Here is a 55,471-nt window from a genome sequence, read left to right as displayed (position 1 = left end):
TCGAAACCAGGTCGTCCAGCTTGGCCTTGCCTTCCGGCTTCAGCACAGCCTTGTCGAAGTCGAACAGCGTGTCAGCAGCGAACGTAACCTTCTCGCTGGTCGGAGCAACTGCTGCCGGAGCGGTCGGGGTAGCAGCCGCCGGAGCAGCTGCCGGAGCCAGGGCGCCGTCGCACTGAGCGTTGGCCGTTGCCGGCGTCCAGAAGCCATTGCGCCAGCACAGTTCGTTCGTGCCGTTCTTCCAGACCCACTCGCTCGTGCCGTTACCCCAGTTGTCGTTGACGGCCTTCTTTTCGTAGGGCACCGACTGAGCGTAAGCGGACGCAGCCATGGCTACCGCAGCTGCAGCGAACGCGAGCTTGGCAAATTTTTTCATATTTCTCCTCTCAGGATGAGATCACCGCAGAAGACTGCGAGCAGATGGGACGAAAACAAGTCATACATTCTTCGGAGTGTAGCATCCTCGATGTAGCGAATTCGCCACTTCGAACAATGTCTGCCTCTTCGCTGGGGGATTGTGCCACAAGCACGCACTCCTAAAAAGCAAATATAAGCGATTCCAACGGGGCACCATGGCCTTGTGGTGTGTACGCAACAAGGCGGAAAACTGCTCGCAAACCCTTGTGGGGACTGGGTCGCGGGTTTTGGTCACATTCGCAGGGAGCGTGCCCGGGTTGATGATGCGTCGCTCGCCCGTATAAGGGGGAGGGGGCTTGCGGCATGGTAAAATGTTCTGTTATTCGCGCAACCGTAGCGCCTTGTCGTGCTCACCTCGGTGAGTGCTGCCGGGCCTCCCATCGTTCGCCCAATGGATCAATTCGCCAAAGAGACACTCCCGGTATCGCTTGAAGAGGAAATGCGCAGTTCGTACCTCGCTTACGCCATGAGCGTGATCGTGGGCCGCGCCCTTCCAGATGTACGGGATGGTCTCAAGCCGGTGCATCGTCGTGCGTTGTATTCAATGCACGAGCTGAACAACGACTGGAATCGCCCCTATAAGAAGTCTGCTCGTATCGTCGGGGATGTGATCGGTAAATATCACCCCCACGGTGACACTGCTGTATACGACACGATCGTGCGGATGGCGCAGAACTTTTCGCTGCGCTACATGCTGGTCGATGGCCAGGGCAACTTCGGTTCGGTCGACGGCGACAACGCCGCAGCCATGCGGTACACCGAAATCCGCCTGTCGAAGATTGCCCACGAACTGCTGGCCGACCTTGACAAGGAAACCGTCAATTTCGAGCCGAACTACGATGGCAGCGAAAGCGAGCCCTCGGTTCTACCGGCGCGTATCCCGAACCTGCTCGTTAACGGTTCGTCCGGGATCGCGGTCGGTATGGCGACCAACATTCCGCCGCATAACCTGAATGAGATTGTCGACGGGTGCTTGCATCTGCTGAACAATCCGGAAGCAACCGTTGATGAGCTGATCGAGCTGATCCCGGCGCCGGACTTCCCGACGGCCGGCATCATCTATGGCATCTCGGGCGTGCGCGAGGGCTATCGCACCGGCCGCGGCCGTGTGGTGATGCGCGCCAAGACGCACTTTGAGGATATCGATCGTGGCCAGCGTCAGGCGATCATCGTCGACGAGCTGCCTTATCAAGTTAACAAGCGCACGCTGCTTGAACGCATTGCCGAGCTGGTGACGGAAAAGCGTATCGAGGGCATCTCCGACATCCGCGACGAGTCGGACAAGTCCGGCATGCGCGTGGTGATCGAACTCAAGCGCGGCGAAGTGCCGGAGGTTGTGCTCAACAACCTCTATAAGAATACGCAGCTGCAGGACACGTTCGGCATGAACATGGTGGCGCTGGTCGACGGCCAGCCGCGCCTGCTGAACCTGCGCCAGATGCTGGAGTGCTTCCTGCTGCACCGCCGTGAGGTGGTGACGCGTCGCACGGTGTTCGATTTGCGCAAGGCGCGCGAACGTGGCCACATCCTGGAAGGGTTGGCCGTTGCGCTGGCCAATATCGACGAGTTCATCGCCATCATCAAGGCTGCGCCGACGCCGCCGGTTGCCAAGGCCGAGTTGATGAGCCGCAGCTGGGATTCGGGTCTGGTGCGCGAGATGCTGTCGCGCGCCGAGGGCGAAACCGCCGGTGGTCGCGACGCTTATCGTCCGGAAGGTTTGCTGCCGGCGTTCGGCATGCAGGGTGACGGCCTTTACAAGCTGTCGGACACCCAGGCGCAGGAAATCCTGCAGATGCGTCTGCAGCGACTCACTGGGCTGGAGCAGGACAAGATCGTTCAGGAATACCGCGAAGTGATGGCGCAGATCGCCGACTTGCTGGATATCCTGGCGCGTCCGGAGCGCATTACTGCCATCATCGTCGAGGAACTTACCGCCATCCGCGCGGAGTTCGGTGATGAGCGCCGCTCGCAGATCGAACACAATGCGACCGAGTTAGATACAGAAGACCTCATTACGCCGCAGGATCTGGTGGTGACGCTGTCCCACAGCGGCTATATGAAGAGCCAGCCGATTTCCGAGTACCGCGCGCAGAAGCGTGGCGGGCGTGGCAAGCAGGCTGCTGCCACGAAGGAAGACGATTGGATCGACACGCTATTTGTCGCCAACACGCACGATTACATCCTCTGCTTCTCGAACCGCGGCCGTCTGTATTGGCTGAAGGTGTGGGAAGTGCCGGCAGGCAGCCGCAACTCGCGTGGTCGCCCGATCGTCAATATGTTCCCGCTGTCGCCGGGCGAGAAGATCAACGTGATCCTGCCGGTCAAACAGTTCGATGAGCAGCATTTCGTGTTCATGACCACCTCCAAGGGCACGGTCAAGAAGACGGCGTTGACCGATTTCTCGAACCCGCGTAAGGCCGGCATCATCGCAGTGGACCTGGATGAGGGCGACTTCCTGATTGGCGCTGCCATTACCGATGGCCAGCACGACGTGATGCTGTTCTCGGATGCGGGCAAGGCCGTGCGCTTTGATGAGAACGATGTGCGTCCGATGGGTCGTCAGGCGCGCGGTGTGCGCGGCATGAACCTGGAGGATGGTCAGCAGGTGATCGCCATGCTGGTGGCGCCGGCTGAGACTGAGGCCGAAGGTGAGGGTGCTCAGACGAGCATCGGTAGCGTGCTGACGGCTACCGAAAACGGCTACGGCAAGCGTACGCCGATCTCGGAATACACCCGTCACGGCCGCGGTACCAAGGGCATGATCGCCATCCAGACCTCCGAGCGGAACGGCAAGGTGGTCGCCGCCGCGCTGGTGGCGCCGGAAGACGAAATCATGCTGATCACGACTGGCGGCGTGCTGATCCGCACCCGTGTGGACGAGATCCGCGAAATGGGCCGCGCTACGCAGGGCGTCACGCTCATCAATGTGGGTGAGGGCAACAAGCTGTCCGGTCTGCAGCGTGTGGTGGAGTCCGACGCAGAAGGTGATGAAAGTGTGGATACGCCAGATGCCGCACCGGACGCCGATGCACAGTCGGATGACAGCGCCGAGTCATAATTGGAAACAACTTTTGCTTGCCGTTGCGCACAGTTCTGGTCATGATGCCGGACCTGTGCGCGGCAGGGGCTGGAACTTTTGCGTCACTCGCCCGGCCTAATCGCAACGCTTATTTCAAGGGAGCAACAATGCACAAGAGTCTCAAACTCAAACATCTGATCGTGGTGGCTGGTTTCGCTCCGCTGTTTGCTTTCGCCCAGGCTGGCGATGCTGACAAGACGGCTGCCATCAAGGAACTGCTGACGACGATGAACGTCGACGCAGCCATCAAGGGTCAGGGTGAAGTGCTGGAAAACGGTGCCAAGCAGGAAGCCCCGCTGGTGCTGGAGCAATCGCTGGTCGAGAACAAGTCGCTGAACGACAAGCAAAAGCAGGCTGCTGTCGACAAGCTTAAAAAGAATGGCGCTGTGCAGCGCATGACCGACGGCGCCGGCAAGGCGTTCGAAACGGATGCCTTCCGCAAGGATGCTCTGCAAGCACACTACGATTCGCTGGGCAAGTACTACTCGACCCAGGAAATCAAGGATCTGACCACGTTCCTGAAGACGCCGAGCGGCCAGAAGTTCATGGCTAACCAAGGCAAGGCCATGCAGGAAGTGTGGGGCAACGTGATGCAGAAGTACGGTCCGCAAGTCGGCAAGGCAATGCGCGACATGGCTGACAAGGAAGTTGCCGCTGCTTCGAAGTAATTGATTGGCGTAGGCGGGCGATCGGGGCTGAGTTCCCCACCTCGCCCCGTCGTGCCGCCAGTTGGTGGATAATGGCTGTTTGGGTTCACGCCCAGACAGCCATTTTTCTTTTGCCCTCCCTCTCATGAGCCAAGCCGATCTCGCCATCCAAGCCAGCCAGGCACGTGTCTATAATTTTTCGGCCGGACCGGCGGTGCTGCCGGCTGAGGTGCTGCAGCAGGCAGCGGACGAGATGCTGTCCTGGCAGGGCAGCGGCATGAGCGTGATGGAGATGAGCCATCGCGGTCGCGAATTTGAGAGCATCCTGGCGCAGGCCTTTGCCGATTTGCGTGAGCTGCTGGCGGTGCCGGACAACTACGAGATCCTGTTCCTGCAGGGCGGTGCGATTGCCGAGAACGCCATCGTTCCGCTGAACCTGATGCGCCGCCTATCCGTCGATGCGCCCAAGGCGGACTACGTTGTCACTGGCACGTGGTCGGTGAAGTCGCAGCAGGAGGCGCGCAAGTACGGCGAGGTGAACATCGCCGCGACCTGCGAGGCCGAGCGTTTTCACAAGATCCCGGACGTCTCGAGCTGGAAGCTCTCAGATGACGCGGCCTACGTGCATCTGTGCACGAACGAGACCATTGTTGGCGTGGAATTCCAGGAAACCCCCGACATTGGCCAAGCGCATGGGCGCGTGGTGGTGGCCGATGTATCGAGTCACATTCTCTCCCGGCCGATCGACTGGGACGGCTATCAAGTCCTGTACGGCGGCGCGCAGAAGAATATCGGCCCGGCCGGCCTGACGATCGCGATCGTGCGCAAGGATCTGCTCGGTCATGCGCACCCGCTGTGCCCGTCGGCGTTCAACTGGCGCCTCGTGGCAGAGAACGGCTCGATGTACAACACGCCGCCCACGTACGCGATCTACATCGCTGGGTTGGTGTTCCAATGGATCAAGCGCCAGGGCGGCGTTGAAGCGCTGGAGACGCGCAATATCGTCAAGTCGAAGATGCTGTACGACTTTATCGACGCCAGTAGTTTCTACCGCAACGAAATCCATCCGACGTGCCGTTCGCGCATGAACGTGCCGTTCTTCCTCAACGATGAGTCCCGCAACGAGGCGTTCCTCACGCAGGCACGCGAACGCGGTTTGGTGCAGCTCAAGGGCCACAAGTCCGTCGGCGGCATGCGGGCGAGCATCTATAACGCAATGCCGCTGGAAGGTGTGGAAGCGCTGGTCGACTTCCTGCGTGACTTTGAGAGGGCATCCGCCTAAGGCATTCGCCCAACCACAGCAGAACATTGCGCGAAGCGCCTGCTTTGCGCGGCAATTTGCAATCCATTGCCGAACCCGATTCCTACAATGACCAGTCAGTCAGACGATACAAAGCAAAACAAGGATGCCGCATTGGCGGCGGAGTTGGCGCCCTTGCGCACGCAGATCGATTCGATCGATAACCAACTGCTTACGCTGCTCTCCGACCGCGCCAAGGTGGCGCAGGAAGTGGGCGAGGTGAAGAAGCGCTATTCGGCGCCGGCGTTCCGACCGGACCGTGAGTTGCAGGTCATCCGCAAGATGCAGTCGGGCAATGCAGGCCCGCTGCACGATGAGAGCATCGCTGCCATCTGGCGTGAGGTGATGTCTGCGTGCCGCGGCCTGGAGCAAGCGCTGCGCATTGGCTACCTCGGCCCGACGGGCACGTTCACGGAACAGGCGGTGTTCGCCCACTTTGGGCATGAGATTCAGCCAGTCCCGTGCCCGAGCATCGACGAGGTGTTCCGCGCGGCGGAATCCGGCACGGTCGATTGCGGTGTGGTGCCGGTCGAGAACTCAACGGAAGGCGTCGTGTCGCGCACGCTCGATCTGTTCTTGACGACGTCGTTGAAGATCAGCGGCGAGATTGCGCTGCGGGTGCACCACAACCTGCTGCACAAGACTGACGACATGTCGAAAGTCAAGGTGGTGCGTGCGCATGCGCAGGCGCTGGCGCAGTGCCAGCGGTGGCTGAACACGAACTATCCGAACCTGCCGCGCGAGGCCGTGTCGAGCAATGCCGAAGCTGCGCGCATGGCAGGTGAGGATGAAACCGTCGCCGCGCTGGCAAGCGTGCAGGCGGCCAATCGCTACGGCCTGCATGTGGTGCGCGCCAACGTGGAAGACGATCCGCACAACCGCACGCGCTTCGTCGTGATCGGCAACTATGAAACGGAGCCGAGCGGGCGTGACCAGACGTCGCTGATCCTGTCGGTGCCGAACGAGGCCGGCGCGGTCTACAAGCTGCTCGCGCCGCTGGCTGAGAACGGCGTGTCGATGTGTCGCTTTGAGTCGCGTCCGGCGCGCAGCGGTGCGTGGGAGTACTACTTCTACGTTGACGTGGAAGGCCATCAGCGTGACCCGCAAGTGGCGCGCGCGCTGGAAAAGCTGCGTCATGACGCGGCGTATTTCAAAGTGCTGGGGTCCTACCCCTCGGCACGCTAACGGGAACGAGGCAAGCCGGCGCTGGTTTGCAGCGCTCCCGAGGGATTCAAAAACGCGTCTCGCACGGGCGAGGCGCTGATACCAAAGGAGCACCCCATGTCTTTGCAGTTCGGTCCGGAGTACGTCCGCGCCATCGCCCCCTATGTAGCCGGCAAGCCGATTTCCGAAGTGGCGCGCGAGTTCGGTCTGGATGCCGCGCGCATCGTCAAGCTGGCATCCAACGAGAACCCGTTGGGCATGCCGCAATCGGCCAAGAACGCGATGGCTGCAGCCATTGACGAACTGGCGCGCTATCCGGATGCCAATGGCTTTAGCCTGAAGGCCGCGCTGCATGCCAAGTTTGGTGTGCCCGAAACGTGGATCACGCTGGGCAACGGCAGCAACGACATCCTTGAACTGGCGGCCCGCGCGCTGGTGGAGCCGGGGCAGGGCGTGATCTACGCGCAGCACTCGTTCGCCGTGTATGCGCTGGCGGCACAGGAGGTTGGCGCGCGTGCCATCGAAGTGCCGGCTCGCGACTATGGCCACGACCTCGACGCGATGGCTGCGGCCATCACACCGGACACGCGCCTGATCTTCATCGCCAATCCGAATAATCCGACCGGCACATTCCTATCGGCGAGTGAAATTGCTGCGTTCCTGGCCAAGGTGCCGCCGACCGTCGTGGTTGTGCTGGACGAGGCCTACAACGAATTCCTCAAGCCCGAACAGCAGTACGACTCGACAGCCTGGGTGCGCCAGTATCCGAACCTGCTGGTGTCGCGCACGTTCTCGAAGGCGTATGGGTTGGCTGGCCTGCGCGTGGGCTACGGCATCGCGCAGCCGCAATTGACTGATCTGCTCAACCGCATTCGCCAACCGTTCAACGTGAACAGCCTGGCACAGGCTGCTGCCGTGGCTGCGCTCAATGACGCGGAATTCCTGCGCGAATCGGCGGAACTGAACGCTGCGGGCTACGTGCAACTGACTGAAGCGTTCAATCGCCTCGGCCTGCAGTACGTGCCGTCGTCGGGCAACTTCGTGCTGGTGCGCGTGGGGGACGACAGCAGCGCGGGCGCCCGCGTGAATATCGCATTGCTCAAACAGGGCGTGATCGTGCGTCCGGTCGGCAACTACGGTCTGCCGCAATGGCTGCGCATCAGTATCGGTCTACGCGAAGAGAACGCCACCTTTATCGAGGCGCTGGAAGTGGCGCTGGCGCAGGAAAAGGCCGCCGCGTAACTTCTGTTGGGACCACCGCGCGGGCATCGGGCGCTGCGCACATCGGGCTACAATGCCGCTTTGCTTTTTTTCTGGCAGGGCGGTGTTGTGGCCTCTTCTTTTTCCAGTTCCCGGTTGGTGATCGTCGGTGTTGGCCTAATTGGCGGTTCACTGGCGTTGGCGTTGCGCCGCGCGGGTGTGGTCGGGCAGATCGTGGGTGTCGGGCGGTCGGCTGCGTCGCTTGAAGCGGCAATCCGGCTGGGCGTGATCGACGAGGCGCTGCCGATGGAAGAAGCCGTGCGCGGCGCCGATATGGTCGTGCTCTGCGCGCCGGTGGCGCAAACGCTGCCGCTGCTGCTCGCCATGCAGCCACACCTGGGGCCCGACACCATCGTCACGGATGCCGGCAGCACCAAGTCCGACGTCATCATGGCCGCCAAGACAGCGCTGGGTGATCAAGTCAGCCAGTTCGTACCGGCACATCCGATTGCCGGCCGCGAGTTGAATGGCGTGGAGGCAGCACTGGCTGATCTCTACGTCGGCAAGAAAACCGTGCTGTGCCCGCTGCAGGAAAACCGCCGTGTTGATGTCGCCCGCGTGCAGGCAATGTGGGAAGTGGCGGGCGCACACTGCCACATCATGTCGGCCGTGCAGCACGACGCGGTGTTCGCGGCGGTCAGCCACTTGCCGCACGTGCTGTCGTACGCGCTGGTCGCACAGATCATCAATGCCGAAGACGGCGCGCTCAAGCTCGATTTTGCTGGCGGCGGTTTCCGCGATTTCACGCGCATCGCTGCTTCGTCGCCCGAGATGTGGCGCGACATCTGCTTGTCGAACCGCGAAGCACTGCTGCGCGAGTTGAACACCTATGAAGCCGTGATCGGCCGCCTGAAGACGATGATTGCCGAGCGCGATGGCGCCTCGCTTGAGCGCGTGTTCCGCCGCGCGAGCGAAGCACGCCTGGCTTGGCCGCAACGCGTAGCGCCAACTACGCAACCCGAATAACGTTTTGTTTTGAACTGACTGGATTCATGGAACATCTCGACGTCGGTCCGCTGAAGGCGGCGCGCGGCACTATCAAGCTGCCGGGCTCGAAGAGCATCTCCAATCGCGTGCTGTTGTTGGCTGCGCTCGCGCGGGGCGAAACCGTTGTGCGCGAATTGCTGGATTCTGACGACACGCGTGTCATGCTGGCTGCGCTCGACAAGCTCGGCGTCTCGGTCGAGCGCCTGGGCGATAACGCTTACCGCGTCACCGGCACCGGCGGCCGTTTCCCGAGCAAATCAGCGGATTTGTTCATGGGCAACGCCGGTACTGCCATCCGCCCGCTGACGGCCGCGCTGGCACTCCAAGGCGGTGAGTACACGCTGCACGGTGTGCCACGCATGCACGAACGACCGATCGGCGATCTGGTCGATGGTTTGCGCCAGGTTGGCGCGCGCATCGACTACACCGGCAACGAAGGCTATCCGCCGCTGGCGATCCACGCCGCGCCGGTCAAGATCGAGGCGCCCATCCGCGTGCGCGGCGATGTGTCCAGCCAGTTCCTGACCGCGCTGCTGATGTCGCTGCCGCTGGTCGAGTCCGCGGGCAACGTCACCATCGAAGTGATTGGTGAGCTGATCTCCAAGCCCTATATCGAGATCACGCTGAACCTGATGGCGCGCTTTGGCGTGCAGGTCGAGCGTGACGGTTGGGCGTCGTTCTCGGTGCCGACCGGCGTCGCCTACAAAGCGCCGGGCGAGATCTTCGTGGAAGGCGATGCCTCGTCGGCGTCGTACTTCCTGGCGGCCGGCGCGCTGGGCGGCGGGCCAGTGCGCGTGGAGGGCGTCGGCATGTCCAGCATCCAGGGCGACGTCCGCTTTGCTGACGCACTCAACCGCATGGGTGCCAACGTCATGGCCGGCGACAACTGGATCGAAGTGCGCGGCGTCGAGCGCGACGACGGCAAGCTGCACGCGGTCGAGTTGGATTGCAACCACATCCCCGATGCGGCGATGACGCTGGCTGTGGCCGCGCTGTTTGCCGACGGCACCACCACGCTCACCAACATCGCAAGCTGGCGCGTCAAGGAAACTGATCGCCTGTCCGCCATGGCCACCGAACTGCGCAAGCTCGGCGCCGAAGTGGAAGAGGGTGCCGACTACATCCGCGTGACGCCGCCGTCGCAATGGACACCGCCTGCCGGCGGCATCGACACCTACGACGACCACCGCATGGCGATGGCCTTCTCGCTGGCCGCGTTCGGCCCGGTGGCGGTGCGCATCAACGACCCGCGCTGCGTCGCCAAGACGTTCCCGGACTATTTCACGGCGTTCAGCGGCATCACCATCTGAAACGCAATTAACCACCAGCAATACATCATGTCCGACGCCACTGCTTCCACGCCGTATCCGGTCATCACCATCGACGGCCCGACTGCGTCAGGCAAGGGTACCGTCGCCCATCAGGTCGCTGACTTGCTTGGTTTTCACCTGTTGGATAGCGGTTCGTTGTACCGCCTAGTGGCGCTCTCCAGCATGCGGGAGAACGTCGACGACCACGACGTGGACAGCCTCGTACGCATCGCCAGCACGCTGGATGTGCGCTTCAAGGCCGATCACATCTGGCTCAAGGGCGAAGATGTGAGCTTGGCGTTACGCCACGAATCTGTCGGCAACCAGGCCTCGGCGATTGCCGTGCACGGTGCGGTGCGTGAGGCGCTGCACGCACGTCAGCGGGCATTCCTGGAAGCCCCCGGCCTCGTGGCCGATGGCCGCGACATGGGCACGGTGGTTTTCCCCGAAGCGGTGCTCAAGGTGTTCCTCACGGCAAGCGTGCAGGCACGCGCCGAGCGGCGCTATAAACAATTGATTGCAAAGGGTTTTTCTGCTACAGTGGAAAGTCTTTCGCAAGACTTGGAAGCACGTGATTTGCGGGATCGCACCCGCAGTGTCGCGCCGCTACGTCCGGCGCAAGATGCGCGGCAACTGGATTCGTCCGATATGACGGTCGATGAAGTGGTTGCGCAGGTACTGGACTGGTACCGGCAGGTGCAGGGCGCCAATTAGGAAAACTAAGAGGCAAACTGACTCGGCTGTGCTGGTCCGATCGGTGCCGGTGGCATGTTGTCACTGGCGGTTGTTCAACTCGTAACCCCGCATGCGCGTGTCTTCGCCAATTCGTCATTGAGCGAACGCTCTGCGAGGCATGTTCTGCGGATGCCTATTTTTTATGTCCCAAATTAACGAATCTTTTGCCGCCCTGTTCGAAGAGTCGATCGCCAAGTCCAATATGAAGGCTGGCGAAGTGATCTCTGCGGAAGTTGTGCGTATTGACCACAACTTCGTCGTTGTGAACGCGGGCCTGAAGTCTGAAGCATTTGTTCCGGTCGAAGAATTCCTGAACGACCAGGGCGAGCTGGAAGTGCAAGTCGGCGACTACGTTTCGGTCGCAATCGACGCACTGGAAAACGGCTACGGCGACACCATCCTGTCGCGCGACAAGGCCAAGCGCCTGGCTTCGTGGCTGAACCTTGAGAAGGCACTGGAATCCGGCGAGATCATCTCCGGTACCGTGACCGGCAAGGTGAAGGGCGGCCTGACCGTCATGGTCAACGGTATTCGTGCATTCCTCCCGGGTTCGCTCGTCGACGTGCGTCCGATCAAGGACACCACGCCGTACGAAGGCAAGACCCTCGAATTCAAGGTCATCAAGCTGGACCGCAAGCGCAACAACGTTGTGCTGTCGCGCCGTGCCGTGGTTGAAGCCACGCTGGGCGAAGAGCGTCAGAAGCTGATGGAAACGCTCAAGGAAGGCGCGATCGTCAACGGTATCGTCAAGAACATCACCGACTACGGCGCGTTCGTGGATCTGGGTGGCATCGACGGTCTGCTGCACATCACCGACCTGGCATGGCGTCGTGTGCGTCACCCGAGCGAAGTGCTGTCGGTTGGCCAAGAAATCACCGCCAAGATCCTCAAGTTCGACCAAGAGAAGAACCGCGTCTCGCTGGGCGTCAAGCAACTGGGCGAAGATCCGTGGGTCGGCATCTCGCGTCGTTACCCGCAAGGCACCCGCCTGTTCGGCAAGGTGACCAACCTGACCGACTACGGCGCGTTCGTTGAGATCGAAGCCGGTATCGAAGGCCTGGTCCACGTGTCGGAAATGGACTGGACCAACAAGAACGTGGCTCCGTCGAAGGTTGTCCAGCTGGGCGACGAAGTGGAAGTCATGGTTCTGGATATCGACGAAGACAAGCGTCGTATCAGCCTGGGCATGAAGCAGTGCAAGGCCAATCCGTGGGACGATTTCGGCCGTAACCACAAGAAGGGCGACAAGCTGTCGGGTCAGATCAAGTCGATCACCGACTTCGGCGTGTTCATCGGTCTGCCGGGCGGCATCGACGGCCTGGTGCACCTGTCGGACCTGTCGTGGCAAGAGACCGGCGAAGAAGCCGTTCGCAAGTACAAGAAGGGCGACGAGGTGGAAGCCGTTGTGCTGGCCATCGACATCGACAAGGAACGCATCTCGCTGGGTATCAAGCAGCTGTCGGGCGATCCGTTCAACAACTTCGTGTCGACCAACGACAAGGGTTCGATCGTGCAAGTCACGATCAAGGCCGTTGATCCGAAGGGCGCCGTGGTGCAACTGGCTGACGACGTGGAAGGTTACCTGCGTGCCTCGGAAATCTCGAGCGACCGCGTGGAAGATGCCCGCAACGTGCTGAAGGAAGGCGAAACGATGACCGCGATGATCGTCAACATCGATCGCAAGTCGCGCAACATCAACGTTTCGATCAAGGCCAAGGACAGCGCCGACCAACAAGAAGCGATGCAGAAGTTCTCGGCGGATACCGGCACGGCTGGTACCACGAACCTCGGCGCGCTGCTGAAGGCCAAGCTGAACGAAACCAACCAGTAAGCATCCACCGGGTCGACCCTAAAGAACGACGAGGACGCGCGCACGATGCCCATGACCAAGTCCGAACTCGTGGAGAAGCTGGCCGCCCGCTTTCCGCAACTGCTGCTGCGGGACGCGGACATCGCGGTCAAGACGATCCTGGATGCGATGTCCGACGCCCTGGCGGACGGCCACCGCATCGAGATTCGCGGATTCGGCAGCTTTGGTCTGAATCGTCGTCCGCCGCGCGTTGGACGTAACCCCAAGTCCGGCGAGAAGGTGCTGGTGCCCGAGAAGCGGGTGCCGCACTTCAAGGCGGGTAAGGAATTGCGCGAACGGGTCGATCGCAGCCTGGCGCAACAGGGTGAACCTTCTTCGGAGGGCGAGCCAGCTGTGTCACTGATGGTTGTCAAGGCAGCCCGGCAGGCTGATGGCAAGCGCCAGACCGCCGGTTTTCCGGCGGATGTGGCGGTACCGCTGGCCATGTCGCGCTAAGCCTAGGTTGCAGAAGGTAGTTTCAGGAGCGCCCCGGTTTTACCGGGGCGTTTTCTATTGTGGCGATGGCTTTTCGCACAGCCCTTGGCGTGGCTGGCCATCATGTGAATCCGCTACAATGCGGCACAACCCGGCAATCGTGTACTGCCTTACCGCACCGCCGTTTGTTTCCGCGCTGTTGTTTGTTACTGAGCCTGCATGAAATTTCTCGTCTGGGTCATCCGCCTCCTGTTGTTTGTGCTGCTCTTTGCGCTGGCATTGCACAACACGGCGGAAGTCTCGCTGGTGTTGCCGTTTGGCGTGGCCTGGCATGCGCCGCTGATTCTGATCGCACTGGCATTCTTTGTGGCCGGGATTCTGCTCGCCATGCTGGCGATGACGCCGCGTGTAGTGCGCCATCGCTTTACCGCCAGCCGCTTGCGTCGTCAGATTGGTCGCATGAAGAAGGCGGAAGAGGTGGTCGAGCCGACTGCCCCCGTCGTTGCCGACTCCCCCTATCACGTTCCCGGCCCCAAGGTCTGACGCATGGACTTCGATCTCTGGTGGCTGTTGGCCATCCCGTTGGTGTTTGGCTTGGGCTGGGTTGCCGCGCGACTCGACGCCCGCCAGTTGCGCACCGAACAGTCGTCGCTGCCGCGCTCCTATTTCAAGGGGCTGAATTTCCTGCTCAATGAGCAGCCGGACAAGGCCATCGACGCCTTCATTGAGGTGGCACGCCTCGACCCGGAAACCACCGAATTGCACTTCGCGCTCGGCAGTCTGTTCCGCCGCCGCGGCGAGACCGAGCGCGCCATCCGCGTGCACCAGAATCTCGTCAACCGTCCTGATCTGCCGGCCAGCGAGCGCGACCACGCGTTGTATGAACTCGGCCAGGATTTCTTGCGCGCTGGCCTGCTGGACCGCGCAGAAGAGTCCCTGCGCAAGCTGATGGAAGGCACGTTTGCCGAACCCGCCAAGCGCGTACTGCTGGAGCTGTACGAAGTCGAAAAGGAATGGCGCAAAGCCATCGATGCCGCGCGTGAGCTGCAGACCTTGCAGGGTAAGGACTACGCTGTCCAGATCGCGCAGTTCTGCTGTGAGCTGGCGCAGGAATCGTTGCAACGCAAGGACGTGCCGACCGCCATTGAGTGGCTCGAGCGCGCGCTGCAGGAGAACCCGAAGAACGTTCGCGCCACCATCCAGTTGGGCGATGTGGCGCAAGGGCAGGGCGATACCGAGGGCGCAATCAAGCGTTGGCGCAGCATTGAGCAGCAGAATCCGGCATTCCTGCCGCTGGTGGCTGAGCGGCTGATGAAGGCATACGCACAGCTCGGCCGTGCCGCGGAAGGGCTGGCGTGGCTGCGCTCTAAGATGGATGCCCGCCTGGGGCCGGAGTTGCTCGATACGGTCTACAAGTATGAACTGGACGTGCACGGTATCGACGATGCCGTGGCGCTGATGCGTGATCAGATCCGCCGTCAGCCGTCGCTGATGGCGTTGACGCGCCTGGTAGAGGCTGAGGCGACGCGTGCTTCCGAGGCGGTCGGCCATGAGGCCGCCGCTACGGCTGATGTGGCCGAGAGTGCGCTGGCGGATCCCGTTGAGGCTGGTGGCAATGCCGACATCCAGCGCGCGCAGGATCTTGGCGCCATTCGCGATCTTCTGCAAAGCCGTACGCGCAACCTGGCGCGCTATACGTGCCAGGAGTGCGGTTTCCGCGCACGTCTGTTCTATTGGCAATGCCCCGGCTGCAACCGCTGGGAAACCTACTCACCGCGCCGTACCGAAACGCTTGGCGGCAGCGGCGGGGCCAGCATGTAATTCAGTCCGGCACGATGCGTTGTTCATCGCGCTGGCGCTTTTTTAATCTTTGAAGTGTTCGTATGAAAATCACCATCATCGGTAGCGGTTATGTCGGTCTGGTCACCGGCGCGTGTCTGGCGGAGCTTGGCAACGATGTGTTCTGCCTCGACGTCGACCAGAAGAAGATCGACCTGCTCAACGCCGGCGGCGTGCCCATCTACGAACCGGGCTTGAAAGAGCTGATCGAGCGTAACCGCGCGGCCGGTCGCATTCAGTTTTCGACCGATGTGGCGGCCAGCGTCGCGCACGGTGATGTGCAGTTCATCGCCGTCGGCACGCCGCCTGATGAGGATGGCTCGGCTGACCTGAAGTACGTGCTGGCGGCTGCGCGCAACATCGCGCAGCACATGAACGGCTTCAAGGTGATCGTCGACAAGTCGACCGTGCCCGTTGGCACCGGCGACAAGGTGCGCGCTGCCGTGGCCGAAGTGCTTGCCACGCGCGGCAAGTCCGATGTCGGCTTCTCGGTGGTGTCGAACCCCGAGTTCCTGAAGGAAGGTGCCGCAGTGGACGACTTCATGCGCCCGGACCGCATCGTGCTCGGTACCTATGCCGACAACGACGGCCAGCGCGCCAAGGCCATCATGCGCACGCTCTACGCGCCGTTCAACCGCAACCACGAGCGCACCTTCTATATGGATGTGCGCTCGGCCGAATTCACCAAGTACGCTGCCAACTCCATGCTGGCCACGCGTATCTCGTTCATGAACGAGATGGCCAACTTGGCCGACAAGGTGGGCGCTGACATCGAACTCGTGCGCCTGGGCATCGGCTCCGACCCGCGCATCGGTTACAGCTTCCTTTATGCCGGTACCGGCTACGGCGGCTCGTGCTTCCCGAAGGACGTGCAGGCGCTGGTGCGCACTGCGCAGGAGTATGGGCAGACGCTGCACGTGCTGGAGGCCGTCGAGGCCGTCAACGACAAGCAGAAGGAAGTGCTGGTCGGCAAGATTGAAGACCGCATGGGTGCAGACCTGACCGGCCGTACGTTCGCCATCTGGGGCTTGGCTTTCAAGCCGAATACCGATGACATGCGTGAAGCGCCGAGCCGTATCCTGATCGCTTCGCTGCTGTCGCGCGGCGCACGCGTGCAGGTGTATGACCCGGTCGCCATGGAAGAGGCCCGTCACGCACTGGCGCTCGATCTTTCTGCTGAGCAGCTGGAACGTGTGACGTTCTGCGCTGGTCAGATGGACGCGCTCAAGAACGCTGACGCGCTGGTCATCGTGACCGAGTGGAAGGCGTTCCGCAGCCCGGACTTCAGCGCCGTGAAGGCGCTGTTGAAGACGCCGATGGTGTTCGACGGCCGCAACTTGTTCGAGCCGCAAGCCATGCGCGATGCGGGCTTTGAATACCAGGCCATCGGGCGCTCCACCCAATCGTAATCACTGCGCTGTGACCCTCGGCCGCCGCCGACACCCATGACCAAGACTGCACTCGCTTCCGAACAAATCCAGGCCGCCCGCATCCTCGTGGTGGGCGACATGATGCTCGACCGCTACTGGTTTGGCGACGTTGAGCGGATTTCGCCCGAAGCCCCAGTGCCCGTTGTGCAGATCAAGCGCTCGGACGAGCGCCTGGGCGGTGCCGCCAACGTGGCGCGCAACGCCGCCGCGCTAGGTGCTCAGGTGGGTATGCTGGGTGTGATCGGCGACGACGAGCCCGGTCGCAGCATCGAAACGCTGCTCGGCGAAAGCCAAGTCACGGGCCATTTGCATCGCGATCCGGCCGTCAACACGACGATCAAGCTGCGTGTGCTGGCACGTCAGCAGCAGTTGATCCGCGTCGATTTCGAGAACCCGCCCACGCACGAAGTGCTGATGTCGGTGCTCGACCGTTTTGGCACGCTGGTGCCGCAGCACGATGTGGTGGTGCTGTCCGACTACGGCAAGGGCGGTTTGACGCACGTAGGCAAGATGATCGAGGCTTCGCGTCAGGCTGGCCGCCGTGTGCTGGTCGATCCGAAGGGTGACGATTATTCGCGCTACAAGGGCGCGACCATGATCACGCCCAACCGCGCCGAGATGCGCCAAGTGGTCGGTTCGTGGAAGTCGGAGCAGGATCTGACCATCCGCGCACAGAACCTGCGCCGCGAGCTGCAGTTGGAAGCGCTGTTGCTGACGCGCTCGGAAGAGGGCATGACGCTCTACACCGAGCACGAAGTGCTGCACGTGTCGGCCCAGGCACGTGAGGTGTACGACGTGTCGGGCGCCGGCGACACCGTGATCGCCACGCTGGCCACCATGCTGGGTGCCGGCGCCAGCCTCAAGGAAGCCGTGCAATACGCCAACCGTGCGGGCAGCATCGTGGTCGGCAAGCTGGGCACGGCCGTTGTGACTTACGCAGAACTCTTCAACTGATCATTTGATCCACCGATCATGACCATCATCGTCACCGGCGCGGCCGGCTTCATCGGCGCCAACATCGTCAAGGGCCTGAACGAGCGCGGCGAGACCGACATCATCGCCGTCGACAATCTCACGCGCGCCGACAAGTTCAAGAACATCGTTGACTGCCAGATCAGCGATTACCTGGACAAGACCGAATTTGTCGAGCGCTTTGCGCGCGGCGATTTCGGCAAGGTCCGCGCGATCTTCCACGAAGGTGCGTGCTCCGACACCATGGAGACTGACGGCCGGTACATGATGGACAACAACTACCGCTACACACTGGCGGTGATGCGCGCGTGCCTGGATCAGGGCGTGCAGTTCCTCTATGCCTCCTCGGCGGCTACGTATGGCGCGTCGGAAACCTTCCGCGAAGCGCCGGAGTTCGAGCGTCCGCTGAACGTGTACGGTTACTCCAAGCTGTTGTTTGATCAGGTTGTGCGCCGCGTTATGCCGACGGCACTGTCGCAGATCGTCGGCTTCCGCTACTTCAACGTGTATGGCCCGCGCGAGCAGCATAAGGGTCGCATGGCCTCGGTCGCGTTCCATAACTTCAACCAGTTCCGCGCGGAAGGCACCGTCAAGCTGTTCGGCGAGTACAACGGCTACCCGCAGGGCGGCCAGATGCGCGACTTCGTGTCGGTGGAAGACGTGGTGAAGGTCAACCTGTTCTTCTTCGACCATCCGGACAAGTCGGGCATCTTCAACCTCGGCACGGGCCGTGCACAACCGTTCAACGACATCGCCACGACGGTGGTGAATACCCTGCGTGGCGCAGAAGGCAAACCGGTGCTTTCCACCGAAGAGCTGGCGCAGGAAGGCCTGATCGAATACGTGAAGTTTCCGGATGCACTGCGGGGCAAGTACCAGTGCTTCACGCAGGCCGATCAGTCGCGCCTGCGCGCAGCGGGCTACACGGCGCCGTTCCTGACGGTGCAGGAAGGCGTTGAGCGCTACTGCCAGTGGCTGCTGAAGCAGCCTGCCTGATCGCCGGTAATCAGACAGCGCGTGACTTTTTGTTTGCGCGCTGCAGTGTCCTGGTGATGCTCCTTAAGATGCGTTGAAACCGCCACCCGATGTGGCGGTTTTTTCATCTCTGAACCCAAGAATCAGGAGGAGCACATGTTGAAGAAAATGTTGGCCGTTGCGTTGATGTCGCTGTCCATGCTGTCGACCGCGTGGGCGTCGGTGGATGTGAACACTGCGGATCACGCTGGGCTGGAAACGCTGTCCGGCATTGGCCCGAAGCGTTCCAAGGCCATTATTGAAGAGCGCACCAAGAATGGCCCGTACAAGGACGCCGCCGACTTCAGGTCTCGCGTATCCGGCATCGGCGACAAGACGCTCGCCAAGCTGGAAAATGAAGGGCTGACGTTCGGTGCGCCGGCGCCGGCACCGGCTGCAGCCAAGAAGGACGCCAAGAAGAAGTAAGCGCCTCGATCGTCTTTCCCCATGACGCCCCGCTCCAAGCGGGGCGTTTTGCCATGTGCGGGGCAGGGTTGTAGGTCTGCATTACAATGATCTGATTCCCGTTCCTCACGCATCATGGCTTATCTCACCATTGAAGACACCATCGGCAACACGCCCTTGGTTCAGCTCCAGCGCATTCCCGGCGAAGGCAATGCGCGACGCGGCAACGTCATCCTCGGCAAGCTCGAAGGCAACAACCCGGCTGGCTCGGTCAAGGATCGCCCCGCGCTGTCCATGATCAAGCGCGCCGAGGCGCGCGGCCGTATCAAGCCGGGCGACACGCTCATCGAAGCGACTTCGGGCAACACCGGCATCGCGCTGGCAATGGCGGCGGCCATCCGGGGCTACAAGATGGTGCTGATCATGCCGGAAGACCTCTCGGTGGAGCGCCGCCAGAGTATGGCTGCCTACGGTGCGGAGATCATCCTCACCCCCGTCAAGGGCGGTATGGAATATGCGCGTGACTTGGCCGACGCGATGGAGAAGGAAGGCAAGGGTGTCATCCTTGACCAGTTCGCCAACCCGGATAACCCGCTGGCGCACTACGAGACCACCGGCCCCGAGCTATGGCGCGACACGGAAGGCCGCATCACGCATTTCGTCTCAGCGATGGGCACGACGGGCACTATTACCGGCGTTTCGCGCTTCCTGAAAGAAAAGAACCCAGCTATCCAGATCATCGGTGCACAGCCGGCCGAAGGTTCGCGCATTCCGGGCATTCGCAAATGGCCGGAAGCCTACATGCCGAAGATCTACGACCCGAAAACCATCGACCGCACCGAACCCGTGAGCCAGTCCGACGCCGAGCACATGGCGCGTCGCATGGCGCGTGAAGAGGGTATTTTCTGCGGCATCTCGGCGGCCGGAGCATTGTGCGTGGCGCTGCGGATTGCCGAAGAAGTCGAGAATGCGACGATCGTGTTCGTGGTGTGCGACCGGGGTGATCGCTACCTGTCGACGGGCGTCTTCCCCGCCTGATCTAGGGCGCGCCGCAATGACGATGCGAATGACGTGCACGCGGGCGTGGATTGCGCCCATGGTTTTGGCGCTGGCCGGATGGTTCAACACTGCGCTGGCTGCCGAGCCGGACGATGCAGTTCAGGCCGTGGCGGACCAGTACTACCTTGATGCGGGTCGCGACGTCGGCTCGATGTTGCGGCTTCACGATGACGGCGGGTTCGAGTGGCGCTGGGTATCCAGCGTCGACAAGCACGCCGAAGGTATCTGGAAGTTCGACGGCGAGACCATCGTGCTGCGGGCCTACACGCCTGGTAAGCCGATGTTCTTCCTGTTCCGTGACGAAGACCTTGCCCGCACAAAGCCTGCGGAAGCCGGCACTTGGCTGGCGATCGTCGGGCTGCCCGGCAAAGGGCCGATGGCGGACGTGGAAGTCCAGTTCGAGGCGCGCTCGGGCAAGACTGTCACGCAGGTCACCTTGCCCAACGGCGATGCTCAGGTCGACATGCCTGCCACGGAGGTATGGGCGCGCGCAGGCCTGCGCCGCAAGGGCACCAGCGACGCCTGGCAATGGTTCGATATTCCGCCGCAGCGTGCTGCGGCACGGCTGGCCGGGTTTTCGGTCGACAATATCGAGCAGCTTGGGCGCGCACCGTTCGAGCAGATGCGGCTGGTGCGTCAGGGACGGAATCTGGCTGTGATACGTATCGACGACAAGGTCCTCGACCCCGCATCGAGCGACACGCGCATGGTGTACCTACCACGCTGGAAATAATCGGTACGCCGGTTCGGCCAATGAAAAAAGCGCAGCCGAAGCTGCGCTTTTTCTTTGCGTGGACGCAGGCGATCAGCCGCGCATTGCCTGCCGTACGGCTTGCCCCAGTTCATACACTGCTGCGGCGTAGAAGAAGCTGCGGTTGTAGCGCGTGAGCACGTAGAAGTTGCGCAGGCCAACGCGGTACTCGGTGGCCTGGCCGGGCGTGGGCAGATCGACCACCAGCACTTCGGTTTCCTGTTCGCGCGCGGCATCCACGCCGGGTGCCAATGCCAGGCCGGCGCGTGTGAGCTTGGACAGCGTCATGCGCGGATACGGCTGACCGTCGGCAGCTGCCGCTGCAATGCCTTGGCTGTCGGTGTCGCCAGCAATGTTCCACATCACTGGGCGATTCGGCTCCCAGCCATGCATCTGCAGGAAGTGGGCAACGCTGCCGATGGCATCCACCGCGCTGTTGCGCAGGTCGATGTGGCCGTCCTTGTCATAGTCCACGGCGTATTCGCGAATGCTCGTCGGCATGAACTGCGGAATGCCGACCGCCCCCGCATACGATCCCAGCACCGAGAATGCATCCGTGCCCGTGTCGCGGCACCAGATCAGGTAATCCTTGAGCTGGTTACGGAACATCGTGCTGCGGTCTGCGCGGTTGGGCGTGTCGGGGTAATCGAAGGCCAGCGTGGACAGCGCATCCATCACGCGGAAGTTGCCCATGTCGCGGCCGTAGATGGTTTCCACGCCCAGGATGCCGACGATCACGTCAGCCGGTACGCCGAACTCGCTTTCGGCGCGGCGCAGCGTGTCGCCGTACTGCTGCCAGAACTGTACGCCGGCGTTGATGCGGATGGGCTCGATAAAGCGGCCACGGTACGCCGTCCAGCTTCGGCGTGCAGGTGTGGCCGGCGGCAGGATCAGGCGCGCCACCGTCGCGGAATAGGCCGTGCCGGCAAACAGCACATCAAGCGAGGCGCGGTCGAAGTTGTACTGGCCGACCAGTTCGTTGACGAAAGCCTGCGTTTGCGGATTGTTGCGGTAGCGGTCCGGGTCGATCTCTTCTTCATGCACCGCGACGCGGCGTTTAGGCGACTTGGTGGCTTTCTTTGCGGCCAGCGAGAGAGCAGGGAAGGACAGCGCGGAGAGCGCGGCGCCCGCTACCAGGGCACGCAATACGGGACGACGGGAAGAAGGCGATTGGCTCATGGGCGGGCTTCAAACGGTATCGGGGCATTGTAGCGGATGGTTTCATCGGATCGCCTTGGCGTGCGACGTGTTGCCGCCGTGCTAACGTAGCGGCTGGAGACACATGCACCGCATAAGCCCTAACGGGCACACAACACGAACATGGCGACCGGCCTCTACACGCATCCCGAATTTCTCAAGCACGAGATGGGGTATCACCACCCCGAGTGCCCCGACCGGCTGCGCGCGATCGAAGATCAACTGATCGCCAGCCGCATCGAAGATCTGCTCGTCCCCTGCGAGGCGCCGCCCGCGACCGAGGCACAGCTGTGCCGCGTGCACCGGCCTGAATACCTGCGCGAACTGGTCGCCAGCGTGCCGATTGCCGGCTACACGCCGATCGACCCCGACACCTCGATGAACCCGCACACCTACATGGCTGCCGTGCTGGCTGCGGGTGCGGCGGTGGATGCCACCGATAAAGTGATCGCCGGTGAGCTGGAAAATGCCTTCTGCAGCGTGCGTCCGCCAGGTCATCACGCCGAACCTGGCCGTGCGATGGGCTTCTGCTTCTTCAACAACGTGGCGGTAGCTGCACGGCATGCGCTGGAGCACCATGGGTTGCAGCGCGTGGCGATCGTCGACTTTGACGTGCACCACGGCAACGGCACCGAGGCAGCTTTCCGCGACGAGCCTCGCGTGCTGATGTGCAGCATCTTCCAGCACCCGTTCTATCCGTACTCGGGCACCGAGGTGGTGGCGGCCAACATGGTCAACATCCCGCTGCCGGCGTACACCAATGGCCTGACCGTGCGCGAAGTGGTGGAAACGATCTGGCTGCCGCGCCTGGAAGCCTTCCGGCCGGAGATGCTGTTCATTTCTGCCGGCTTTGACGCGCACCGCGAAGACGACCTCGGTCAGATGGGCCTGGTTGAAGCCGATTACGCCTGGATCACGCAGCAGCTCATGCAGGTGGCGCGCACACATGCCAAGGGCCGCATTGTGAGTTGCCTGGAAGGCGGCTACAACCTCAGCGCGCTGGGCCGCAGCGTGGTCGCGCACGTCAAGGCGCTGGCTGAGCTTTAGGCGTCATATGGCGACAAATCGCCTGCAAAATTCGAAAAAGTAATAAAGACATCGTTAAAGAATCGTTCCTCGCATGTAAGGCCTGCCTTACACTAGCGCCTCATTCCAACGATAAAAGAGACGGCAACCGCGCTGAAGCCCGTTAGGCTTGGTGAGTTGCCGTTTTTGCATGTACGCATGATTGAACTCAAGGGGATATCGCAGCACTTTCGGGGGGCGGGCGGCAACGACGTCCACGCGCTGCGCGACGTCGACCTGACCATCGACCGCGGCGAGATCTTCGGCATCATTGGCCGCAGCGGCGCTGGCAAGAGCACGCTGGTGCGCGTCATCAACCTGCTGAACAAGCCGACCTCGGGCACCGTCACGGTGGCGGGCCAGGAACTGACCGCACTCAATGCCGATGGGCTGCGCCAGGCGCGCCGCAAGATCGGCATGATCTTCCAGCACTTCAACCTGCTGTCGTCGCGCACGGTGTATGACAACGTGGCGCTGCCGTTGGAGCTGGCCGGCACGTCGCGCGAGCGCATCCGCGAGATCGTGCTGCCGCTGCTGGATCTGGTTGGCCTGTCAGCGCACAAGGATCGCTACCCCGCGCAGATTTCCGGCGGCCAGAAGCAGCGCGTCGGCATCGCTCGCGCGCTGGCGAGCCAGCCGGATGTGCTGCTCTCTGACGAAGCGACCTCCGCGCTGGACCCGGAGACGACGCGCTCGATTCTCGACCTGCTGCGCAAGATCAACCGTGAGCTCGGTCTGACCATCGTGCTGATCACGCACCAGATGGAAGTGATCAAGCAGGTGTGCGACCGTGTGGCCGTGCTCGATGCCGGCCGCGTGGTGGAACTCGGCCGCGTGATCGACGTGTTCCTGCAGCCGCATCATGACGTGACGCGCGCGCTGATTGGCGAGGTGATCTCGCAAGAGCTGCCGCCCTCGGTGCTGGCGCGTGTGGAAAGCCGCCTGGTTGCCCGCGAGCACGGCGGCCGCGACCACCTGTTCCGACTCGCCTTTACCGGCGAAGGCGTGGACCAACCCGTGCTGGCGCAAGCCGTCCGCACGTACGGGTTCGACTTCAACATCCTGCACGGCCATATCGACGAGATCCAGGGCCAGGCCTTCGGCTCGCTGGCGATCCTGGCGTCGGGCGAAACCGCTGATATCAACAACGCGATGCACTTCCTGCGCGAGCAAGGCGTGGTGGTCGAGGAGATCAACCATGTGGTCTGACCTGACCGATCTGTTTCTGCCGGCATTCTGGGAGACGCTCGCCATGGTGGGCGTGTCGGGCGGCATCGGTGCGCTGTTCGGCGTGCCACTGGGCGTGCTGCTGTATCTGACGACAACGGGCGGTGTACTGTCTGCGCCAGCGTTCAACCGCGTGGCTGGCCTCATCGTCAACGCCGTACGCTCAGTGCCGTTCATCATTCTGCTGGTGGCGGTGATTCCGTTTACGCGCCTGCTGGCAGGATCGTCCATCGGCACCGCAGCGGCCATCGTGCCGTTGACGATTGCGGCCATCCCGTTCGTCGCGCGCCTGGTGGAAACCGCGCTGCGCGAAGTGGACCGCGGCCTGATCGAAGCCGCCCAATCGATGGGCGCGACTACGGGCCAGCTCGTCTACAAGGTGCTGTTGCCTGAAGCCATGCCCGGCATCCTCGCCGGTCTGACCATCACCTTCGTCAGCCTGGTCGGTTACTCAGCCATGGCCGGCACCATCGGTGGCGGTGGCCTGGGCGACCTGGGTATCCGCTACGGTTATCAACGCTATGAATCGGACATCATGCTGGCGGTCGTCGTCATCCTGATCGTCTTCGTGCAGGCGGTGCAATCGACGGGCGATTGGCTCGTGCGCCGCCTCAGCCATCGTTAAACCATCACAGACTCATCTACGAGGGAACGCAATGAATCGTCGTCAACTGCTGCAATGGTCCGCGAGCCTGGCTACCGGTGCCACCCTTGCGCTGGCACTGGCATCGGGCGCCGCCACGGCGCAGAGCAAGCCGATCAAGATCGGTGTGACCGCCGGCCCGCACGCCGAGATCATGGAAGAAGTGAAGAAGGTTGCCGAGAAGGACGGCCTGAAGCTCCAGATCGTCGAGTTCAACGACTACATCCAGCCGAACGCCGCACTGGCCGCCGGTGATCTGGACGCCAACAGCTACCAGCATCAGCCGTATCTGGACGATCAGGTCGCCACGCGCGGCTACAAGTTCGTGAGCGTCGGCCAGACCATCACCTTCCCGATGGGCATCTACTCGAAGAAGATCAAGTCGATCAAGGATCTGAAGGACGGTGCACGCTTTGGCCTGCCGAACGATCCGACCAACGGCGGCCGTGCGCTCCTGCTGCTGCAGTCGCTGGGCGTGATCAAGCTCAAGCCGAACGCTGGCTTCAAGGCTTCGCCGCGTGACGTGGTGGAGAACCCGAAGAAGCTGAAGTTCGTCGAGCTGGACGCCGCCCAACTGCCGCGCTCGCTGGATGATCTGGACGCCGCTGCCGTCAACGGCAACTACGCCGAGAAGGCTGGCCTGGACCCGACGAAGGACGGCATCGCCATCGAGAGCCCGAAGGGCCCGTACGCCAACGTGATCGCCATTCGTGCCGCCGACAAGGATCAACCCTGGGTTGCCAAGCTCGTGAAGGCGTATCATTCCGACGCGGTGAAGTCCTTCGTCAAGGCAAAGTACAAGGACGCCGTGATCGTGGCGTGGTAAGCACGTTTACACACGGTTAGAGGGTTTTCCCCAACAAATTGCCGGACGTTTGACTGGTGTCCGGCAATTTTTCGCGGTTAAAATAGCACGACCGTTCGGAAATTTAACGCGAGCGACCGACCACCCTTATAATGGCCGGCGTCTTGTAACAAATGTCTTATTAATGAGTGGAGTGAGCGCATGAAAGTCCTGGTCGCAGTCAAGCGCGTGATCGATTACAACGTGAAGGTTCGCGTGAAGACGGACGGTAGCGGTGTTGATCTTGCCAACGTCAAGATGAGCATGAACCCGTTCGACGAGATCGCCGTGGAAGAGGCGGTGCGTCTGAAAGAAGCGGGCGTCGCTACCGAAGTGATCGCCGTGTCGTGCGGCGTGACGCAGTGCCAGGAAACCCTGCGCACCGCCATGGCCATCGGCGCCGACCGCGGCATCCTAGTCGAGACCAACGAAGAACTGCAGCCGCTGGCGGTCGCCAAGCTGCTCAAGGCGCTGGTCGACAAGGAACAGCCGCAGCTGATCATCCTGGGCAAGCAGGCCATTGACGACGACGCCAACCAGACCGGCCAGATGCTGGCCGCGCTGGCAGGTCTGCCGCAAGCCACATTTGCCTCGAAGGTGCAGGTTGCCGACGGCAAGGCTTCGGTTACGCGTGAAGTGGATGGCGGTCTGGAAACCCTGTCGGTCAAGCTGCCGGCCGTGGTCACCACCGACCTGCGCCTGAACGAGCCGCGCTACGTGACGCTGCCGAACATCATGAAGGCGAAGAAGAAGCCGCTCGACGTGGTCAAGCCGGAAGATCTGGGCGTAGACGTTGCACCGCGACTGAAGACGCTGAAGGTGGTCGAGCCCGCCAAGCGCAGCGCCGGCGTGATGGTGCCCGATGTGGCCACGCTGGTGTCCAAGCTCAAGACCGAAGCCAAGGTGCTGTAAGCGGTTACGCCGCTCGTACGTAACTCGCACGCAACTTCAAGCACACCGAACAGGCAGATCAAGATGACCGCACTCGTTATTGCTGAACACGACAACCAATCCATCAAGGCCGCGACGCTGAACGCCGTGACCGCAGCCGCCCAATGCGGCGGCGACGTCCACGTGCTGGTGGCTGGCGCTGGCTGCGGCGCTGCCGCCCAGGCCGCCGCGCAGATCGCAGGCGTTGCCAAGGTGCTGGTGGCCGACGCGCCCCAGTTTGCCGATGGCCTGGCCGAAAACGTCGCCGAGCAGGCCCTGGCCATTGCCGGCAACTACAGCCACATCCTGGCGCCCGCCACCGCCTACGGCAAGAACATCCTGCCGCGCGTGGCCGCCAAGCTGGACGTGGCCCAACTGTCCGACATCACCAAGGTCGACAGCCCGGACACCTTCGAGCGCCCGATCTACGCCGGCAACGCGATCGCCACCGTGCAATCGGCCGACAAGGTGAAGGTGATTACCGTGCGTGGTACGGCGTTCGACGCCGCAGCCACCACCGGCGGCTCCGCTGCTACCGAAACGCTGACCGCCGTGGCTGACGCCGGCATCTCGCAATTCGTCTCGCGTGAAGTGACGAAGAGCGACCGCCCGGAATTGACCGCTGCCAAGATCATCGTGTCTGGTGGCCGTGGCGTGGGCTCGGGCGAGAACTACACCAAGGTGCTGACGCCGCTGGCCGACAAGCTTGGCGCTGCACTGGGTGCCTCGCGCGCTGCCGTCGATGCCGGCTTCGTGCCGAACGATTACCAGGTCGGTCAGACCGGCAAGATCGTCGCACCGCAGCTGTACATCGCCGTCGGTATCTCGGGCGCGATCCAGCACTTGGCCGGCATGAAGGATTCCAAGGTGATCGTCGCGATCAACAAGGATCCGGAAGCGCCGATCTTCCAGGTGGCTGACTACGGCCTCGTGGGCGATCTGAACACCGTCGTGCCGGAGCTGGTGACCGCACTGGGCTGATCGCACCGCGCAGCGCGCATCGTCTGACGCGCGCTGCAATGACCGCCCGACGCAAAGCCGTTTCCGACCTGTTTGGAAACGGCTTTTTTGTACGCGAGCGCTATCAGGAGAGCGTGTCATGCACCTCGGTGATGAGCTGTCCTGATCGCACTTAACGAAGCATTGGAGAGAGACATGACCTATCAAGCCCCCGTCAAGGACATGCTGTTCGTGATGAACGAACTCGCAGGCCTGGACAACGTCGCCAAGCTGCCCGGCTTTGAAGATGCCACCGCCGACACCGCACAGGCGGTGCTGGAAGAAAGCGCGCGCTTTACCGGTGAAGTCGTCGCGCCGCTGAACGTGGAGGGCGACCGCAACCCGAGCAGCTGGAAGGACGGCGTTGTCACGGCCACCGCTGGTTTCAAGGAAGCCTTCGCGCAGTTCGGCCAGGGTGGCTGGCAGGGTGTGCAGCACCCGGTGGAATACGGCGGCCAGGGCCTGCCCAAGCTGATCGCCACGGCGTGCATCGAGATGTTGAACGCGGCCAACCTGTCGTTCGCGCTGTGCCCGTTGCTGACCGACGGCGCCATTGAAGCCTTGCTCACGGCCGGCACCGAAGAACAGAAGCAGTTGTTCGTGCCCAAGCTCATCTCGGGCGAGTGGACCGGCACGATGAACCTGACGGAGCCGCAGGCCGGTTCCGACCTGGCACTCGTGCGCACGCGCGCCGAGCCGGTGGGTGACGGCACGTTCAAGATCTTCGGCACGAAGATCTTCATCACCTGGGGCGAGCACGACATGGCCGAGAACATCGTCCACCTCGTGCTGGCGCGCACGCCGGGTGCGCCGGAGGGCGTGAAGGGCATTTCGCTGTTCGTGGTGCCGAAGTTCATGGTCAACGCAGACGGCTCGCTGGGTGCACGCAACGATGCACATTGCGTGTCGATCGAGCACAAGCTCGGCATCAAGGCGAGCCCGACGGCCGTGCTGCAATTCGGCGACAACGGTGGCGCCATCGGCACGCTGGTCGGCGAAGAGAATCGCGGCCTGGAGTACATGTTCATCATGATGAACGCCGCGCGCTATGCGGTGGGCATGCAGGGCATTGGCGTGTCGGAGCGCGCGTACCAGAAGGCCGTGGCCTATGCGCGTGAGCGTGTGCAGAGCCGCCCGGTGGATGGTTCGGCGGCCAAGGCGGTGGCGATCATTCATCACCCGGATGTGAAGCGCATGCTGCTGACGATGCGCGCCATGACGGAAGGCGCTCGCGCGCTGGCCTACGTGGCCGCCGCCGCGTGCGATGCCGGCCACCATGCTGCCGATGACGCTGCGCGCAAGCAGAACGAAGCGCTGTACGAATTCCTGGTGCCGGTCGTGAAGGGCTGGAGTACCGAGATGTCGATCGACGTGACCAGCCTGGGTGTGCAGGTGCACGGCGGCATGGGCTTCATCGAAGAGACGGGCGCCGCGCAGTTCTACCGTGATGCGCGCATCCTGCCGATCTACGAAGGCACCACGGCCATCCAGGCGAATGACCTGATCGGCCGCAAGACGGTGCGTGATGGCGGAGCGGTGGCACTGGGTATCTGCGCGGAAATCGCCAAGGTGGAAGCGGCGCTGGCTGCGAAGGGTGGCGCGCATTGCGAAGCGATGCGTGCGCGTCTGGCGGCGGGCCGCGAGGCGATGGAATCGGTGGTGCGCTTTGTGGTGGCGCAGACCAAGGCCCAGCCGAACGCCGTGTTCGCGGGCAGCGTGCCGTATCTGCGCCTGTGCGGCATCGTGCTGTCGGGCTGGCAGATGGCGCGTGCATTGCTGGTGGCCATCGACCGCGAGAGCGAAGATCCGAACTTCTACGGTGCGAAGATCGCCACGGCGCGCGTGTTTGCCGATGTACTGCTCACGCAAGCGCCTGGCATTGCGCAGAGCGTGCTGACGGGTGGCGAGACCATCGGTGCGGTGCCGGAAGTGCAGTTCTAAGCGGCATCAACGTGTGTGAAGAAAAGGGAGGCTTCGGCCTCCCTTTTTGCTGGTGCGTTGCTAACGTCAAGCCGGCGCAATTGCCAGGTGCAACGGCTGATCGGGCCGCAGCGTGACGTTCATCACTGGGCGTGGCGGCTGCATGTTGTCCGGCACGGACAACGTGAAACGCTGCAGCAGCATCGCCGCAATCACCGTCATCTCAGACATGGCCAGATGCTGCCCAAGGCAGACGCGCGGGCCGGTGCCAAAGGGTAGGTAGGCACCGCGTGCGCGTGGCAGCTCAAGGGCATCGAGCGCAAAACGTTCCGGGCGGAACGCCAGCGGCTCGGGGAACCAGCGCGGGTCGTGGTGCATCACTTGCACCGGAATCAGGAACATGGTGCGCGCAGGCAATTGCCACGTGCCCAAGGTGATGGGCCGGGTGCTTCGCCGGCTGACGAGCACCGGGGCAGCCGGGTAGAGGCGCAGTGTCTCCTTGATCGTCTGTGTGAGGTAGGGCAGCGAGGCCAGCGTGTCCGGGCTCGGTGTGCGGCCCTGCAGTGTTTGCTGGACCTCCCTGCGCGCAAGGGCCTGCGCAGCCGGGTTCGACGCCATGCACCAGGCCCACCAGATCAGTGTAGCTGCGGTGGTTTCATGCCCTGCCAGGAACGCGGTCATGCATTCGTCGCGTACGGCGTGCAGGGGCCATGCGGTGGGGGCATCCCGATGCAGCTGTAGCAGGCGGGTCAGCAGATCGTCGGGCCAGGCGTCTTGCGGCTGGGCCAATCGCGCTTGGAGGTGACGGTCGATCAGGCCGTGCAGTGCAGCCCGAGCACGCCGTTTTGCGCGCTTCCAGGGCACCCAGTCCGGTGAGCTTGCGGGCCAGTAGAACTCTGCATTGGCGGCGGCACTGACGACGCGGATGGCTTGCTCCGCGATGCGAGCCTCCTCGCCAATCTCGCTTGAAAACATCATCCGTGTAATGACGTCCATGGCGAGCGAGGTGATCGCGCTCTCGATCGGCCAGCGCATATCGTGCTTTGGCCACTGTGCGAGTGCTTTCTCGGTGGCGGCGCTGATCGTGGGCACGAAAGCTTGGACAGCCTTGGGGGAGAAGTTCGGCTGCATGGCGTGTCGCTTGCCACGCCAGGCTTCGCCCTCGGCAATCAGTACGCTGTGCCCGTGCAGCTGTGCAAACACGTGCATGCCGCGCTCCCAGCGGACGAGCGCATCGTGATGCGTCACCAGCAGCTCGCGCACGAGTGTTGGGTCTGAGACGACGATTTCGTGTTCAGGCCAGAAGCGCAGATGCACAACATCGCCGAACTCGCGCTGCCATGCTGCCAGCGTCCCCAGCAAGTCACGCGACATGCGGGCGAGCAGGCTCCAGCCAGTCAGCGAGGTGGATGGGCCCGGCGGCCAAATGCCGCGCGGATGGGCGGCGGGTGTGGGCGATGCGTCCTTTGCGTGGAAAGGGCATTGGCCGGAAGTGGTCGGGTTCATCTGGGTCTCCAGGTGTATCTGGACATGTCTGACATTGTTCGCTTGGCGGCGTGACCTGTCTTGAACGCAAACGACATCGACACCTGTCCGGCACCTGCCTATACTGCGCCGCCATGTCCTCACAATTCGAGTGCCCGGATCCCCTCGCGCGAGCGCCACGTGTTGTACGCGATGGCCGCGTACCGGATACGCGGCTGCATCTTGCGCCGCCTGCTTTGCAGGGCGCCATCGTGGCCATTCTGTGCCGTGACACGCGGGGCGTTGCGTTGACCGATGCGCAGCGCCTGTCTCATTTTCCTGCGTCGCCCATGGTGTCGCTGTCGTGGTTTCAGGGCATCGATGCAGGGCTTGTCGAGCGTACGGATGACGGACCGCAATGGCGGCCGTTTGGTACGGCGGCGGTGCTGTCAGGCAGTCAATCCCTGCCTACAGTAACGTGGGCACCGACCACTGGGCGTGGCGGCATGATCTGCTTGACGGCAGATGTCGCGCAGACCTTGTTCGGCGTCGACATGGCTGTGGCAGCGGACCGCTTTGTCGACGCCTATGCCGTACTGGGCGCCGTCTGGCATCCGTTGCTGGATGCGTTGCTCGATACCCATGACGATGCGGCTGTGCTGGCTGTACTGGAGCAGCATCTTGCTGCGCGCTGGCACGCGCTACAGGGACAGGACACGATGGTGTCGTCGCTGCGCAGAGCAGGTCGGCATTGGGTCCAGCGTCTGGCATGGCAGGCACATGAGTGGCGGCGCACACAGAGTCCACGCCAAGTGGAGCGACGCATCAAGACCTTCAGCGGACGGTCTTTGCGCGAGTGGCAAGCCCTGGTGAAAACCGAAGGCGTCTATTTTGCCGCGATGGATCGGCACGCAGCCGGTGTACCGTTCGATTGGGCCGCACTGGCCCAGGATGAAGGGTTTGCCGACCAGGCGCATTTCAGCCGTACGGCCAAGCGCATCACGGGCTTTTCCCCAAGTGAGTTTGTCGAGCGCTTTGTCGAAGACGAGGCCTTCTGGGCGTACCGGCTGTGGGTTTGAGCAGGCAAAAAGAAAGGGAGGCTTCGGCCTCCCTTTCTCATGGCGATGGCGTACCCGATCAGGCCAATGCGGGCTTGGTCGCAGGCATCGGCGCACCGCCCAGATAGCGATACACCGACAGATCATCTGCGCGTATGGCAGGCGAGCGGCCCGACACCAGATCCGACAGCAGCTTGCCCGAGCCGCAGGCCATGGTCCAACCCAGCGTACCGTGGCCGGTGTTGAGCCACAGGCCGCGCACCGGCGTTTGGCCGACGATCGGCGTGCCGTCCGGCGTCATCGGGCGCAGGCCGGTCCAGAACGAAGCACGCGACACATCGCCGGCGCCCGGGAACAGATCGTTGACCACGAATTCCAGCGTGTTGCGCTTGCCCGGGTCCAGGCGCTTGTCGTAGCCGACGATCTGCGCCATGCCGCCCACGCGGATGCGGTCGTCGAAGCGCGTCACGGCCACCTTGTAGGTCTCGTCCAGGATGGTGGAGACAGGGCTCTTGTCCGCATCCGTCATCGGTACGGTGATCGAAAAGCCCTTGAGCGGATACACCGGCACGTTCACCAGGTTCTTCAGGAACGGCGAGCTGTAGCTGCCCAGCGCCACGACCACGAGGTCAGCGTCGATCGGCTGGCCGTCGACCAGCGCACCGCGCACAGCGTCGTTCTTGATGATCAGGCTATTGATGGTGCGGTTGAAATGGAAACGCACGCCCAACTGTTCGGCCATCGCGGCCAGGCGCGTGGTGAAGAGCTGGCAATCGCCCGTTTCGTCATTGGGGAGGCGCAAGCCACCGGCCAGCTTGTGGCGGGTCGAGGCCAGGCCTGGTTCACTGCGCACGAGGTCTTCGCGCGAAAGCAGTTCGTAGGGCACGCCGGCGCGCTCGAGCACGGCGATGTCGTTCGCGGCGCCGTCGAGTTGCTGTTGCGTGCGGAAGATTTGCAGCGTGCCTTGTTGGCGGCCTTCGTAGGCGATGCCGGTGTCGGCGCGCAGGTCGCGGATGCAGTCGCGGCTGTATTCAGCCAGGCGGACCATCCGTTCCTTATTCTGCGCATAGCTGGCGGCGTCGCAGTTGCGCAGCATCTGCCACATCCACTTGAGCTGGAAGAGGGTGCCATCGGGGCGGATGGAGAGCGGCGCGTGCTTCTGGAACATCCACTTGATGGCCTTGAGCGGTACGCCTGGTGCAGCCCACGGCGATGCATAGCCCGGCGAGATCTGTCCGGCATTGGCAAAGCTCGTCTCCAGCGCCGGACCGGCTTCACGGTCGACAACGGTGACTTCATGGCCGGCGCGGGCCAGGTAATAGGCGCTCGTCACGCCGATCACGCCACTGCCAAGAACGAGCACGCGCATGGTGATACTCCCCGGGAATGCATTTACGATAGATGTCGCTATCGTATTCGCACATAACCAGCAATTGTTTCTGTATATTTTCAGGAAACAGGAACAACTTCGATTTTGGAGCGTTTTCGTTCATGCGAACCCAGCGCAAGCCCGTCCGGGCCCTCGACAAGCTCGACCGCCGCATCCTCGACCTGCTGCAAAAGGACGGGCGGCTCTCGATGAAGGAGCTGTCCGAGGCCGTCGGGCTGACCATCACGCCGTGCATCGAGCGCGTCAAACGCCTGGAGCGCGAGGGCTTCATCCTCGGCTATTACGCACGGCTCAATCCGGCCATGCTAGGCGCGTCGCTGCTGGTGTTCGTGGAGATCAGCCTGGGCAGCAAGGCCGGCAACATGTTCGAGCAGTTCCGGCGCGAGGTGCTGCGCATTCCCGAGGTGCTGGAGTGCCACTTGGTCTCGGGCGATTTCGATTACCTCATCAAGGCGCGCATCCGCGAGATGAGCGAATACCGCCGCCTGCTCGGCGACATCCTTTTGCAGCTTCCGGGCGCAGTGCAGTCCAAGAGCTACATCGTGATGGAGGAGATCAAGGAGACCCTCGCCATCGACGTGACGGAAGAGGGCGGGTGACGTAGCGCTGTCACGGAAGCGACTTACGCTGGGCGGCACCCTCACCACTCAACGCCAACCTGCGGAGCCGCCATGTCCGACCAGCCGATCTTCAAACCGACCCGCCGCACGCTGATCAAGGGTCTTGTCTCCGCCAGCGGCACTGCGCTGCTCGGCTCGCGCATGGGTGACGTGCTGGCCCAGGGCGTCGCGCCCGCCGCAGTCACTTCCGAGCGTCTGCGTCCGCAACTACCCGGCGGCGTGATGAGCGGCGACATCACCGCCAACAGCGCCATCGTCTGGAGCCGCACTGACCGCCCGGCGCGCATGATCGTCGAATATTCGACCGATGCCGCCTTCAAGAAGGTCGTGCGCCGCGTTGGCCCGACGGCCATCGAAACCAGCGGACTGACGGCGCGTGTCGATCTCACTGGCTTGCCTGCTGGTGCCAACCTGTTCTACCGCGTCCGCTTCCAGGATCTCGTGCACGAGAAAGCGTTCAGCGAGCCCGTTGTCGGCCGCTTTCATACTGCGCCGGTGCATGCCAACCGCCCGATCTGTTTCGTGTTCTCTGGCGACGAAGCGGGCCAGGGCTGGGGCATCAACGAGCGCTTCGGCGGCTATCGCCTGTACGAAGCCATGCGCCGTGAGTCGCCCGATTTCTTCATCCACTCCGGTGACCAGATCTACGCCGACGGCCCGATCGAAGCCGAGGTGAAGCTGCCCGATGGCTCGCTGTGGACGAATCTCACGACCGAAGCGAAGTCGCACGTCGCACAGACACTGGACGACTACCGCGGCGCCTTCGCCTACAACCAGCTCGACAAGAACAAGCGCGCGTTTGCTGCCGAGGTGCCGTTCCTCGTGCAGTGGGACGACCACGAAGTGCGCAACAACTGGTACCCCGGCCAGCAGATCGGCCCAGAAGAAAAGCGCTATCAAGAACGCAGCGCATCCGTACTGGCCGCCCGTGCAAAGCAGGTGATGTTCGAGTACAACCCGTTCCGCTTCAACCCGGTCGACCCGGAGCAGATCTATCGCGCGTTCCAGTACGGCCCGCTGCTCGACGTTTTCATGCTGGATGAGCGCAGCTATCGCGGCCGCAACTCACCGAACCGCCAGACCACGCTGGATGCCGATGCCGCCTTCCTCGGTCCGAAGCAGACGGCGTGGCTCAAGCAATCGCTCAAGCAGTCGAAGGCGACGTGGAAGGTGATTGCCAGCGACATGCCGATCTCGCTGGTGGTGCCCGATCTGAACCCGGACGTGCCCAAGGGCACCTACGAAGCGTGGGCGAATGCCGATGACGGTGCGCCGTCCGGCCGCGAGCTGGAGCTGGCCGAGATCCTGCGCTTCATCAAGCAGGAGAACATCCAGAACGTGGTGTGGGTGACGGCCGACGTGCACTACGCGCAGGCCACGTACTACCACCCATCGCGCGCCAAGTTCACGGAGTTCAAGCCGTTCTGGGAATTCGTCGGCGGGCCGATCAACGCCGGCACGTTCGGCCCGAACGAGGTCGACCAGACCTTCGGGCCGGACCTGCGCTACGTCAGCATCCCCAAGGACAATCCGCAGAACCAGTCGCCGGCTGCGCTGCAGCAGTACTACGGGCGCGCAAAGATCGATCCGGCCACGCGCACGATGCACGTGTCGCTGCATGATCTCGACGGCACATCGCTCTGGGACGTGAAACTCGACCCGGAGGCGTAGCCAACGCCACCCACAGCGCAGCGGAGCCGGATGCGATAGGATCAGCAAGCCCCCGCATCCGATCCATTCCGCTGTGTCCGACATGTCTGATCGCCGCGTCCCCCGCAAGGGGCGCGGCGCCACTTCCAATCTGCAAGGCCGCTTCGAACGCGATGAACGCACGCGCGTCGATGACGGCTGGCAGCCGCTCGTCGGGCAGCTCGATCCGGAAGACGCGCCGCCACGCATCGAGACCACGGTCTCCGTTGAGCGTGCGCGCTCGATCCTGAGCCACAACCAATCGCCGGACATTCCGTTTGGCGTGTCGCTCAACCCGTATCGCGGCTGCGAACACGGTTGCGTGTATTGCTTCGCGCGGCCTACGCACGCGTACCTTGAGCTATCGCCGGGCCTCGATTTCGAGACCAAGCTGTTCGCCAAAACGAATGCTGCCGAGGTGCTGCGTGAGACATTGGCCAAGCCCGGCTACCGCTGCGAGGCCATCGCGCTGGGCGTGAATACCGACGCGTATCAGCCGATCGAGCGCGAGTTGCGCATCACGCGCGACGTGCTCCAGGTGTTGCACGATTGCGATCACCCGGTCGGGCTGATCACCAAGTCGACGTTGATCGAACGCGACATCGATCTGCTCGCACCGATGGCCGCAAAGAACCTCGTCGTCGCAGCAGTCACCATCACGACACTGGACTCGGAGCTTGCGCGCAAGCTCGAGCCGCGCGCAGCCACGCCATCTCGCCGCCTGCGCACGATCCGTACGCTCGCCGAAGCCGGAATTCCGGTAGGAGTGAGCGTCGCGCCGATGATCCCGTTCATCACCGACGATCACATGGAGCAGATTCTTGAAGCCGCACGCGAGGCGGGCGCCACGTACGCGAGCTACATCGTGCTGCGTTTGCCGAATGAGCTGAACGCGGTGTTTCAGGATTGGCTGATGGCGCATTTTCCCGACCGCGCACAACGCGTGATGAATCGCATCCGCGATCTGCACGGCGGCCAGGACTACAAGGCGGATTTCAGTACGCGCATGCGCGGCACAGGCATCTGGGCCGATCTGCTGCGACAACGCTTCTACAAGGCCGCCGACAAGCTCGGCTACCGTTATCACCGCTATAACGAGTTGGTGCTCGACACCTCGCAGTTCAAACCGCCCGAACGTGCAATCAGCGCCGTCAAGCCGAGAAAGCCGGTCGACGAGCGCCAGGGCAGCCTGTTCTGATTACTGCGACAGCTCTTTCGCTGCCTGCACCTGCGTCTCAAAATACGTCTGGAAGGTGATGGCGAGGCCGGCCATCAGCAGGCCGGTACCGATCATCAGCGTGAGGATGGTCAGCATCACGACGGGCCAGCCGGATTGCGTGGGCGTGCCGTCGGCATTGAACTGCGCATCCCACTTGTCGTCCGGGCGTAGGCCATACACCAGCGCCGACAGGAACCCCGCCAGCAATGAAGCGCCGCCGATGATCGCGCAGATCCAGCCCGGCACGCTGGCGCGCTGGGTCGACAGCAGGAGTGCCACGCCAACCGCGCCGAGCACCATGGCAAAGACTTGCGACCACGCCCAGAAGTCGCGTCCGCCTTTGAGATAGAAACGATGCGCGCCCACGCTCCCGAACAAGAAGGCGAGCAGTACGGTCAGCAGCTTGGATTTTTTCTGAAGAGCGGTCGTAGGCATGGCAGGCGGAGAACACACGGCAAGACAACACAGCGCCGCGCATTCTACGCCCAACATGAACCGCGACGCAGCCTAGGGGCGGCACCGGGGGGCGCGTCTCAAGGACGCATCAGCAATCGGGGGAGGTGGCCTTCAGTTCGGCCGGACGCGCACAGCGTTGCGATGGGGCTGTGGCGGGGAGGGCAGGGGCGCTAAATCGGAACCAGACGCAGCGACGGCACGTTCATCGAAGCCGTCAGGTCTTGCAGCAGTTGGGGCGCTTGTTGGCGCAGGCTGACTTCGCCGTAGAGCAAGTGGGCAAGCATCAGCATGAAGGCCGAGGTCCATATCAGACCCAGCAGAAGCCGCACATGGCGGTGGAGTTGGGACAGCATTGAAGCACCTGTTGTCGTTGTGATTGGTGTGATGGTGGAGGCACACCAAACGTGTGCCACCTACCATTCAATACGACTGAGGTGCGTCGGGCAAGTTCCGCGATGTGAAATGCGGCGGGCTTGCGCGGCGGTCAGCCCCGGCGCGAGCCGCGCCATTCACCGCCCCGGTCGCCGTTGCCGCGCTCTTGGTGCATGCGCTCGCGTTCCTGCTGCTGCCAGTCACCACGGCCGCCGCCGTCGCGGGGCTGGACGCGGCCGTTGAGGCGGTCATCTGCGCGCGCACGCGCTTCCATGCGCTCCATCTGCGCGCGGATGCGGGCTTGGTCAGCGCGCGCATCGACAAAGAACATCTGCGCCACCATGGGGCGCGCTTGCGCCGCAGCATTGGCGGGTTGCGTCCATGTCGGCATGGCGGTTTCTGCGAAGGCAACGGCGGCCTGACGCGCCGATGCGTTGGCTGCCAGGGCGCCCGCAGAGGCGGCGATCAGAACACCTGTCGCCAAGGGGCGAAGCAATGCGCGGATCGGCATGGCTATCTCCTGTCTGACGAGGGTTCGAAAGCGCCACGTACCGCCTTTGTTCCAGCTTGAGCGAGAGAGCAGCAGCACGTGTTCATGCCTGTCAATGTAAGGCTTCACTCAGGTCGCATCCACTGTCCAAAGGTTTCCTATGTAACGAGATGTTTCCCGCACGCGTTGCCCAGGCGGTAGGCGACGCTTGCATCATTTCCCGATGTAGCGGATGCGGTACACGGCACCAGCGTAATCGTCCGCCACGAGCAGGCTGCCATCCGGTGCGACGAGCACGTCGGCCGGGCGGCCCCATACGCTCTGACCTTGCAGCCAGCCTTGCACGAATGGCTCTTGCCGGATGACCTTGCCCGTTTCATCCAGCACCACACGCATCACGCGATAGCCGACCTTGGACGAACGATTCCACGAGCCATGCTCTGCAATGAAGATGCTGTTGCGATACTCGGCCGGGAAACTGCTGCCGGTGTAGAACCGCATGCCGAGCGCTGCCACGTGCGCGCCCAGCTTGGCAACCGGCGGTATGTAGTTGCTACAAGGGTGACCCGCACCGAACTCCGGATCAGGAACATCGCCGGCATGGCAGAACGGATAGCCGAAATGCGGGTTGGGCGCGGTGATGCGGTTGAGCTCGTCGTCGGGTACGTCGTCGCCCATCATGTCGCGGCCGTTGTCGGTGAACCACAGCTCGTGTGTCTTCGGATGCCAGTCAAAGCCGACCGTGTTGCGGATGCCGCGCGCGACCAGTTCCAGGCCGCTACCGTCCGCGTTCATGCGCATCAGGTTGGCGTAACGGTTTTCATCGGGGTGACAGATGTTGCAGGGTGCGCCCACTGGCACGTACAGCTTGCCATCGGGGCCGAAGGCGATGAATTTCCAGCCGTGATGCGTCTCTGTGGGCAGCTTGTCGTTGACGACCACCGGCTCGGGCGGATTGTCGAGGCGCTTGTCGATGCCATCGAGTCGCACGATGCTCGACACGGCCGACACATACAGGCTGCCGTCACGCCAGGCCACACCTACGGGCTGTTGCAGGCCGGAAGCCACCACATGCACTGGCGCACCAGGTTTCTGCAGCGACATCGCGTAGACTTTGCCCGCGCGGCTGCCCACATACAGCGTGCCCGCCGGGGAGATCACCATCTCACGTGCCGATGGCATCTCATCGGTCAACACCTCAATCTGGAAGCCCGGAGGCACGTGCAGCGTTTCGACTGGCAACGTGGCCATCGCCGGCAATGCCGCGCCAAGCCAAGTTGCGAGCACAGTGGCGGTCCGTATGTACCGCCTGCGCCACGCAGGCAGCCCATCGTTTAGCCGCGCCCAGTCTAAGTGTTTGTTTGGTCTGGAAAATTGCGCTATACTCGAGTGTTTCTCTGTACGCATACTCAGTTTTTCAAGGAATAGATCCATGGTCGTGATCCGTCTGGCCCGCGGTGGCTCCAAGAAGCGCCCGTTCTTCAACATCGTTGCGACCGACTCGCGTAACCGCCGTGATGGCCGTTTCATCGAGCGCGTCGGTTTCTACAACCCGCTCGCCAAGGATGGCGAAGAAGGTCTGCGCCTGGTGCAAGACCGTCTGGCCTACTGGCAAGGCGTTGGCGCTCAGCTGTCGCCGACGGTTGCCCGTCTGGTGAAGCAAGGCGCTGCCAAGGCTGCTGCCTAAGTTTTAGCATGCGTCGATCGACGGTGCCGTCTGAGCACATTCTGCTGTGACGCGCGCTGCATCGGCGCCGCATCGCGCACATAAGGGCCCTGTGGCCGTTGCAACGCAGGCGACCTCGCAAAAGGTGGCTGAGCGTTTGCAAGCCATGTGCCCGGGTGCGGGCACCACGCTGCCTGACGATCTCGTCGAGGTCGGCTATGTAGGTGGTGCCTATGGAATTCGCGGCTGGATCAAGGTCCAGCCGCACGGCGAAGCCGACGCGTTGCTCAACGCTCGCACCTGGTGGCTCAAACCGGCAGCAGGTGCAGTCGAAGTGTCGACGGACTGGCGGGTGTTTCCCGTTGGAACGTCGCGCGAGCATAGCGGTACGGTGGTGGCAGGTTCGCCTGCCGTGCCGGATCGCAATGTCGCCGAGGCGCTGCGCGGCTGTGTCGTGTGGGTTAGCCGTGCCGATTTTCCTGCGCCAGATGACGACGAGTTCTATTGGGTCGATCTGATCGGCGCTACCGTCGTCAACGAACAGCAGGAAACGCTCGGCACGGTGACGGGGCTGATCGACAACGGTGCGCACCAGATTTTGCGCATTGTGGGCGAAGGTGACGTCGAGCGGCTCGTGCCGTTTGTCGAGGTTTACGTGAAGTCGGTGGATGTGGCTGGTCAGCGCATCGTCGTCGACTGGGGTCTGGATTACTGAACATGCGGCCGGAGAATTCGGCGATGCAGTTCGACGTCATCTCGCTGTTTCCGGACATGTTCCGGGCGCTGACGGACTGGGGTATCACCAGCCGCGCAGCCAAGCAGCAGGTGTACACGTTGCGCACCTGGAACCCACGCGACTTCACGACGGACAACTACCGTACCGTGGACGACCGGCCTTACGGCGGCGGCCCTGGCATGGTGATGTTGGCCAAACCGCTGGAAGCCGCGCTGGATGCGATTCGCGAGGCGCAAGCGCCCGCAGCATCGCATGTGGTGCTGCTCTCACCGCAGGGCAAGCCGCTTACGCACAAGCGAGTGATGGAGTTGGCGCAGTTGCCGGCGCTCACGCTGCTGTGCGGGCGTTACGAGGCGATTGATCAGCGTTTGGTTGACCGCCGCGTGGACGAGGAAATCAGCCTTGGCGATTTCGTCCTCTCCGGTGGTGAGCTTGCGGCAATGGCCATCATCGATGCGGTGGTGCGGCAGTTGCCCGGCGTGCTGGGCGATGCGCAGTCGGCGGTGCAAGACAGCTTCGTCAACGGCTTGCTGGACTGCGCGCATTACACGCGGCCGGAAGAGTACGAAGGTGTGCGTGTGCCCGATGTCTTGCTGGGCGGCCACCACGCCGAGATTGAGAAGTGGCGCCGTCAGCAGGCGCTGTTGAATACGATGCGCAAGCGCCCCGATCTGATCGAGGCGGCGCGCAAGCAAGGTTTGTTGTCCCGCAGCGATGAGGCTTTCCTCGCTGCCGCGGCGACGACGGCAAAGGGGTCGGATGCTTCCATACCGGGAGCCTCGACCAAGTGATGTTCCCATCCTCTACCGGGGCCACGGTCAATTGACCAGGCAAAACGCCGGCATGATGGTCAAGGAGAAAAAGATGAATCTCATCGAGCAAATCGAGCAGGAAGAAATCAAGCGCCTGACGGCCAACAAGACGATCCCTCCGTTCGCCCCTGGCGACACCGTGATCGTCAACGTGAACGTCGTTGAAGGCACCCGCAAGCGTGTGCAGGCGTATGAAGGCGTCGTGATTGCCAAGCGCAATCGTGGCCTGAACTCGTCGTTCATCGTTCGCAAGATCTCTTCGGGCGAAGGCGTGGAGCGTACGTTCCAGCTGTACTCGCCGCTGCTGGCTAGCATCGAAGTGAAGCGTCGCGGTGATGTGCGCCGTGCGAAGCTGTACTACCTGCGCCAACGCTCGGGCAAGTCGGCACGCATCAAGGAGAAGCTGACCTTCAAGCGCAAGGAAACCGCTGCAGCATAATCTGCGCGCGTTGCGAAAAGGCACCTTCGGGTGCCTTTTTTCTCTTTTGGGGTGGAAGATTGTCCCATCTCGCGTTTCCCGTGTACGACAGATCCGTTTTTCATCCAATGCGCCGTCCTGTATTTGATCCAGAGCAGTTGCCGGTGGTGCCGACTGAGGCATCTTTGCCGGCGCTCGGGGCTGCGCGGCTGACGGCTGGATTTGTGCGCGAACGATTGCGCACGCAACCGGACTGGCAACCGGAGCAGACGGACGAATCCCGGCTGATCGACGCGTCGATCAAGTTGCGGGAGGCTGCCGTGCTGGTGCCGCTGGTGCAGCGCGATGCCGGTCTGATGGTGCTGCTGACGCAGCGCAATGCGTCGCTCAGTCAGCATGCCGGGCAGGTTAGTTTTCCCGGTGGAGGGCGCGAAGCCTTCGATCGAGACATGGTCGACACGGCGCTGCGCGAGACGATGGAAGAGGTCGGTATCAGTGCGGATCACATCGACGTGGTTGGCCGCCTGCCGGACTACATCACCGGCACGGGGTTCCACGTGAGCCCCATTGTTGGGTTGTTGACACCGGATTTCACGCTACAGCCGGACCCCAGCGAAGTGGCCGAGGTGTTCGAGGTGCCGCTCGCTTTTCTGATGGACCCGGCCAACCACCAAGTGCGTGAACTGCGCTGGGAAGATCGCGTGCGCCGTTTTTATGCAATGCCTTATCGGGCATCCGGACAGCGCGATGGCGGCTACCACTTCATCTGGGGCGCGACAGCGGGCATGCTGCGCAACCTGTATCACTTGCTGGCAGCGTAGCGTACGCGTCACTGTGCGCTGTTGCGCGCACGCCGTGTGCTATCGTCTTGCACATCGCATTCATGGCGTGATGCACGCCTTCGCAACGCCTCTCCAATGACTTTTTTCTCCGTACTCTGCGCGCTGATCCTCGAGCAGTTCCGTGCGCTCAGCCGGGACAACCCGATCTACGATGTCGTGCGCGCTCTCGCTGCGCGGGCGGAAGAATGGTTCGACACCGGGCAGCGTCGTGATGCCGTGCTGGCTTGGTGTGTGGTCACGCTACCGGCAGTCGTTGTCGTGGCGCTGGTGCACTACCTGCTGTCGTCGATCAGCATCGGGCTGGCGTTCCTGTGGAATGTGGTGATGGTCTACCTGACCCTCGGCTTCCGCCAGTTCAGCCACTACTTCACCGATATTCATGAGGCGCTGCGCGGCGATGATGTTGTCACCGCGCGGCTGCTTCTCAATGAGTGGTCGGGACTGGATACGACCGACATGCCTGTCAACGAGATCGTTCGCCATACGCTGGAGAACGCGATCGTTGCGGCGCATCGCCACGTGTTCGGCGTGTTTTTCTGGTTCCTCGTGCCGATTGGGCCGGCAGGTGTGGTGCTCTATCGTGGTGCCGAATATCTGGCCCGCCACTGGAGCGAGCCGTCGATGGAGCGTAGCCCGGCGCTGGGGCTGTTCGCACGCCAGGCGTTCTTCATCATCGACTATGTCCCTGCGCGTCTGACGGCTATCGGCTTCGCTATCGTCGGTGATTTTGAAGATGCGGTGTACGCATGGCGCAACCGTGCCGCCAAGTGGAGCGACGAGGTCGACGGCATTCTGCTGGCAGCTGGCGGCGGAGCGCTGGGTGTCCGCCTGGGCACGCCGATCGCGCAACGCGACTCGGCCGAAAGCATCGCCGATGAGGACGGTGCCTATCCGATGGAAGTGGGGCAGGAGCCCACTGTGCGTACGCTGCAGTCGGCCGTGGGGTTGGTGTGGCGCGCGGTGGTGCTGTGGATGCTGCTGCTGGCGATGCTGTCGATCGCCGTGTGGCTGGGCTGATCCGCAGGCCTTATTGATACGCCGCCGTCAGGCGGCGTCTTCACGATCCTTGCCGCAGCGCCAGCATTGGGCGAACTGCGGCTCGTGTATCTCCCCGCAATGTACGCAGCGCCAGGCCGGGCCCGTCGGCGGATGACGGGCCTGATCGAGCAGTGTCTGTGCCTGCGCTTCCTGTTCCGGATTCACCAGCCAGACTTGCGCTGCGCAATCCTGCGGAGGAACGTCGCCTGCAACGCTGCTCAGATAGATGTTGCGCAGCTCGGTGCGGATGCCTGCAGCGGACAGCACGTTTTGCCAGTGCGCCGCCATGCCGAGCGATGGACTGCTGATCAACAGCTTCATCCCAGCCTCCCCGAAAAACCTGCTCGCGATTTTGCTGCGCGGCCCGGTCTTGTCTTTGCCCGCTCGCTACGGATCGTGAACAGACGCTAACGTTGATGCGACCTTACCAGGGTTTCTGTTGCTCTGATTCGTGCAGCAGTTGCGCGTAGAGCTGGTGCCGGCGCGGATCGATCTTGCCGCAGGCCACGCCTTCCAGAATGCCACAGCCGGGTTCCTGTAGGTGGCGGCAGTTATAAAAGCGGCACTCGGTCAGGCGCGGTCGGAATTCAGGGAAGGCGCGCTCCAGCATGCCTTCGCTCAGGTGGTGCAGGCCGAATTCCTGGAAGCCCGGCGAGTCGATCAGCACGCCGCCCTGGCCCCAGTCAGCCGGCAGGTGATAGAGCCGTGTGAACGTGGTCGTGTGCTTGCCGGAATCGAGCTTCTCGGAGATCTCGCGCGTTTGTGCATCGACACCCGGAATCAACAGATTCAGCAGCGACGACTTGCCCATGCCCGACTGCCCGATCAGGATCGAGGCACGCCCAGCGACATGCGGTTCCAGCGCGGCATGGGCGGCTTCCGGTGCGCCATGCACCGTCAATTCCACGATCGTGTAGCCGAGTTCCCGATACAGCGCCAGGCGCGAGCGGGCCGTCTCTAGTCGTGAGGTCAGGTCGATCTTGTTGAGCAGGATCAGCGGCGTAATACCAAGCGATTCAGCAGCGACGAGCGCGCGGCCGAGCAGGTCTTCAGAAAAGCTCGGTTCGGTGCCGAGCATGATGATGACCTGATCCAGGTTGGCCGCCAGCACCTTGGACTTGAACTGGTCGGAGCGGTGCAGCAGGTTGCGGCGCTCATCCACACGCACGACCACGCCTTGATCGACGGCGGTGGCCTCGTAGACGACGTGGTCGCCAACCGCGCATTCGCTGCGCTTGCCGCGTGGGAAACACTGCAGGTAGCCACCGCCTTCGCGTTCAACGAGGTAGTGGCGGCCATGTGCTGCGATGACGAGGCCGCGCTCTCCTGCGGCCTGTTGCTTCTGACCCGTGCGGCCCGGCTTGCCGCGCGTCATGCTCCGGCCTGCACGAGGCGTTCCACGCGCTGCGACGCTGTCGGGTGCGAGTAGTAGAACGTCGAGTAGATTGGGTCGGGCGTGAGCGTGGATGCGTTGTCCTGGAACAGCTTGACCAGTGCCGAGACGAGCTGTTTGGCGTCAGCATGCTCCGCGGCGAAGGCGTCGGCTTCGTATTCATCCTTGCGCGACGACAGGCTTGCCACCGGCGACACGAAGAATGTGAACACCGGCAAGACCAGGAAGAACAGCATCAGCGCCAGCGCGTGGTTGTCAGAGAACAGGTTGGGCGCGACACCCAAGCCCAGGTAGAACCACGTGCGCGTCATCAGCCAGCCGAGCAGCGCCAGCGCGCCCAGGCTCAGCACGAATGTCACGGCGATGCGCTTGGTGATGTGGTGGCGCTTGAAGTGACCAAGCTCATGCGCGAGCACGGCTTCCATCTCGGGCGGGTTCAGGCGTGCGAGCAGCGTGTCGAAGAAGACGATGCGCTTGGTGGCGCCAAAGCCACTGAAATAGGCGTTGCCGTGCGCACTGCGGCGGCTGCCGTCCATGACGAACAGGCCCTTGCTGGCGAAGCCGCAGCGCTTGAGCAGGCCTTCGATGCGGGCGCGCATCTCTTCGTCCTGCAGTGGCGTGAACTTGTTGTAGAGCGGGGCGATGACGTTCGGGTAAATAGCCTGCACGAACAGCATGAAGGCCATCCACACGATCCACGTGTAGAGCCACCAGTAGGTGCCCATCTTGTCCATCAGCCACAGCACGGCCAGCAGCAGAGGCAGGCCCAGCACGGTGCCGATGGCCAGGCCCTTGAGATTGTCAGCGAGCCAGAGCTTCCACGTCATGCGGTTGAAGCCGAAGCGTTCTTCGACCACAAACTGCGCGTACAGCGAGAACGGCAACTCGATCACGCTGCTGATGACGATGACCGACGCAATCAGCGCCACGCCATACGCATAGCCGGGCCCGAACACGCCCAGCCAGGCCTGGTTGATCCAGTTCAGCCCACCGAGCAGTGTCAGTGCGATCAGCAGGGCGGCCTGCACTGGCACTTCCAGCATCGCCAGACGGGTGCGGGCGATGGTGTAGTCGGCGGCCTTGTGGTGCATGTCCAGCGTGATGGATTCGGCAAACTGCGCTGGCACGGCGTCACGGTGGCGCGCCACGTGACGGATCTGCCGCGCGGCCAACCACAGGCGTGTGGCGGACATCAAGACAAGGGCGATCAGGAAGACGACGGTAAAGGCGGGCATGTGGGCGACGACACTAAACGGGGAAACACCTATCAGATATGCGAAAATTATAGCCTTCAGTCATTTTCTCAAGGCATTCGCGTGAGTACCCCAGTTTCCCAGTCCGCCGCTTCCCCCTCGACCCCCAACCGTGTTGCCGCCAAGAGCGACAACAACCTGGTCTGGCTCGACATGGAGATGACCGGCCTGAGCCCCGAGAACGATCGCATCATCGAAGTGGCCGTGGTGGTGACGGATTCGGAGCTGAACGTGCTGGCCGAAGGCCCGGTGCTGGTGATCCACCAGTCGGACGAACTGCTCGACGGCATGGACGCCTGGAACAAGGGCACGCACGGCCGCTCGGGCCTGATCGACAAGGTCAAGGCATCGACCACCACGGAAGCCGAAGCGGAGGCCGAACTGCTGGCCTTCCTGAAGAAGTGGGTGCCGAAGAGCAAGTCGCCGATGTGCGGTAACTCCATCTGCCAGGACCGCCGCTTCATGGCGCGCTACATGCCCAAGCTGGAGGAGTACTTCCACTACCGCAACCTGGACGTCTCCACCCTCAAGGAGCTGTGCAAGCGCTGGCAACCGGCCATCGCCAAGGGCTTCACCAAGCACCAGCGGCACACGGCGTTCGCAGACATCATCGAGTCGATCGAAGAGCTGCGCTACTACCGCGAGCACTTCATCCGCGACGTACCGCAGACGCCGGACGCTGAAGCGCTGGCGTCGTCGGTCGCTCCTTAAGCGTCTTAGGCCTGCAACGGCTTTGCACGGACAGCGTGCTTGGGCCGCCAGGCCTTGACCACGCTGTCGTGCGTTTCGACGTACGGCCCGCCGATCAAGTCGATGCAATAGGGCACTGCGGCAAAGATGCCGGGCACCGTGGCGCGGCCTTCCACATCTTTCAGACCTTCCAGCGTTTCCTTGATGGCACGCGGCTGGCCGGGCAGGTTGATGATCAGTGCGGCGCGTGACGGCGTTTCGCGAATCACCGCCACCTGACGCGACAGAATCGCAGTCGGCACGAAATGCAGGCTGATCTGGCGCATCTGCTCGCCAAAGCCAGGCATGTCCTTGGTGGCGACGGCCAGCGTGGCCTCGGGCGTCACATCGCGGCGCGTCGGGCCGGTGCCGCCAGTGGTGAGCACCAGATCGCAGCCGGCGTGGTCGACCAGGTCGATCAGCGTTTCGGCAATCGTGGCCTGGTCATCCGGAATCAGTCGCTCCACGCCTTGCCACGGCGACGACAGTGCGTTGCCAAACCAGTCGCGCAGCGCCGGAATCCCTTCATCCTGATACGTGCCGGCCGAGGCGCGGTCTGAAATCGACACAAAGCCGACGATCAGTTCGTCGGGATGGCGGCGGGCCAGCGGGGAGGTGGGGGCGGAGGCGGTCATGCTTCGTCGTCTTCGGCTTCGGGTTGATCGGCGTCGTCGTCGTCGCGGGCATTGCCGTCCAGCGCTTGCTTGACCATCTGGAAAATCTCGCGCGACGACTTGGGCGGCTTGGCCAGTTGTGCTTCCTTGCGCGCATTGCGCACCAGCGTGCGCAGGGCCTGGACGTCCGTATCGGGGTGCGCGGCAATGAACTCGGTGACGGCATCGTCACTTGCGATCAGGCGGTCGCGCCAGCGCTCGATGGCGTGCAGACGCGCGGTTTCCGCCTTGGAGGCGCCCACGAAGGAGGCCATCACGCGGCGGATGGCTTCGACTTCTTCGTCGGTCAGGGCGCGCATCAGCTTGCCGATGTACTGCATCTGGCGGCGCTTGCCTTCGTGCGCGGTGGTGCGCTTGGCTTCGCGCAGGGCGTCGACCAGCTTCTCGGGCAGCGGCACCTTGGCGAGTTTGTCCTTGGGCAGCGCTTCCAGCGCCGTGCCCAGATCTTGCAAGGCGTTCACCTCGCGCTTGCGCTGCGATTTGCTCTTGGGCGTATCCGGATCGTCCTCGTCACCAATGTCCAGGCGCACGATGGGTTGCAGATACGTGGGGTTGTGTCGGGATGCTCGGCTCATGGCGCGCATTGTATCTTGCTATGATGGGCGCTTCCGCCGCTTGTGCCAAAATCGCGGCCCGTTTTCCCCCCTTGATTGCCTATGTCTCAAACGCTCGATTCCAAGACTGACACTGTGTTTGCCTACCGCCGCGAACAGCTCGAAGAGATGGCCCGCGATGTGCTGCGCGTCGCGCGCGAACTCGGTGCCACCGATGCCGCGACGGAAATCTCCGAAGGCCAGGGCCTGTCGGTCACGGTGCGCAAGGGCGAGATCGAGACCATCGAACAAAACCGCGACAAGATCGTCGGCGTGACGGTCATGCTGGGCAAGAAGCGCGGCAACGCCAGCACGTCGGATTTCTCGCCGGCGGCGCTGCGCTCCACGGTTGAAGCCGCCTACAACATCGCGCGCTTTACCGCCGATGACGACGCTGCCGGCTTGGCCGAAGAAGAGTTGCTGGAAAAGCATCCGCAAGACCTGCAACTCTATCACCCGTGGACGATTGACGCCGAAGCCGCTGTCGAAATCGCCCGCGCTGCAGAAGCCGCCGCATTTGCCGTGAGCCCGAAGATCCGCAATAGCGATGGTTCGAGCATCTCGGCGCAGCATTCGCACTTCGTGCTGGCCACCTCGCGTGGTTTCATGGCGGGCTATCCGTATTCGCGCCACTTCATTTCGGCCGCGCCGATTGCCGGTTCGGGGGCGCATATGCAGCGTGACGACTGGTATTCGTCCAAGCGCTCGCCCGAGGATCTGGCTGCGCCGGAAGCGATCGGCAAGTACGCCGCGGAACGTGCGCTGGCACGTCTGTCTGCGTGTCGGCTGACCACGCGCAAGTGCCCGGTGCTGTTCGAGGCGCCGTTGGCGGCAGGCTTGCTGGGCGCGTTTGTGCAAGCGGTGTCGGGCGGTGCGCTGTATCGCAAATCGACGTTCCTGCTCGATACGCTGGGCAAGGAAGTTTTCGCGCCGCACGTGCAGATCAAGGAAGACCCGCATGTGTTGGGCGGCATGGGCAGTGCGCCGTTCGACGAAGAAGGCGTGCGCACGAAGCGCCGCGACGTCGTGAAGAACGGCGTGGTCGAGGGCTATTTCCTGTCGACGTATTCCGCGCGCAAGCTTGGCATGCAGACGACCGGCAACGCCGGCGGCTCGCACAACCTGACGTTGTTCTCCGACAAGACGAAGCCGGAAGACGACTTTGCCGGCATGCTGCGCCGCATGGGCACGGGCCTGCTGGTGACCGAACTGATGGGCCAGGGTGTGAACTACGTGACGGGCGATTATTCGCGCGGCGCATCGGGTTACTGGGTCGAGAACGGCGTGATCCAGTATCCGGTGGAAGAGATCACCATTGCCGGCAACCTGGGCGAGATGTTCCGCCAGATCGTGGCCATCGGCGCGGACGCGCTGGTACGCGGCACGAAGGAAACCGGCTCGATCCTGATCGAACAGATGACGATTGCGGGCGAGTAAGTCGCTGTAGCCCAAATGAAAAACGCGCTCGAAACTGAGCGCGTTTTTTGTTGCCTGCGGCTGCGGGTTACTGCTCGTCCGATGGCGGTCGTTCGTATGTGACGAATGCGTAGTCGAAATCGTTGGGTGCGGGCGAGTGGTGCGTCTCGCGTGCAACCTCGTGCCAGACCTTCGGGTCCGGCGCCGGAAAGTGCGCATCGCCTTCGAAATCTGCGTCGATCTCGGTGACGATCAGGCGATCTGCGCTCGGCAAGGCATCTGCATACAGCTGCGCGCCACCGATCAGGAAGATCTGCTCGACGCCCACACACAGGCGCTGTGCATCTTCCAGCGAGTACGCAATCTCGCAGCCCGGCAGCTCCAGCTTGGCATTGCGCGTGACGACGATATTGCGCCGGCCCGGCAGCGGTCGGCCGATCGAATCGTATGTCTTGCGGCCCATCACGATGGGCGCGCCCATGGTGGTGCGCTTGAAGTGCGCGAGGTCTTCTGGCAGGCGCCAGGGCAGCGTGTTGTTGCGGCCGATCACGCCGTTGCGGGCGCGGGCGACGATCAGCGTGAGGATGGTCATACGGCGACGGGTGCCTTGATTGCGGGGTGGCTCTGGTAGCCGACGATCTCGAAGTCTTCGTACTGGTAATCGAAGATGCTCTCGGGCTTGCGCTTGATGTGCAGCTTCGGCAGCGGCAGCGGTTCGCGCGCGAGTTGCGTCTCCACCTGTTCGAAGTGGTTGTTGTAGAGGTGGCAGTCGCCGCCGGTCCAGACGAAGTCGCCCACATCCAGGCCGGTCTGCTGCGCCACCATGTGCACGAGCAGCGCGTAGCTGGCGATGTTGAACGGCACGCCGAGGAAGATGTCGGCGCTGCGCTGGTAGAGCTGGCACGACAGCTTGCCGTCGGCCACGTAGAACTGGAAGAACGCGTGGCAGGGCGGCAGCTTCATGCGCGGGATGTCGGCCACGTTCCAGGCCGAGACGATCAGCCGGCGCGAATCGGGGTTGCGTTTGATCTGCGCGATCAACTCGGCAATCTGGTCGATGTGTTCGCCGTTGGGCGTGGGCCACGAGCGCCATTGGGAGCCATAGACGGGGCCCAGTTCGCCGTCGGCATCGGCCCATTCGTCCCAGATCGTCACGCCGTTGTCCTGCAGCCAGCGCACGTTGGTCGAGCCCTGGAGGAACCACAGCAGTTCATAGACGATGGACTTGATGTGGACCTTCTTGGTGGTCACCAGCGGAAAGCCGTCCTGCAGGTTGAAGCGCATCTGGTGCCCGAACACGGAGCGCGTGCCGGTGCCGGTGCGGTCGGCTTTGTCGGTGCCATGTTCATAGACATGGCGCATCAGGTCGAGATAGGGCTGCATTGCGGCGGCAGGACGTGAAAAGCGAATGAGCCGCATTGTAACGTGAGCGACGCGGCATCGACTGTACCGGAGGTGTCCGGAAACTGGCCCGGTCAGAAGGGCGGCACAGTTTGACTGACAAGTCGCGCAATTGTCGATGTTCCTGGGCGGGGCAGGCGGGCAAGATAAGGCCATCGCTTCCAACTGTCCGCTGTCCGCTGGAGATTGCCATGTCACCCACGACCACCGCCGCTTCCCTCAACCGTGCTGCCGAACTGCGCCGTCTGCGCGCGGCCGCTGACGTTGTTCACGCGGTGATTCCGCCGACGCCGCAGTACTGCTGGCCGCTGCTCTCACAGGCCGTGGGCGCAGCGGTGTGGGTGAAGCATGAAAACCACACAGAAGTGGGTGCCTTCAAGGTGCGCGGTGGGCTGACGTATCTGCATGCATTGCGCCAGCGCGAGCCGGAGTTGCGCGGTGTGATCTCAGCAACGCGTGGAAACCACGGTCAGTCGATCGCACTGGCAGCGCGCCAGAGTGGCATGACGGCGACCGTTGTCGTGCCGCACGGCAACAGCGTGGAAAAGAACGCCGCCATGCGTGCGCTCGGCGCGGAGTTGATCGAAGCTGGGGACGATTTTCAGGCCAGCCGTGAGTTGGCCGCTGAATTGGCCGTCGAGCGTGGCCTGCACTATGTGCCTTCGTATCACGAGGATCTGGTCGCTGGGGTGGCGAGCTACTGGCTGGAATTCTTTGAGGCGGTGCCGCTGGACGTGGTCTACGTGCCGATCGGCATGGGTTCGGGCGTCTGCTCGGCGGTGGCTGTACGCGATGCGCTGGGGTTGTCCACGCGTATTGTCGGCGTTGTGTCTGCACATGCACGTTGCTATGAGCATTCGTTTGCCAGCGGTGCGGTCGTGTCGGCACCGGTGACGACGCTGCTGGCTGATGGCTTGGCGTGCCGCACGCCGGATGCGAAGGCGTTGGAGGTGATCCGCGCGGGCGTCGACGAGATTGTTGCCGTGACGGATGAGGCGGTAGCCGAGGCGATCCGCCTGTATTTCTCGACCACGCACAACGTGGCGGAAGGCGCCGCTGCCGCGGCCTTGGCGGCCGCATGGCAGCAGCGAGAGCAGATTGCTGGCTTGCACGGTTTGCGAGTGGGCCTGCCGCTGACCGGCGGCAACATCGACCGCGCCATGCTGGCGCGGGTCCTCGCCGGTCAGCCGATTGAGGCTTAAGCAGGCTGCTGCTGGCGGCGACGCTGCACCAGCCAGCCGCCGCCCAGCACGATCACGAACACCACGGCGTACACAGCCCACACCAGCGGACGTTGTTCTGCAAAGAAGGGCTTGAGAACCGGCTCGGCCACGATCATATGGGCGGCCGTATAAGCCAGCACAGCGGCACCGCCGTAGATGATGAGCGGGAAACGCTCAATCAGGCGCAGCACCACACCGCTGCCCCATACCACCACGGGCACGCTGATCAGTAGGCCCAACACCACCAGCAGGAAGCTGCCATGCGAGGCGCCGGCAATGGCGAGCACGTTGTCGATACCCATCACCGCGTCGGCGATGATGATGGTCTTCATCGCGCCCATCAGCGTGGTGCTGCCGGCGCCATGTTCATCACCGCCTTGGCCGTCGTCAGCCAGCAGCTTCCAGGCAATCCACACCAGCGCCAGACCGCCCACCAGCATCAGGCCGGGGATCTTCAGCAGCCACACCACAGCCAGCGTCATCAGCGCACGCACGACGATGGCACCCGCCGCCCCCCACATGATGGCTTTCTTCTGCAACTCAGGCGGCAGGTTGCGCGCGGCCAGCGCGATGAGGATGGCGTTATCGCCCGCGAGCACAAGGTCGATCACGATGATCGATGCCAGCGCGGCAGCAAACTGCATGGTGAAAATGTCAGACAACCATTCCATGGTGGCTCCAAGTCAAACAACAATAAAAACCGGTTGACCGAACGACATGGAAGGCTGGGGCGAGACGCTTTGCAGACCATGAAATCCGGTTGCAAAGGTCTTGCTCGACACAAACAGGTTTGGAACCTGCTGATGCCGACACGACCGGAGGCGCTTTTTTGCCTCGTCTTGACGATCGTGCCTGGGGCTGAAGAACCCCCGAGCTACTCCCCTTTGGGTGAGCCCGCATTATAGCGCAGGCGGTGATTGCTGCGGTGCGCAAATGCAACACCCGCATCACCGCGCGGCATAGGTGGCTTTTTGCAGCAGCGCGGGTGATTTTTACGTGATGCGTCACACAGCATTGCCATGCTCTCGGGTGAAAGAACGGTGGCGCTGTCACGAAGCGGCGTCTACGCTGCAATTTCATCAGTACAGCCCAGAGCCAGTCGAGTGAGGGGACGGTGGCACATTTTTCGCTGCCAACGGCCTCCATGACCATGCCGTACCGTGCCGTTCCACCCCAACGGGAGACACCATGCCGGCCACCAAGCCGTCCGCCGATGCCTACGCCCGCCGCGCGCTGGCCCGTCTGATCCAGCCGCAGCCCAAACCAACCATCGACGCCATTGGCGCGGGCCTGACGTTCTATCAGCTTTTTACCGAAGACGACGCTGCATTGCGTGCCGAGGCAGAGGCCGGTTTGCTGGCATCCGCCGCCAGCGTCAGCCCGAAATTTTTCTACGATGCACTCGGCTCCCGGCTGTTCGAGGCGATTACCGATCTGCCCGAGTACTACCCGACCCGCACAGAGGCCGCCATCTTCAGCCTGCACGCCGCAGAAATCGCCCTGCGCGTCGGGCGGGGGGCCACGCTGATCGACCTGGGCGCCGGCAACTGCGAGAAGGCTGCGCGCCTCTTCCGCACGCTGGCGCCGTCGCGTTATGTGGCCATCGATATCTCGGCGGATTTTCTGCGCGATACGCTGCGTGCCTTGGCGCGGCAGCATCCGCAACTCCCCATGGTGGGCATCGGGGCAGACCTTTGCGCGCCGCTCGTGTTGCCCGACGCCGTGGGCGATGGGCGCCGTGTGTGGTTTTATCCGGGCTCCAGCCTGGGCAACTTCACGCCGGATGATGCACGGGCTTTCCTCACGCGTCTGCGAGAGGCTTCCGCTCCGGGTGACAGCGTGCTCATTGGCATCGACCTCATCAAGGATGCGCGCCGCCTGGAGGCAGCCTATGACGATCCGCTTGGCGTGACGGCGGCATTCAACCTGAACGTGCTGCGCAACCTGAATCGCCTGCTGGGCGCAAATTTTGATGTGCGGGATTGGCGTCACCTCGCGCTGTATCGGCCCGACGGCCATCGCATCGAAATGCATCTCGAAGCACGCCGCGACGTGACGGTCCGCTGGGGGAACCAGGCGCGTGCGTTCGTTACCGGCGACCGCCTGCATACCGAAAACTCCGTCAAATACGATCTGCCACGCCTGCAGCGCCTGTTTGCCGACGCGGGCTTTGAAGACCTGCACGCGTGGACCGATGCGGGCAAGGACTTCGCTGTCTGCCATGCCAGCGTCAGCCGCTAGGCGAGGGCGGGAGCGCCGGGCGGGCGGTGCGATAATGACCCTCGATCTTGAGATGCCGCCCGAGGTGTGCCGCGATGGCTGAATTCTTCATGCTCCCCGATCCGACTTTCATCGGATCGCTTTCCGACTGGACCGATGGCCGTCGCCTGCCGCGTCAGGGCATCGCGCACAGCCTGGTGGATGCGCGCAACCGCACGCTGGCGTTGCTCGCAGCGTTTGGCGACACGCAGCGCGGCTGGCAGATCGAACGCGTACCGCACCACGCGCCGCCGCTGTGGACGCTGGGTCAGCTCGCCTGGTTTGCCGAGTTCTGGTGCCTGCGCGAGCCGCGCCGCAATGGCAGCGACACGGTTGAAGACGGCGCCGGCACTGAATGGGATCTCGCACGCTGGCAGGCTACGCTGCCTGCCGCACTCGACGGCGCCGACAGCTTCTTCGACATGGATCGCCTGCCGCCAGATGCCTGCTGGGATCTGACGCTGCCAGGCATTGCGGCCGTCAAGCAATACGCGCACGAAGTGCTCGACCGCGTGCTGCGCAAGCTGGCCACGCTCGGCACCGATGATGATGCGGCGCTCGAGCCGTTCCGCTGGGCTGTCTTTCACGAAGATCTGCGTGCCGAACACCTGCACGGCTTGCTGCAAGTGCTGGGCCTGCAACCTGCAGGACAGCCGCCGCTGGCTGCCGTGGCCGTGCCGGCAGCGCAGACGCTGTCCTTGCCCGGTGGCCGCTTCCAGATGGGGTGGCCCGATGCAGACGGGTTTTTCTTCGACAACGAATGCACGTCGCACCGCATGTACGTG

At 62.9% G+C, this 55,471-nt stretch carries 56 protein-coding genes (2 of these 56 only partly in view); 40 read left to right on the top strand and 16 right to left on the bottom strand.

Going from position 1 to position 55,471, the window contains the following annotated elements; genetic code table 11:
• Positions 1–373, bottom strand: the 5' portion of a protein-coding gene (ompA, locus tag F7R11_RS13785) for an outer membrane protein OmpA (protein ID WP_021195525.1). The gene continues 281 nt to the left of window position 1, outside the view; only the first 373 of its 654 coding nucleotides appear in the window; it begins with the start codon at positions 371–373; its stop codon lies beyond the left edge, outside the window.
• Between the two features lie 432 nt (positions 374–805).
• On the opposite strand from ompA, the gene gyrA reads away from it, so the two are divergent.
• The 18 genes from gyrA (at position 806) to F7R11_RS13695 (ending at position 20,632) form a co-directional block, all read left to right on the top strand.
• The gene (gene gyrA, locus F7R11_RS13780; RefSeq protein WP_064804426.1) at positions 806–3,472 is read left to right on the top strand and encodes a DNA gyrase subunit A; all 2,667 of its coding nucleotides are present in this window, start codon (positions 806–808) and stop codon (positions 3,470–3,472) included.
• 128 nt (positions 3,473–3,600) lie between these two features.
• On the top strand, positions 3,601–4,161 hold the full coding sequence (locus F7R11_RS13775; RefSeq protein ID WP_021195523.1) for a DUF2059 domain-containing protein: 561 nt from the start codon (positions 3,601–3,603) through the stop codon (positions 4,159–4,161).
• A gap of 124 nt (positions 4,162–4,285) precedes the next feature.
• A complete protein-coding gene (gene serC / locus F7R11_RS13770) occupies positions 4,286–5,422 on the top strand; it encodes a 3-phosphoserine/phosphohydroxythreonine transaminase (protein WP_064804424.1) in 1,137 nt (378 codons plus the stop codon).
• A gap of 87 nt (positions 5,423–5,509) precedes the next feature.
• Positions 5,510–6,625 (top strand): prephenate dehydratase, encoded by a 1,116-nt coding sequence (gene pheA / locus F7R11_RS13765; RefSeq protein ID WP_064804422.1) that lies wholly within the window; start codon positions 5,510–5,512, stop codon positions 6,623–6,625.
• 96 nt (positions 6,626–6,721) lie between these two features.
• Positions 6,722–7,846, top strand: a complete 1,125-nt coding sequence (gene hisC, locus F7R11_RS13760) for a histidinol-phosphate transaminase (RefSeq protein ID WP_064804420.1) — start codon at positions 6,722–6,724, stop codon at positions 7,844–7,846.
• 87 nt (positions 7,847–7,933) lie between these two features.
• Positions 7,934–8,830 (top strand): prephenate dehydrogenase, encoded by an 897-nt coding sequence (locus F7R11_RS13755; RefSeq protein WP_031329548.1) that lies wholly within the window; start codon positions 7,934–7,936, stop codon positions 8,828–8,830.
• A gap of 26 nt (positions 8,831–8,856) precedes the next feature.
• On the top strand, positions 8,857–10,161 hold the full coding sequence (aroA, locus tag F7R11_RS13750) for a 3-phosphoshikimate 1-carboxyvinyltransferase (protein WP_064804418.1): 1,305 nt from the start codon (positions 8,857–8,859) through the stop codon (positions 10,159–10,161).
• Between the two features lie 27 nt (positions 10,162–10,188).
• Positions 10,189–10,875: a (d)CMP kinase gene (gene cmk, locus F7R11_RS13745; protein ID WP_064804416.1), complete on the top strand. Its 687-nt coding sequence runs from the start codon at positions 10,189–10,191 to the stop codon at positions 10,873–10,875.
• A 163-nt stretch (positions 10,876–11,038) separates the two neighbouring features.
• The gene (rpsA, locus tag F7R11_RS13740; protein ID WP_021195516.1) at positions 11,039–12,727 is read left to right on the top strand and encodes a 30S ribosomal protein S1; all 1,689 of its coding nucleotides are present in this window, start codon (positions 11,039–11,041) and stop codon (positions 12,725–12,727) included.
• 45 nt (positions 12,728–12,772) lie between these two features.
• Positions 12,773–13,201: an integration host factor subunit beta gene (locus F7R11_RS13735; protein WP_064804414.1), complete on the top strand. Its 429-nt coding sequence runs from the start codon at positions 12,773–12,775 to the stop codon at positions 13,199–13,201.
• Positions 13,202–13,399: 198 nt separating this feature from the next.
• Positions 13,400–13,723, top strand: a complete 324-nt coding sequence (locus F7R11_RS13730) for a LapA family protein (protein ID WP_021195514.1) — start codon at positions 13,400–13,402, stop codon at positions 13,721–13,723.
• 3 nt (positions 13,724–13,726) lie between these two features.
• Positions 13,727–15,001: a lipopolysaccharide assembly protein LapB gene (lapB, locus tag F7R11_RS13725; RefSeq protein WP_021195513.1), complete on the top strand. Its 1,275-nt coding sequence runs from the start codon at positions 13,727–13,729 to the stop codon at positions 14,999–15,001.
• A 62-nt stretch (positions 15,002–15,063) separates the two neighbouring features.
• Positions 15,064–16,428, top strand: coding sequence for a UDP-glucose dehydrogenase family protein (locus F7R11_RS13720; protein ID WP_064804412.1), 1,365 nt, complete (start codon positions 15,064–15,066; stop codon positions 16,426–16,428).
• A 36-nt stretch (positions 16,429–16,464) separates the two neighbouring features.
• Positions 16,465–17,403: a D-glycero-beta-D-manno-heptose-7-phosphate kinase gene (gene rfaE1 / locus F7R11_RS13715; protein ID WP_021195511.1), complete on the top strand. Its 939-nt coding sequence runs from the start codon at positions 16,465–16,467 to the stop codon at positions 17,401–17,403.
• Between the two features lie 18 nt (positions 17,404–17,421).
• The gene (gene rfaD, locus F7R11_RS13710) at positions 17,422–18,417 is read left to right on the top strand and encodes an ADP-glyceromanno-heptose 6-epimerase (protein WP_021195510.1); all 996 of its coding nucleotides are present in this window, start codon (positions 17,422–17,424) and stop codon (positions 18,415–18,417) included.
• Between the two features lie 135 nt (positions 18,418–18,552).
• Positions 18,553–18,861: a ComEA family DNA-binding protein gene (locus tag F7R11_RS13705; RefSeq protein WP_064804408.1), complete on the top strand. Its 309-nt coding sequence runs from the start codon at positions 18,553–18,555 to the stop codon at positions 18,859–18,861.
• Positions 18,862–18,975: 114 nt separating this feature from the next.
• Complete coding sequence (cysM, locus tag F7R11_RS13700) at positions 18,976–19,878, top strand: cysteine synthase CysM (protein WP_064804407.1); 903 nt, start codon at positions 18,976–18,978, stop codon at positions 19,876–19,878.
• A gap of 58 nt (positions 19,879–19,936) precedes the next feature.
• The gene (locus tag F7R11_RS13695) at positions 19,937–20,632 is read left to right on the top strand and encodes a hypothetical protein (RefSeq protein WP_064804406.1); all 696 of its coding nucleotides are present in this window, start codon (positions 19,937–19,939) and stop codon (positions 20,630–20,632) included.
• Positions 20,633–20,704: 72 nt separating this feature from the next.
• Here F7R11_RS13695 and mltB read toward each other — a convergent pair whose 3' ends face one another.
• Positions 20,705–21,829 carry a lytic murein transglycosylase B gene (gene mltB / locus F7R11_RS13690; protein ID WP_064804405.1) on the bottom strand — a complete coding sequence of 375 codons (1,125 nt, stop codon included), beginning with the start codon at positions 21,827–21,829 and terminating at the stop codon, positions 20,705–20,707.
• A 141-nt stretch (positions 21,830–21,970) separates the two neighbouring features.
• Here mltB and F7R11_RS13685 point away from each other — a divergent pair, with 141 nt between their 5' ends.
• The 7 genes from F7R11_RS13685 to F7R11_RS13655 all read left to right on the top strand — a co-directional run bounded on the left by F7R11_RS13685 (position 21,971) and on the right by F7R11_RS13655 (position 29,496).
• Positions 21,971–22,894, top strand: a complete 924-nt coding sequence (locus tag F7R11_RS13685; protein ID WP_021195505.1) for a histone deacetylase family protein — start codon at positions 21,971–21,973, stop codon at positions 22,892–22,894.
• A 177-nt stretch (positions 22,895–23,071) separates the two neighbouring features.
• Positions 23,072–24,121 carry a methionine ABC transporter ATP-binding protein gene (locus tag F7R11_RS13680; protein WP_064804404.1) on the top strand — a complete coding sequence of 350 codons (1,050 nt, stop codon included), beginning with the start codon at positions 23,072–23,074 and terminating at the stop codon, positions 24,119–24,121.
• Positions 24,111–24,764, top strand: a complete 654-nt coding sequence (locus tag F7R11_RS13675; RefSeq protein WP_021195503.1) for a methionine ABC transporter permease — start codon at positions 24,111–24,113, stop codon at positions 24,762–24,764. The genes F7R11_RS13680 and F7R11_RS13675 overlap by 11 nt, the downstream gene beginning before the upstream one ends.
• A 31-nt stretch (positions 24,765–24,795) precedes the next feature.
• Positions 24,796–25,608: a MetQ/NlpA family ABC transporter substrate-binding protein gene (locus F7R11_RS13670; protein ID WP_064804403.1), complete on the top strand. Its 813-nt coding sequence runs from the start codon at positions 24,796–24,798 to the stop codon at positions 25,606–25,608.
• Between the two features lie 180 nt (positions 25,609–25,788).
• Positions 25,789–26,538 carry an electron transfer flavoprotein subunit beta/FixA family protein gene (locus F7R11_RS13665; protein WP_064804401.1) on the top strand — a complete coding sequence of 250 codons (750 nt, stop codon included), beginning with the start codon at positions 25,789–25,791 and terminating at the stop codon, positions 26,536–26,538.
• Between the two features lie 63 nt (positions 26,539–26,601).
• Complete coding sequence (locus F7R11_RS13660) at positions 26,602–27,537, top strand: electron transfer flavoprotein subunit alpha/FixB family protein (RefSeq protein WP_021195500.1); 936 nt, start codon at positions 26,602–26,604, stop codon at positions 27,535–27,537.
• Positions 27,538–27,711: 174 nt separating this feature from the next.
• The gene (locus tag F7R11_RS13655) at positions 27,712–29,496 is read left to right on the top strand and encodes an acyl-CoA dehydrogenase (protein WP_064804399.1); all 1,785 of its coding nucleotides are present in this window, start codon (positions 27,712–27,714) and stop codon (positions 29,494–29,496) included.
• Between the two features lie 66 nt (positions 29,497–29,562).
• On the opposite strand, the gene F7R11_RS13650 is transcribed toward F7R11_RS13655, so the two are convergent.
• Entirely contained in the window at positions 29,563–30,981 is a 1,419-nt protein-coding gene (locus tag F7R11_RS13650; RefSeq protein WP_064804397.1) for a cytochrome P450, read from the bottom strand.
• Between the two features lie 113 nt (positions 30,982–31,094).
• On the opposite strand from F7R11_RS13650, the gene F7R11_RS13645 reads away from it, so the two are divergent.
• Complete coding sequence (locus F7R11_RS13645; RefSeq protein ID WP_064804395.1) at positions 31,095–32,018, top strand: helix-turn-helix domain-containing protein; 924 nt, start codon at positions 31,095–31,097, stop codon at positions 32,016–32,018.
• A gap of 58 nt (positions 32,019–32,076) precedes the next feature.
• Here F7R11_RS13645 and F7R11_RS13640 read toward each other — a convergent pair whose 3' ends face one another.
• Positions 32,077–33,366 (bottom strand): D-amino acid dehydrogenase, encoded by a 1,290-nt coding sequence (locus F7R11_RS13640; RefSeq protein ID WP_064804393.1) that lies wholly within the window; start codon positions 33,364–33,366, stop codon positions 32,077–32,079.
• A 122-nt stretch (positions 33,367–33,488) separates the two neighbouring features.
• Between F7R11_RS13640 and F7R11_RS13635 the strand changes: the two genes are divergently transcribed.
• The 3 genes from F7R11_RS13635 (at position 33,489) to F7R11_RS13625 (ending at position 36,894) form a co-directional block, all read left to right on the top strand.
• Positions 33,489–33,986: an Lrp/AsnC ligand binding domain-containing protein gene (locus F7R11_RS13635; RefSeq protein WP_064804391.1), complete on the top strand. Its 498-nt coding sequence runs from the start codon at positions 33,489–33,491 to the stop codon at positions 33,984–33,986.
• Positions 33,987–34,058: 72 nt separating this feature from the next.
• Positions 34,059–35,678, top strand: a complete 1,620-nt coding sequence (locus F7R11_RS13630) for an alkaline phosphatase D family protein (RefSeq protein ID WP_064804389.1) — start codon at positions 34,059–34,061, stop codon at positions 35,676–35,678.
• Between the two features lie 82 nt (positions 35,679–35,760).
• The gene (locus F7R11_RS13625) at positions 35,761–36,894 is read left to right on the top strand and encodes a PA0069 family radical SAM protein (RefSeq protein WP_064804387.1); all 1,134 of its coding nucleotides are present in this window, start codon (positions 35,761–35,763) and stop codon (positions 36,892–36,894) included.
• Here the strand turns inward: F7R11_RS13625 and F7R11_RS13620 are convergent, their stop codons facing one another.
• From F7R11_RS13620 to F7R11_RS13605, 4 genes are all read right to left on the bottom strand, one after another.
• Positions 36,895–37,350 (bottom strand): NINE protein, encoded by a 456-nt coding sequence (locus F7R11_RS13620; protein WP_021195492.1) that lies wholly within the window; start codon positions 37,348–37,350, stop codon positions 36,895–36,897.
• A 191-nt stretch (positions 37,351–37,541) separates the two neighbouring features.
• Positions 37,542–37,724, bottom strand: a complete 183-nt coding sequence (locus F7R11_RS13615) for a hypothetical protein (RefSeq protein ID WP_021195491.1) — start codon at positions 37,722–37,724, stop codon at positions 37,542–37,544.
• A 131-nt stretch (positions 37,725–37,855) separates the two neighbouring features.
• Complete coding sequence (locus F7R11_RS13610; RefSeq protein ID WP_064804385.1) at positions 37,856–38,254, bottom strand: hypothetical protein; 399 nt, start codon at positions 38,252–38,254, stop codon at positions 37,856–37,858.
• A 192-nt stretch (positions 38,255–38,446) separates the two neighbouring features.
• A complete protein-coding gene (locus tag F7R11_RS13605) occupies positions 38,447–39,520 on the bottom strand; it encodes a PQQ-dependent sugar dehydrogenase (protein ID WP_064804383.1) in 1,074 nt (357 codons plus the stop codon).
• Between the two features lie 145 nt (positions 39,521–39,665).
• On the opposite strand from F7R11_RS13605, the gene rpsP reads away from it, so the two are divergent.
• From rpsP to F7R11_RS13575, 6 genes are all read left to right on the top strand, one after another.
• Positions 39,666–39,920: a 30S ribosomal protein S16 gene (gene rpsP / locus F7R11_RS13600; RefSeq protein ID WP_021195488.1), complete on the top strand. Its 255-nt coding sequence runs from the start codon at positions 39,666–39,668 to the stop codon at positions 39,918–39,920.
• Positions 39,921–40,065: 145 nt separating this feature from the next.
• Positions 40,066–40,614 carry a ribosome maturation factor RimM gene (gene rimM, locus F7R11_RS13595; protein WP_064806373.1) on the top strand — a complete coding sequence of 183 codons (549 nt, stop codon included), beginning with the start codon at positions 40,066–40,068 and terminating at the stop codon, positions 40,612–40,614.
• Positions 40,615–40,637: 23 nt separating this feature from the next.
• Positions 40,638–41,426: a tRNA (guanosine(37)-N1)-methyltransferase TrmD gene (gene trmD / locus F7R11_RS13590; RefSeq protein ID WP_064806371.1), complete on the top strand. Its 789-nt coding sequence runs from the start codon at positions 40,638–40,640 to the stop codon at positions 41,424–41,426.
• Between the two features lie 73 nt (positions 41,427–41,499).
• Positions 41,500–41,886, top strand: a complete 387-nt coding sequence (rplS, locus tag F7R11_RS13585) for a 50S ribosomal protein L19 (RefSeq protein ID WP_064806370.1) — start codon at positions 41,500–41,502, stop codon at positions 41,884–41,886.
• A gap of 107 nt (positions 41,887–41,993) precedes the next feature.
• Positions 41,994–42,686 (top strand): CoA pyrophosphatase, encoded by a 693-nt coding sequence (locus F7R11_RS13580; RefSeq protein WP_064804381.1) that lies wholly within the window; start codon positions 41,994–41,996, stop codon positions 42,684–42,686.
• 96 nt (positions 42,687–42,782) lie between these two features.
• Positions 42,783–43,724, top strand: a complete 942-nt coding sequence (locus tag F7R11_RS13575) for a CobD/CbiB family protein (protein WP_064804379.1) — start codon at positions 42,783–42,785, stop codon at positions 43,722–43,724.
• 27 nt (positions 43,725–43,751) lie between these two features.
• Here the strand turns inward: F7R11_RS13575 and F7R11_RS13570 are convergent, their stop codons facing one another.
• From F7R11_RS13570 to F7R11_RS13560, 3 genes are all read right to left on the bottom strand, one after another.
• A complete protein-coding gene (locus F7R11_RS13570; protein ID WP_064804377.1) occupies positions 43,752–44,066 on the bottom strand; it encodes a hypothetical protein in 315 nt (104 codons plus the stop codon).
• Between the two features lie 103 nt (positions 44,067–44,169).
• Complete coding sequence (rsgA, locus tag F7R11_RS13565) at positions 44,170–45,120, bottom strand: ribosome small subunit-dependent GTPase A (RefSeq protein ID WP_064804375.1); 951 nt, start codon at positions 45,118–45,120, stop codon at positions 44,170–44,172.
• Entirely contained in the window at positions 45,117–46,373 is a 1,257-nt protein-coding gene (locus F7R11_RS13560) for a M48 family metallopeptidase (protein ID WP_064804373.1), read from the bottom strand. The genes rsgA and F7R11_RS13560 overlap by 4 nt, the downstream gene beginning before the upstream one ends.
• Before the next feature lie 171 nt (positions 46,374–46,544).
• Between F7R11_RS13560 and orn the strand changes: the two genes are divergently transcribed.
• Entirely contained in the window at positions 46,545–47,102 is a 558-nt protein-coding gene (gene orn, locus F7R11_RS13555; RefSeq protein ID WP_233177020.1) for an oligoribonuclease, read from the top strand.
• Between the two features lie 5 nt (positions 47,103–47,107).
• Here the strand turns inward: orn and mog are convergent, their stop codons facing one another.
• Positions 47,108–47,755, bottom strand: a complete 648-nt coding sequence (gene mog, locus F7R11_RS13550; RefSeq protein ID WP_064804371.1) for a molybdopterin adenylyltransferase — start codon at positions 47,753–47,755, stop codon at positions 47,108–47,110.
• Positions 47,752–48,369, bottom strand: a complete 618-nt coding sequence (yjgA, locus tag F7R11_RS13545) for a ribosome biogenesis factor YjgA (protein ID WP_272481880.1) — start codon at positions 48,367–48,369, stop codon at positions 47,752–47,754. The genes mog and yjgA overlap by 4 nt, the downstream gene beginning before the upstream one ends.
• 81 nt (positions 48,370–48,450) lie before the next feature.
• Between yjgA and pmbA the strand changes: the two genes are divergently transcribed.
• Positions 48,451–49,824: a metalloprotease PmbA gene (gene pmbA, locus F7R11_RS13540; protein WP_064804368.1), complete on the top strand. Its 1,374-nt coding sequence runs from the start codon at positions 48,451–48,453 to the stop codon at positions 49,822–49,824.
• A gap of 67 nt (positions 49,825–49,891) precedes the next feature.
• Here pmbA and F7R11_RS13535 read toward each other — a convergent pair whose 3' ends face one another.
• On the bottom strand, positions 49,892–50,395 hold the full coding sequence (locus F7R11_RS13535) for a dihydrofolate reductase (RefSeq protein WP_064804365.1): 504 nt from the start codon (positions 50,393–50,395) through the stop codon (positions 49,892–49,894).
• A complete protein-coding gene (locus F7R11_RS13530) occupies positions 50,392–51,186 on the bottom strand; it encodes a thymidylate synthase (protein WP_064804363.1) in 795 nt (264 codons plus the stop codon). Before F7R11_RS13530 ends, F7R11_RS13535 begins: the two co-directional genes overlap by 4 nt.
• 209 nt (positions 51,187–51,395) lie before the next feature.
• Between F7R11_RS13530 and F7R11_RS13525 the strand changes: the two genes are divergently transcribed.
• Positions 51,396–52,406, top strand: coding sequence for a threonine dehydratase (locus F7R11_RS13525; RefSeq protein WP_064804361.1), 1,011 nt, complete (start codon positions 51,396–51,398; stop codon positions 52,404–52,406).
• On the opposite strand, the gene F7R11_RS13520 is transcribed toward F7R11_RS13525, so the two are convergent.
• Positions 52,403–53,098 carry a TerC family protein gene (locus tag F7R11_RS13520; RefSeq protein ID WP_021195472.1) on the bottom strand — a complete coding sequence of 232 codons (696 nt, stop codon included), beginning with the start codon at positions 53,096–53,098 and terminating at the stop codon, positions 52,403–52,405. The genes F7R11_RS13525 and F7R11_RS13520 overlap by 4 nt on opposite strands.
• Before the next feature lie 517 nt (positions 53,099–53,615).
• Here F7R11_RS13520 and egtD point away from each other — a divergent pair.
• Both egtD and F7R11_RS13510 read left to right on the top strand, forming a co-directional pair.
• Positions 53,616–54,668 carry an L-histidine N(alpha)-methyltransferase gene (egtD, locus tag F7R11_RS13515; RefSeq protein ID WP_064804359.1) on the top strand — a complete coding sequence of 351 codons (1,053 nt, stop codon included), beginning with the start codon at positions 53,616–53,618 and terminating at the stop codon, positions 54,666–54,668.
• Positions 54,669–54,742: 74 nt separating this feature from the next.
• Positions 54,743–55,471, top strand: partial view of an ergothioneine biosynthesis protein EgtB gene (locus F7R11_RS13510; RefSeq protein WP_064804357.1) — the 5' portion only. It continues 570 nt past the right edge of the window; only the first 729 of its 1,299 coding nucleotides appear in the window; the start codon lies at positions 54,743–54,745; the stop codon falls past the right edge of the window.

Origin of the sequence: Ralstonia insidiosa (assembly GCF_008801405.1) — a bacterium.
Classification (GTDB): Bacteria; Pseudomonadota; Gammaproteobacteria; order Burkholderiales; family Burkholderiaceae; genus Ralstonia; species Ralstonia insidiosa.
Note: the sequence above shows the minus strand (reverse complement) of the source record. Positions and strands in the feature narration are given on the sequence as shown.

What these genes read in the sequence shown, in the direction of transcription:
- F7R11_RS13660 (WP_021195500.1), top strand. Translation starts at nt 26,602, where the DNA reads ATGACCGCACTCGTTATTGCTGAACACGACAACCAATCCATCAAGGCC.
- yjgA (WP_272481880.1), bottom strand. Translation starts at nt 48,369, where the DNA reads ATGAGCCGAGCATCCCGACACAACCCCACGTATCTGCAACCCATCGTG.
- F7R11_RS13610 (WP_064804385.1), bottom strand. Translation starts at nt 38,254, where the DNA reads ATGCCGATCCGCGCATTGCTTCGCCCCTTGGCGACAGGTGTTCTGATC.
- pmbA (WP_064804368.1), top strand. Translation starts at nt 48,451, where the DNA reads ATGTCTCAAACGCTCGATTCCAAGACTGACACTGTGTTTGCCTACCGC.
- egtD (WP_064804359.1), top strand. Translation starts at nt 53,616, where the DNA reads ATGCCGGCCACCAAGCCGTCCGCCGATGCCTACGCCCGCCGCGCGCTG.
- aroA (WP_064804418.1), top strand. Translation starts at nt 8,857, where the DNA reads ATGGAACATCTCGACGTCGGTCCGCTGAAGGCGGCGCGCGGCACTATC.
- mog (WP_064804371.1), bottom strand. Translation starts at nt 47,755, where the DNA reads ATGACCGCCTCCGCCCCCACCTCCCCGCTGGCCCGCCGCCATCCCGAC.
- lapB (WP_021195513.1), top strand. Translation starts at nt 13,727, where the DNA reads ATGGACTTCGATCTCTGGTGGCTGTTGGCCATCCCGTTGGTGTTTGGC.
- F7R11_RS13670 (WP_064804403.1), top strand. Translation starts at nt 24,796, where the DNA reads ATGAATCGTCGTCAACTGCTGCAATGGTCCGCGAGCCTGGCTACCGGT.
- rimM (WP_064806373.1), top strand. Translation starts at nt 40,066, where the DNA reads ATGTGCCCGGGTGCGGGCACCACGCTGCCTGACGATCTCGTCGAGGTC.
- F7R11_RS13735 (WP_064804414.1), top strand. Translation starts at nt 12,773, where the DNA reads ATGCCCATGACCAAGTCCGAACTCGTGGAGAAGCTGGCCGCCCGCTTT.
- F7R11_RS13695 (WP_064804406.1), top strand. Translation starts at nt 19,937, where the DNA reads ATGGTTTTGGCGCTGGCCGGATGGTTCAACACTGCGCTGGCTGCCGAG.
- rpsP (WP_021195488.1), top strand. Translation starts at nt 39,666, where the DNA reads ATGGTCGTGATCCGTCTGGCCCGCGGTGGCTCCAAGAAGCGCCCGTTC.
- rfaE1 (WP_021195511.1), top strand. Translation starts at nt 16,465, where the DNA reads ATGACCAAGACTGCACTCGCTTCCGAACAAATCCAGGCCGCCCGCATC.
- mltB (WP_064804405.1), bottom strand. Translation starts at nt 21,829, where the DNA reads ATGAGCCAATCGCCTTCTTCCCGTCGTCCCGTATTGCGTGCCCTGGTA.
- cysM (WP_064804407.1), top strand. Translation starts at nt 18,976, where the DNA reads ATGGCTTATCTCACCATTGAAGACACCATCGGCAACACGCCCTTGGTT.
- F7R11_RS13705 (WP_064804408.1), top strand. Translation starts at nt 18,553, where the DNA reads ATGTTGAAGAAAATGTTGGCCGTTGCGTTGATGTCGCTGTCCATGCTG.
- F7R11_RS13625 (WP_064804387.1), top strand. Translation starts at nt 35,761, where the DNA reads ATGTCTGATCGCCGCGTCCCCCGCAAGGGGCGCGGCGCCACTTCCAAT.
- hisC (WP_064804420.1), top strand. Translation starts at nt 6,722, where the DNA reads ATGTCTTTGCAGTTCGGTCCGGAGTACGTCCGCGCCATCGCCCCCTAT.
- F7R11_RS13775 (WP_021195523.1), top strand. Translation starts at nt 3,601, where the DNA reads ATGCACAAGAGTCTCAAACTCAAACATCTGATCGTGGTGGCTGGTTTC.
- orn (WP_233177020.1), top strand. Translation starts at nt 46,545, where the DNA reads ATGGAGATGACCGGCCTGAGCCCCGAGAACGATCGCATCATCGAAGTG.
- F7R11_RS13685 (WP_021195505.1), top strand. Translation starts at nt 21,971, where the DNA reads ATGGCGACCGGCCTCTACACGCATCCCGAATTTCTCAAGCACGAGATG.
- F7R11_RS13525 (WP_064804361.1), top strand. Translation starts at nt 51,396, where the DNA reads ATGTCACCCACGACCACCGCCGCTTCCCTCAACCGTGCTGCCGAACTG.
- F7R11_RS13575 (WP_064804379.1), top strand. Translation starts at nt 42,783, where the DNA reads ATGACTTTTTTCTCCGTACTCTGCGCGCTGATCCTCGAGCAGTTCCGT.
- F7R11_RS13720 (WP_064804412.1), top strand. Translation starts at nt 15,064, where the DNA reads ATGAAAATCACCATCATCGGTAGCGGTTATGTCGGTCTGGTCACCGGC.
- F7R11_RS13640 (WP_064804393.1), bottom strand. Translation starts at nt 33,366, where the DNA reads ATGCGCGTGCTCGTTCTTGGCAGTGGCGTGATCGGCGTGACGAGCGCC.
- F7R11_RS13645 (WP_064804395.1), top strand. Translation starts at nt 31,095, where the DNA reads ATGTCCTCACAATTCGAGTGCCCGGATCCCCTCGCGCGAGCGCCACGT.
- F7R11_RS13535 (WP_064804365.1), bottom strand. Translation starts at nt 50,395, where the DNA reads ATGACCATCCTCACGCTGATCGTCGCCCGCGCCCGCAACGGCGTGATC.
- F7R11_RS13675 (WP_021195503.1), top strand. Translation starts at nt 24,111, where the DNA reads ATGTGGTCTGACCTGACCGATCTGTTTCTGCCGGCATTCTGGGAGACG.
- F7R11_RS13655 (WP_064804399.1), top strand. Translation starts at nt 27,712, where the DNA reads ATGACCTATCAAGCCCCCGTCAAGGACATGCTGTTCGTGATGAACGAA.
- F7R11_RS13635 (WP_064804391.1), top strand. Translation starts at nt 33,489, where the DNA reads ATGCGAACCCAGCGCAAGCCCGTCCGGGCCCTCGACAAGCTCGACCGC.
- gyrA (WP_064804426.1), top strand. Translation starts at nt 806, where the DNA reads ATGGATCAATTCGCCAAAGAGACACTCCCGGTATCGCTTGAAGAGGAA.
- rpsA (WP_021195516.1), top strand. Translation starts at nt 11,039, where the DNA reads ATGTCCCAAATTAACGAATCTTTTGCCGCCCTGTTCGAAGAGTCGATC.
- F7R11_RS13520 (WP_021195472.1), bottom strand. Translation starts at nt 53,098, where the DNA reads ATGGAATGGTTGTCTGACATTTTCACCATGCAGTTTGCTGCCGCGCTG.
- F7R11_RS13560 (WP_064804373.1), bottom strand. Translation starts at nt 46,373, where the DNA reads ATGCCCGCCTTTACCGTCGTCTTCCTGATCGCCCTTGTCTTGATGTCC.
- rsgA (WP_064804375.1), bottom strand. Translation starts at nt 45,120, where the DNA reads ATGACGCGCGGCAAGCCGGGCCGCACGGGTCAGAAGCAACAGGCCGCA.
- trmD (WP_064806371.1), top strand. Translation starts at nt 40,638, where the DNA reads ATGCAGTTCGACGTCATCTCGCTGTTTCCGGACATGTTCCGGGCGCTG.
- F7R11_RS13680 (WP_064804404.1), top strand. Translation starts at nt 23,072, where the DNA reads ATGATTGAACTCAAGGGGATATCGCAGCACTTTCGGGGGGCGGGCGGC.
- F7R11_RS13580 (WP_064804381.1), top strand. Translation starts at nt 41,994, where the DNA reads ATGCGCCGTCCTGTATTTGATCCAGAGCAGTTGCCGGTGGTGCCGACT.
- F7R11_RS13665 (WP_064804401.1), top strand. Translation starts at nt 25,789, where the DNA reads ATGAAAGTCCTGGTCGCAGTCAAGCGCGTGATCGATTACAACGTGAAG.
- pheA (WP_064804422.1), top strand. Translation starts at nt 5,510, where the DNA reads ATGACCAGTCAGTCAGACGATACAAAGCAAAACAAGGATGCCGCATTG.
- cmk (WP_064804416.1), top strand. Translation starts at nt 10,189, where the DNA reads ATGTCCGACGCCACTGCTTCCACGCCGTATCCGGTCATCACCATCGAC.
- serC (WP_064804424.1), top strand. Translation starts at nt 4,286, where the DNA reads ATGAGCCAAGCCGATCTCGCCATCCAAGCCAGCCAGGCACGTGTCTAT.
- F7R11_RS13615 (WP_021195491.1), bottom strand. Translation starts at nt 37,724, where the DNA reads ATGCTGTCCCAACTCCACCGCCATGTGCGGCTTCTGCTGGGTCTGATA.
- rplS (WP_064806370.1), top strand. Translation starts at nt 41,500, where the DNA reads ATGAATCTCATCGAGCAAATCGAGCAGGAAGAAATCAAGCGCCTGACG.
- F7R11_RS13630 (WP_064804389.1), top strand. Translation starts at nt 34,059, where the DNA reads ATGTCCGACCAGCCGATCTTCAAACCGACCCGCCGCACGCTGATCAAG.
- rfaD (WP_021195510.1), top strand. Translation starts at nt 17,422, where the DNA reads ATGACCATCATCGTCACCGGCGCGGCCGGCTTCATCGGCGCCAACATC.
- F7R11_RS13620 (WP_021195492.1), bottom strand. Translation starts at nt 37,350, where the DNA reads ATGCCTACGACCGCTCTTCAGAAAAAATCCAAGCTGCTGACCGTACTG.
- F7R11_RS13570 (WP_064804377.1), bottom strand. Translation starts at nt 44,066, where the DNA reads ATGAAGCTGTTGATCAGCAGTCCATCGCTCGGCATGGCGGCGCACTGG.
- F7R11_RS13650 (WP_064804397.1), bottom strand. Translation starts at nt 30,981, where the DNA reads ATGAACCCGACCACTTCCGGCCAATGCCCTTTCCACGCAAAGGACGCA.
- F7R11_RS13530 (WP_064804363.1), bottom strand. Translation starts at nt 51,186, where the DNA reads ATGCAGCCCTATCTCGACCTGATGCGCCATGTCTATGAACATGGCACC.
- F7R11_RS13730 (WP_021195514.1), top strand. Translation starts at nt 13,400, where the DNA reads ATGAAATTTCTCGTCTGGGTCATCCGCCTCCTGTTGTTTGTGCTGCTC.